53 protein-coding genes (2 of these 53 running past the window's edge) are annotated in these 56,057 nt (G+C 65.5%); 21 read left to right on the top strand and 32 right to left on the bottom strand.

All coding sequences use genetic code 11. The annotated features are described in order from the left end of the window. Positions 1-916 carry the 3' portion of a nucleobase:cation symporter-2 family protein gene (locus tag AC07WS_RS19910; protein WP_494730758.1) on the top strand. It extends 443 nt beyond the left edge of the window, so only the last 916 of its 1,359 coding nucleotides appear in the window; its start codon lies off the left edge, out of view; it ends in the stop codon at positions 914-916. Between the two features lie 77 nt (positions 917-993). Further along, a complete protein-coding gene (locus AC07WS_RS19915; protein WP_494730759.1) occupies positions 994-2,355 on the top strand; it encodes an 8-oxoguanine deaminase in 1,362 nt (453 codons plus the stop codon). A gap of 7 nt (positions 2,356-2,362) precedes the next feature. On the opposite strand, the gene AC07WS_RS19920 is transcribed toward AC07WS_RS19915, so the two are convergent. Beyond that, on the bottom strand, positions 2,363-3,049 hold the full coding sequence (locus tag AC07WS_RS19920) for a GntR family transcriptional regulator (RefSeq protein ID WP_494730760.1): 687 nt from the start codon (positions 3,047-3,049) through the stop codon (positions 2,363-2,365). Positions 3,050-3,277: 228 nt separating this feature from the next. On the opposite strand from AC07WS_RS19920, the gene AC07WS_RS19925 reads away from it, so the two are divergent. Beyond that, on the top strand, positions 3,278-5,119 hold the full coding sequence (locus AC07WS_RS19925; protein ID WP_494730761.1) for a carbohydrate-binding module family 20 domain-containing protein: 1,842 nt from the start codon (positions 3,278-3,280) through the stop codon (positions 5,117-5,119). On the opposite strand, the gene AC07WS_RS19930 is transcribed toward AC07WS_RS19925, so the two are convergent. The 7 genes from AC07WS_RS19930 to AC07WS_RS19960 form a co-directional block, all read right to left on the bottom strand. After that, positions 5,116-5,445, bottom strand: coding sequence for a DUF2288 domain-containing protein (locus tag AC07WS_RS19930; RefSeq protein WP_494730762.1), 330 nt, complete (start codon positions 5,443-5,445; stop codon positions 5,116-5,118). The two genes, AC07WS_RS19925 and AC07WS_RS19930, sit on opposite strands and share 4 nt — an antisense overlap. 3 nt (positions 5,446-5,448) lie before the next feature. Further along, a complete protein-coding gene (locus AC07WS_RS19935; protein ID WP_494730763.1) occupies positions 5,449-6,138 on the bottom strand; it encodes an RES family NAD+ phosphorylase in 690 nt (229 codons plus the stop codon). Beyond that, entirely contained in the window at positions 6,139-6,576 is a 438-nt protein-coding gene (locus AC07WS_RS19940) for an antitoxin Xre/MbcA/ParS toxin-binding domain-containing protein (RefSeq protein ID WP_444846786.1), read from the bottom strand. Positions 6,577-6,769: 193 nt separating this feature from the next. After that, complete coding sequence (locus AC07WS_RS19945) at positions 6,770-7,312, bottom strand: LptA/OstA family protein (RefSeq protein WP_494730764.1); 543 nt, start codon at positions 7,310-7,312, stop codon at positions 6,770-6,772. A 157-nt stretch (positions 7,313-7,469) separates the two neighbouring features. Then, on the bottom strand, positions 7,470-8,441 hold the full coding sequence (locus AC07WS_RS19950) for a DUF2268 domain-containing putative Zn-dependent protease (protein ID WP_494730765.1): 972 nt from the start codon (positions 8,439-8,441) through the stop codon (positions 7,470-7,472). 90 nt (positions 8,442-8,531) lie between these two features. After that, positions 8,532-10,226 (bottom strand): single-stranded-DNA-specific exonuclease RecJ, encoded by a 1,695-nt coding sequence (gene recJ, locus AC07WS_RS19955; RefSeq protein WP_494730766.1) that lies wholly within the window; start codon positions 10,224-10,226, stop codon positions 8,532-8,534. A gap of 1 nt (position 10,227) precedes the next feature. Further along, the gene (locus tag AC07WS_RS19960; RefSeq protein ID WP_494730767.1) at positions 10,228-11,271 is read right to left on the bottom strand and encodes a hypothetical protein; all 1,044 of its coding nucleotides are present in this window, start codon (positions 11,269-11,271) and stop codon (positions 10,228-10,230) included. A gap of 173 nt (positions 11,272-11,444) precedes the next feature. Here AC07WS_RS19960 and AC07WS_RS19965 point away from each other — a divergent pair, with 173 nt between their 5' ends. From AC07WS_RS19965 to AC07WS_RS20005, 9 genes are all read left to right on the top strand, one after another. Beyond that, positions 11,445-12,710, top strand: a complete 1,266-nt coding sequence (locus tag AC07WS_RS19965) for a lipoprotein-releasing ABC transporter permease subunit (protein ID WP_494730768.1) — start codon at positions 11,445-11,447, stop codon at positions 12,708-12,710. Continuing rightward, positions 12,703-13,398 (top strand): lipoprotein-releasing ABC transporter ATP-binding protein LolD, encoded by a 696-nt coding sequence (gene lolD / locus AC07WS_RS19970; protein WP_494730769.1) that lies wholly within the window; start codon positions 12,703-12,705, stop codon positions 13,396-13,398. The genes AC07WS_RS19965 and lolD overlap by 8 nt, the downstream gene beginning before the upstream one ends. A 4-nt stretch (positions 13,399-13,402) precedes the next feature. Further along, a complete protein-coding gene (locus AC07WS_RS19975; RefSeq protein ID WP_494730770.1) occupies positions 13,403-14,194 on the top strand; it encodes a TatD family hydrolase in 792 nt (263 codons plus the stop codon). 139 nt (positions 14,195-14,333) lie between these two features. Then, on the top strand, positions 14,334-15,101 hold the full coding sequence (locus AC07WS_RS19980) for a CsgG/HfaB family protein (RefSeq protein WP_494730771.1): 768 nt from the start codon (positions 14,334-14,336) through the stop codon (positions 15,099-15,101). A gap of 109 nt (positions 15,102-15,210) precedes the next feature. Next, positions 15,211-15,387 carry a hypothetical protein gene (locus AC07WS_RS19985; RefSeq protein ID WP_494730772.1) on the top strand — a complete coding sequence of 59 codons (177 nt, stop codon included), beginning with the start codon at positions 15,211-15,213 and terminating at the stop codon, positions 15,385-15,387. 72 nt (positions 15,388-15,459) lie between these two features. Then, a complete protein-coding gene (locus AC07WS_RS19990; RefSeq protein ID WP_494730773.1) occupies positions 15,460-16,470 on the top strand; it encodes an MvdC/MvdD family ATP grasp protein in 1,011 nt (336 codons plus the stop codon). A 10-nt stretch (positions 16,471-16,480) separates the two neighbouring features. Further along, positions 16,481-18,226: an ABC transporter ATP-binding protein gene (locus AC07WS_RS19995; protein ID WP_494730774.1), complete on the top strand. Its 1,746-nt coding sequence runs from the start codon at positions 16,481-16,483 to the stop codon at positions 18,224-18,226. A gap of 88 nt (positions 18,227-18,314) precedes the next feature. Next, positions 18,315-20,798 carry a DNA internalization-related competence protein ComEC/Rec2 gene (locus AC07WS_RS20000; protein WP_494730775.1) on the top strand — a complete coding sequence of 828 codons (2,484 nt, stop codon included), beginning with the start codon at positions 18,315-18,317 and terminating at the stop codon, positions 20,796-20,798. 76 nt (positions 20,799-20,874) lie between these two features. Further along, positions 20,875-21,699 carry an alpha/beta hydrolase gene (locus AC07WS_RS20005; RefSeq protein WP_494730776.1) on the top strand — a complete coding sequence of 275 codons (825 nt, stop codon included), beginning with the start codon at positions 20,875-20,877 and terminating at the stop codon, positions 21,697-21,699. A gap of 14 nt (positions 21,700-21,713) precedes the next feature. On the opposite strand, the gene AC07WS_RS20010 is transcribed toward AC07WS_RS20005, so the two are convergent. After that, a complete protein-coding gene (locus AC07WS_RS20010) occupies positions 21,714-22,262 on the bottom strand; it encodes a PEPxxWA-CTERM sorting domain-containing protein (RefSeq protein WP_494730777.1) in 549 nt (182 codons plus the stop codon). 240 nt (positions 22,263-22,502) lie between these two features. Between AC07WS_RS20010 and dcd the strand changes: the two genes are divergently transcribed. Next, positions 22,503-23,069 (top strand): dCTP deaminase, encoded by a 567-nt coding sequence (dcd, locus tag AC07WS_RS20015; RefSeq protein ID WP_117010344.1) that lies wholly within the window; start codon positions 22,503-22,505, stop codon positions 23,067-23,069. Positions 23,070-23,072: 3 nt separating this feature from the next. On the opposite strand, the gene AC07WS_RS20020 is transcribed toward dcd, so the two are convergent. Both AC07WS_RS20020 and AC07WS_RS20025 read right to left on the bottom strand, forming a co-directional pair. Continuing rightward, positions 23,073-24,617: a sensor histidine kinase gene (locus AC07WS_RS20020; RefSeq protein ID WP_494730778.1), complete on the bottom strand. Its 1,545-nt coding sequence runs from the start codon at positions 24,615-24,617 to the stop codon at positions 23,073-23,075. A 3-nt stretch (positions 24,618-24,620) separates the two neighbouring features. Further along, positions 24,621-25,313, bottom strand: a complete 693-nt coding sequence (locus AC07WS_RS20025; RefSeq protein WP_494730779.1) for a response regulator — start codon at positions 25,311-25,313, stop codon at positions 24,621-24,623. Positions 25,314-25,519: 206 nt separating this feature from the next. Between AC07WS_RS20025 and AC07WS_RS20030 the strand changes: the two genes are divergently transcribed. From AC07WS_RS20030 to AC07WS_RS20040, 3 genes are read left to right on the top strand one after another with little or no spacing between them, the layout of a single operon-like run. Beyond that, positions 25,520-26,086, top strand: a complete 567-nt coding sequence (locus AC07WS_RS20030) for a Spy/CpxP family protein refolding chaperone (protein ID WP_494730780.1) — start codon at positions 25,520-25,522, stop codon at positions 26,084-26,086. Between the two features lie 30 nt (positions 26,087-26,116). Then, positions 26,117-26,809: a hypothetical protein gene (locus AC07WS_RS20035; RefSeq protein WP_494730781.1), complete on the top strand. Its 693-nt coding sequence runs from the start codon at positions 26,117-26,119 to the stop codon at positions 26,807-26,809. Positions 26,810-26,822: 13 nt separating this feature from the next. After that, positions 26,823-27,689 (top strand): dioxygenase family protein, encoded by an 867-nt coding sequence (locus AC07WS_RS20040; protein ID WP_494730782.1) that lies wholly within the window; start codon positions 26,823-26,825, stop codon positions 27,687-27,689. Here AC07WS_RS20040 and AC07WS_RS20045 read toward each other — a convergent pair whose 3' ends face one another. The 10 genes from AC07WS_RS20045 to AC07WS_RS20090 all read right to left on the bottom strand — a co-directional run bounded on the left by AC07WS_RS20045 (position 27,690) and on the right by AC07WS_RS20090 (position 38,199). Next, complete coding sequence (locus AC07WS_RS20045; protein WP_494730783.1) at positions 27,690-28,496, bottom strand: lipid II flippase Amj family protein; 807 nt, start codon at positions 28,494-28,496, stop codon at positions 27,690-27,692. Positions 28,497-28,530: 34 nt separating this feature from the next. Next, complete coding sequence (locus AC07WS_RS20050; RefSeq protein ID WP_494730784.1) at positions 28,531-29,967, bottom strand: DUF1501 domain-containing protein; 1,437 nt, start codon at positions 29,965-29,967, stop codon at positions 28,531-28,533. A 9-nt stretch (positions 29,968-29,976) separates the two neighbouring features. Continuing rightward, complete coding sequence (locus tag AC07WS_RS20055; protein ID WP_494730785.1) at positions 29,977-31,761, bottom strand: DUF1800 domain-containing protein; 1,785 nt, start codon at positions 31,759-31,761, stop codon at positions 29,977-29,979. Between the two features lie 266 nt (positions 31,762-32,027). Further along, a complete protein-coding gene (locus AC07WS_RS20060; RefSeq protein WP_494730786.1) occupies positions 32,028-34,280 on the bottom strand; it encodes an Orn/Lys/Arg family decarboxylase in 2,253 nt (750 codons plus the stop codon). A gap of 200 nt (positions 34,281-34,480) precedes the next feature. Continuing rightward, the gene (locus AC07WS_RS20065; protein ID WP_332855780.1) at positions 34,481-35,101 is read right to left on the bottom strand and encodes a DUF4337 domain-containing protein; all 621 of its coding nucleotides are present in this window, start codon (positions 35,099-35,101) and stop codon (positions 34,481-34,483) included. A gap of 30 nt (positions 35,102-35,131) precedes the next feature. After that, positions 35,132-35,623 (bottom strand): dihydrofolate reductase, encoded by a 492-nt coding sequence (locus AC07WS_RS20070; protein WP_494730787.1) that lies wholly within the window; start codon positions 35,621-35,623, stop codon positions 35,132-35,134. Then, positions 35,620-36,105: a membrane protein insertion efficiency factor YidD gene (yidD, locus tag AC07WS_RS20075; RefSeq protein ID WP_494730788.1), complete on the bottom strand. Its 486-nt coding sequence runs from the start codon at positions 36,103-36,105 to the stop codon at positions 35,620-35,622. Before yidD ends, AC07WS_RS20070 begins: the two co-directional genes overlap by 4 nt. 2 nt (positions 36,106-36,107) lie before the next feature. Beyond that, positions 36,108-36,824 (bottom strand): hypothetical protein, encoded by a 717-nt coding sequence (locus AC07WS_RS20080; protein WP_494730789.1) that lies wholly within the window; start codon positions 36,822-36,824, stop codon positions 36,108-36,110. Between the two features lie 60 nt (positions 36,825-36,884). After that, positions 36,885-37,673, bottom strand: coding sequence for an anti-sigma factor family protein (locus AC07WS_RS20085; protein ID WP_494730790.1), 789 nt, complete (start codon positions 37,671-37,673; stop codon positions 36,885-36,887). Continuing rightward, positions 37,663-38,199, bottom strand: coding sequence for a sigma-70 family RNA polymerase sigma factor (locus AC07WS_RS20090; protein ID WP_494730791.1), 537 nt, complete (start codon positions 38,197-38,199; stop codon positions 37,663-37,665). The genes AC07WS_RS20085 and AC07WS_RS20090 overlap by 11 nt, the downstream gene beginning before the upstream one ends. Before the next feature lie 174 nt (positions 38,200-38,373). Here AC07WS_RS20090 and AC07WS_RS20095 point away from each other — a divergent pair, with 174 nt between their 5' ends. Together AC07WS_RS20095 and AC07WS_RS20100 are read left to right on the top strand one after the other, a co-directional pair. Then, entirely contained in the window at positions 38,374-39,255 is an 882-nt protein-coding gene (locus AC07WS_RS20095; protein ID WP_494730792.1) for a metallophosphoesterase family protein, read from the top strand. A 6-nt stretch (positions 39,256-39,261) separates the two neighbouring features. After that, entirely contained in the window at positions 39,262-39,615 is a 354-nt protein-coding gene (locus AC07WS_RS20100) for a cupredoxin domain-containing protein (RefSeq protein WP_494730793.1), read from the top strand. On the opposite strand, the gene AC07WS_RS20105 is transcribed toward AC07WS_RS20100, so the two are convergent. The 11 genes from AC07WS_RS20105 to wrbA all read right to left on the bottom strand — a co-directional run bounded on the left by AC07WS_RS20105 (position 39,605) and on the right by wrbA (position 53,135). Continuing rightward, positions 39,605-40,258 carry an alpha/beta fold hydrolase gene (locus AC07WS_RS20105; protein ID WP_494730794.1) on the bottom strand — a complete coding sequence of 218 codons (654 nt, stop codon included), beginning with the start codon at positions 40,256-40,258 and terminating at the stop codon, positions 39,605-39,607. The two genes, AC07WS_RS20100 and AC07WS_RS20105, sit on opposite strands and share 11 nt — an antisense overlap. Positions 40,259-40,299: 41 nt before the next feature. Beyond that, positions 40,300-41,274 carry a thymidylate synthase gene (locus tag AC07WS_RS20110; protein ID WP_494730795.1) on the bottom strand — a complete coding sequence of 325 codons (975 nt, stop codon included), beginning with the start codon at positions 41,272-41,274 and terminating at the stop codon, positions 40,300-40,302. A gap of 84 nt (positions 41,275-41,358) precedes the next feature. Further along, positions 41,359-42,897 carry a DEAD/DEAH box helicase gene (locus AC07WS_RS20115; RefSeq protein WP_494730796.1) on the bottom strand — a complete coding sequence of 513 codons (1,539 nt, stop codon included), beginning with the start codon at positions 42,895-42,897 and terminating at the stop codon, positions 41,359-41,361. Between the two features lie 64 nt (positions 42,898-42,961). Continuing rightward, positions 42,962-44,047, bottom strand: a complete 1,086-nt coding sequence (locus tag AC07WS_RS20120; RefSeq protein ID WP_494730797.1) for a threonine aldolase family protein — start codon at positions 44,045-44,047, stop codon at positions 42,962-42,964. Positions 44,048-44,071: 24 nt separating this feature from the next. Then, positions 44,072-44,845, bottom strand: coding sequence for a sterol desaturase family protein (locus AC07WS_RS20125; protein WP_494730798.1), 774 nt, complete (start codon positions 44,843-44,845; stop codon positions 44,072-44,074). A 279-nt stretch (positions 44,846-45,124) separates the two neighbouring features. Next, entirely contained in the window at positions 45,125-46,969 is a 1,845-nt protein-coding gene (locus tag AC07WS_RS20130) for an ABC transporter transmembrane domain-containing protein (protein WP_494730799.1), read from the bottom strand. 66 nt (positions 46,970-47,035) lie between these two features. Next, on the bottom strand, positions 47,036-48,133 hold the full coding sequence (locus AC07WS_RS20135; RefSeq protein WP_494730800.1) for a lipocalin-like domain-containing protein: 1,098 nt from the start codon (positions 48,131-48,133) through the stop codon (positions 47,036-47,038). Continuing rightward, on the bottom strand, positions 48,133-50,688 hold the full coding sequence (locus AC07WS_RS20140) for an FtsX-like permease family protein (RefSeq protein WP_494730958.1): 2,556 nt from the start codon (positions 50,686-50,688) through the stop codon (positions 48,133-48,135). The genes AC07WS_RS20135 and AC07WS_RS20140 overlap by 1 nt, the downstream gene beginning before the upstream one ends. 11 nt (positions 50,689-50,699) lie before the next feature. Beyond that, positions 50,700-52,106: an FAD-binding oxidoreductase gene (locus AC07WS_RS20145; RefSeq protein WP_494730801.1), complete on the bottom strand. Its 1,407-nt coding sequence runs from the start codon at positions 52,104-52,106 to the stop codon at positions 50,700-50,702. Next, a complete protein-coding gene (locus tag AC07WS_RS20150; protein ID WP_494730959.1) occupies positions 52,103-52,510 on the bottom strand; it encodes a DUF2069 domain-containing protein in 408 nt (135 codons plus the stop codon). The genes AC07WS_RS20145 and AC07WS_RS20150 overlap by 4 nt, the downstream gene beginning before the upstream one ends. A gap of 13 nt (positions 52,511-52,523) precedes the next feature. After that, positions 52,524-53,135, bottom strand: a complete 612-nt coding sequence (gene wrbA, locus AC07WS_RS20155) for an NAD(P)H:quinone oxidoreductase (protein WP_494730802.1) — start codon at positions 53,133-53,135, stop codon at positions 52,524-52,526. A gap of 65 nt (positions 53,136-53,200) precedes the next feature. Between wrbA and AC07WS_RS20160 the strand changes: the two genes are divergently transcribed. The 3 genes in view from AC07WS_RS20160 to AC07WS_RS20170 are tightly spaced (at most 20 nt apart) and all read left to right on the top strand, a layout consistent with a single transcriptional unit that may run on beyond the window. Beyond that, positions 53,201-54,577 carry a YihY family inner membrane protein gene (locus AC07WS_RS20160; protein ID WP_494730803.1) on the top strand — a complete coding sequence of 459 codons (1,377 nt, stop codon included), beginning with the start codon at positions 53,201-53,203 and terminating at the stop codon, positions 54,575-54,577. 20 nt (positions 54,578-54,597) lie between these two features. Continuing rightward, on the top strand, positions 54,598-55,476 hold the full coding sequence (locus tag AC07WS_RS20165; RefSeq protein ID WP_494730804.1) for a hypothetical protein: 879 nt from the start codon (positions 54,598-54,600) through the stop codon (positions 55,474-55,476). Continuing rightward, on the top strand, positions 55,473-56,057 hold the 5' portion of the coding sequence (locus AC07WS_RS20170; protein WP_494730805.1) for a beta propeller repeat protein. 306 nt of this gene lie beyond the right edge of the window; 585 of the gene's 891 nt are visible here — the first part of the coding sequence; the start codon lies at positions 55,473-55,475; its stop codon lies off the right edge, out of view. Before AC07WS_RS20165 ends, AC07WS_RS20170 begins: the two co-directional genes overlap by 4 nt.

Consider the following 56,057-nt stretch of genomic DNA (forward strand, 5'->3'; position numbering starts at 1 on the left):
GGTGGCGGTGGACTGGGCGGCGGGCGGCCATGCGCCGGGTGCTGTCTACGGTTCGCCGCTCAATCTCGGCATCGCTGCCTTCGTGCTGGTTACCGTTATCATGCTGGTCCAATTCGGCAAGGGGATTGTATCCGCAGCGGCGGTGGTGATCGGCATGTTCATCGGCTACCTGCTGTGTGTATCGCTGGGCATGATCGACTTCTCGCAGGTGCGGAACGCACAGGTGTTCGCGCTACCGCAGCCGCTCCATTACGGCATGACCTTCCCGGTGGCCGGCGTGGTCGCGATGGCGATCGCCTACCTGGTCACGATGGTGGAAACCACCGGCACCTTCATGGCGCTGGGCGCCGCCACCGACACCAAGATGCGCGGCAAGACGCTGGCGCGCGGCATCCTGTGCGACGGCGTGGGTTCGGCCTTCGCCGCGCTGATGTCCAGCCCTCCGGTGTCGACTTTTGCGCAGAACGTCGGCGTGGTGTCGCTGACCGGCGTGGCCAGCCGCCACGTGGTCGCGCTGACCGGCGTGATGCTGTTCCTGGCGGGGCTGTTCCCGATCCTCGGCGCGGTGGTCGTGACGATACCGCAGCCGGTGCTGGGCGGCGCAGGCCTGATGATGTTCGCGATGATCATCTCGGCCGGGGTGCAGTTGCTGAGCCATGTGGAGCACACCAAGCGCAATGGCATCATCATGGCGGTGGCCATCGGCTGCGGCCTAGCGGTGACGGTGCGGCCTGAGTTGTTGTCCAAGCTGCCAGCCTTCGTCAAGGAAGTCTTCGGCTCCGGCATCACCGTCGGCGCGCTGGTGGCCGTGGCCCTGAACCTGGTACTGCCCGAGCGTCCGCTGGAATTGAACGACGACGATGAGGAAGAGGATGTCCCGCAGGCTTTCCTGACCTCCGAGCGTGAAGCGGCTTAAAATACGCCTGATATCAACCCTACTGTTTCCGCAGTGCCCGCGCATTGTTTCCGCAGTGTTTAACCATCATAGAAAATATGACTAAAACCCTACTGATCAAAAATGCGCGCGTGCTGGTGACGATGGATGACGAGCGGCGTGAAATCGCCGGCGGCGCCGTCTACATCCGCGACAACGTGATCGAACAAGTCGGCTCCAGCGCCGATCTGCCGCAGCAGGCCGATGAGATCATCGACGCGGCCAACCATGTGGTGATGCCTGGCCTGATCAACACCCACCACCACATGTATCAAAGCCTGACGCGCGTGATCCCCGCCGCGCAGAACGGCGAGCTGTTTAACTGGCTGACCAATCTGTATCCGATCTGGGCCAACCTGACGCCGGAGATGGTCGACGTGTCGACGCTGGCGGCGATGTCGGAGCTGATCCTGTCCGGCTGCACCACCAGCAGCGACCACCTGTACATCTATCCCAACGGTTGCAAGCTCGATGACAGCATCGAGGCGGCCGGCAAGATCGGCATGCGCTTCCATGCCGCGCGCGGTTCGATGAGCGTGGGCCAATCCAAGGGCGGCTTGCCGCCAGACTGTGTGGTGGAAGAGGAGGGCGCGATCCTCAAGGATACGCAACGCCTGATCGAAACCTATCACGACGCCGGCCGCTACGCGATGCAGCGCATCGTGGTGGCGCCATGTTCGCCGTTTTCGGTATCGCGGGATTTGATGAGGGAAGCGGCGGCGCTGGCCCGCAACTTCGGCGTCTCGCTGCACACACACCTGGCCGAGAACGCGAACGACATCGCCTACAGCCGCGAAAAATTCAACATGACGCCGGCCGAATACGCAGAGGATTGCGGCTGGGTGGGGCGCGACGTCTGGCACGCGCACTGCGTGCAACTGGACGACGACGGCATCTACATGTTCGGCCGCACCGGCACCGGGATTGCGCACTGCCCATGTTCGAATATGCGGCTGGCATCCGGCATCGCGCGGATCCGCAAGATGCTCGACAGCGGCGTTCCGGTGGGCCTGGGCGTGGACGGCTGCGCCTCCAATGATTCAGGCCACATGATGGGCGAGGTGCGGCAGGCGATGCTGCTGCAGCGCGTGGGCTTCGGGCCGGATGCGATGACGGCGCGCCAGGCGCTGGAGATGGCCACGCTGGGCGGCGCCAAGGTGCTGAACCGCGACGACATCGGCGCGCTCAAGCCGGGCATGGCGGCGGACATCGTGATGTTCAAGCTCGATACGATAGGCTTCGCCGGCGCGCTGCACGATCCGGTGGCGGCGCTGGTGTTCTGCACGCCGCAGAATGTCTCGCACAGCATCATCAACGGCAAGGTGGTGGTGCGCGACGGCGTGTTGTGCACCATCGACCTGCCGGTGGTGATCGAACGCCACAACGTGCTGGCGCATCAACTGGCGCAGGCCGCGCGCTGACGGCTGGCTACATCAGCAGCGCGGAGACCAGGTCACGCTTGGCCGGGCTGGCGTTGACGTCGAAGTTGAGCGCCGCTTCCACGTGGCTCAGGTGGTGCAGCATCAGCTGCGCCGCCTTGTCCGCGTCGCCCGAGCGGGCCGCCGCCAGGAAGGCCGCGTGTTCGTCGGAAGAGCAGGCGGCGTCGCGCTCCGATTGATACAGCATGGTGATCAGCGAGCTGCGGCCCACCAGCTCGCGCACGATCTCCTTCAACACCTGATTGCCCACCACGTCCGCCAGCAGCACGTGGAAATCTCCCAGCAGCTGCTGGCGCATCTTCGACGGCACTTGCGACAGCGTGCTGCGCTCCTCCTTCAAATGCTTCTCCAGCATCCGGTAATCGGCCGGCTTGGCCTTGGCGGTGAATTCGCGCGCCAGCGCGGCCTCGATGATGCGGCGCGTGGCGAAGATCTCGCGCGACTCCTGCTCGCTGGGCTGGCTGACCATGGCGCCCTTGTCGGGGACCATGTTAATCAGCTTGTCCTTCGACAGTATCAGCAGCGCCGCGCGGATCTTGGTGCGGCTGACTGAATACAGGCGGCACAACGCTTCCTCCCGCAGCTTGGTCCCCGGCGGCAGCTTGCGCGCCGCGATGGCTTCGGCGAGATGGGTGGCGATGTCGTTGGCGCTTTCGGCGGGCTGGGTGATGGACATGAAGTGGCTATGAATTTCGTAGTGTCGTTTTTTCGTCCCATGATACCTCAGTATTGCAGAGGTAATCGCATTACATCTGTGTCGTAAAAAGAGATTATGGAAGCGATTCCTGTGGGCGATTGTCAAAAATCGTATCGTGTTTCGCTTGTTGTTTACTGTAGTTCTGCTACATTTTGTTTGGGGTGCAGTATTTCCCAAAATACAAATAAAACGACACGGAGACGAAAAATGAAGAAAACCTTACTGGCCGCCGGCCTGCTGGGCGCTTGCGCCCTCGCGCCCGCGCATGCCGCATTCAACCCCGCCGACACCTCGGTGCAGATGTTCCGCTGGAAGTGGAACGACATCGCCAAGGAGTGCACCAACTGGCTTGGACCGCAGGGCTTTGGCGCGGTGCAGGTATCGCCGCCGCAGGCCTCGGCCAGCCTTGGTGCGTGGTGGGACGTGTACCAGCCCGTGAACTTCGCCACGTTGAAGAGCAATATGGGCACCGAGGCCGAGTTCCAGAGCATGATCAACACCTGCCACACCGCCAAGGTGCGCGTGTATGCGGACGTGGTGGTCAACCACCTGGCCGCCGGTTCCGGCACCGCCACCGACGGCACAACCTGGAACTCCGCGACCCTGGCCTATCCGTACTTCAGCTCCAGCGATTTCCATCCAGCCTGCGACATCGCCGGCGGCGACTACGGCTCGCCGGGTAATCGCTACAACGTGATGTTCTGCCGCCTGAGCGGCCTGCCGGACTTGAAGACCGACGGCGCCTACGTGCAGGGCCAGGTCCAGACCTACCTGACGAAGTTGATCAACATGGGCGTGGACGGCGTGCGCTTCGACGCCGCCAAGCATATGCAGCCGAGCGATCTGCAGGCGATCATGGGCGGCGTCACGCACACCACCAAGGCTGGCGAGGCGCTGTGGATCACGCAGGAGGTGATCCCGGACAGTAACGTGGTGCGCTCGGACTACTACAGCGTCGGCACGCTGAACGAATTCCAGTACACCTTCGCGCTCAAAGCCATGTTCCGCAACGAGAACGGCGCCAGCCTGTCGCAGGTACGCGCCATCATGGGCACGCCCGGCAACTGGGGTGGCACCTGGGGCTTCGTGCCGAGCGAGAAGGCGACTGTCTTCGTCAATAACTGGGATACTGAGCGCAACGGCAGCTCGCTGGTGGCCAGCAATTACGTCTCCGGCACCACCAACGACACGCAAGGCACCAAGCGCTACGACCTGGCGAACATCTTCATGCTGGCCTGGCCTTACGGTTCGGCGCAGCTGCACTCGGGCTTCCGCTTCTCCAATTACGACCAGGCCCCGCCGAGCGCCAGCCCGTTCGACGCCAACGGCAATCCGCTGATCAACCAACAGTGGGACTTCATCCACCGCTGGAGCGATATCTCGAACATGGTCGCCTTCCGCGCGGCGACGTCGGGGCAGGGCGTGGACTACTTCACCAACGGCACCGCCAACCAGATCGCGTTTGGACGCGGCGCCAAGGGCTTCGTCGCGATCAACAACGAGTACGCAGCCTGGAACGCATCGCTGCAAACGCTGCTGCCTGCGGGGACTTACTGCAACGTCGTGCATGGCCAGTTGAACGCCGCCGGCACGGCCTGCACTGGCGACAGCGTCACCGTCGGCAGCAACGGCATGATCAGCGTGAGCATCCCGGCCAACGGCGGCGCGACCGTGCCTGCGGTGGCGCTGCACGTCAATCAGAAGGTGGGCGGCGGTGCAACGTGCACCACGGTGCCGGTGACCTTCCGCGTGGCGAATGCGAATACGGTGGTGGGGCAGAACGTGTATGTGGTGGGCAACCGCGCGGAGTTGGGCAACTGGGTGCAGGGCGCAAGCGATCAGCTGAACATCGAAGGCAGTGGCGCGAATGTGCCGTGGTCGCGCACCTTCCAGTTGCCGCCGTCAACGGCGATCCAGTACAAGTTCATGAAGTACGGCGTGAGCACCGTTTGGGAGAGCAACCAGTCCACCGCCAGCGGCAATCGCGAGGCGACCACGCCGGCATGCGGCGGATCGGTCACGCTCGACGCGGGCAGCTTCCAGTTTTAATGCACGCTGGCTGGAACAGCCTTTTCCTGCTGGACGAGGATGAAGGGGCTGACGACCACCGCCCATAGTTCGGCGTTGGACTCCAGCCAGCCCGCAGCCTGCTCGTCGCTGACTTTGGCGAGCAGGCCGGCGTTCATCCACTGGGCGATGTTGGTCTTGTCGTCGTGCGAGATGCGCACGGCCACGTCGACCAGGTCCAGCGAATTGGCGATCCACACCACATTGCCGGCGGCGAAATGCTTGAGCAGTTCGGCCCATGGCAGGCGCGCGGTCTCGCGGTTCACTTTGAGTCGCAGGTCGGTGTCGTTTTCAGGTTTGGTTTGCATGATTCAGATAAGTTCGATGATCGGTACAGGGCTACCCCGCCATGTTAACCGATAGACCGCGCCTTTGCGAACATTGCCCACCAGCGCAGGGCGGAAGCAGGCCAGGTTGATGCCGCCGTCCAGCCGCACGCTCGGGTAGATGATGCCCAGCGAGCCGCCTTCCAGCAGGCGCTCCGCCAGCAGCTGCGATTCGATGTAGCTGTCCGGCGCCAGGCAGCCGAGATAGCGCAGCTGGCCGCGCAGGTCGTGGAACGGGGCGGTGAAATCGGCCAGCATGGTCTGGTACTGCACGCTGTCGTCGAAGCGGTTGATCTCCGCGTATTCGACGGCCTTGTGGAAGCTCACTTCGGCCAGCGCGGTTTCGACATTGAAGGCGCAGTACCATGCGCCGCGAGTGCCGCCGTTGAAACGGCTGCCTTCAGGACGGGCGTAGGTAAAGGCGGCGTTGACGATGCGGAAGTTCGGCACGCCGAACACCAGTTCATCCATCGTGATGCCGGTGGCGTTGCCGTTCTGCGCCTGCAGACGCGCGTTGGTGGCGTTATCCAGTTCAAACAGGTCGTGCAGATCCTTCTCGTTGTCGGCGAGTGGCGCGAGGACCGAGTCTTCCATGTCGGCGAAACGCGAGGGCAGCAAACGGCAAGTGTCGAACTGGCGCAGCGTGGTTAAGGGTGGAATCAGGCTGACCGGCACTTACAGTCCTCCGCGGCGCGCGTCCAGCAACTGGCGCACGATCTGCATGGCGGGCAGTCCGCCGGCGGCGACATAGGCCAGCGGCGTGCGGCCGCCGAAAATCAGGTTGGTGTTGGCAAGGCCCATCCACTCGTCGGCGAGCTTGTCGCCGTAGAGGATGTGCAGCGCCTTGTAGATGCCCAGCAGGTAGGAGATGCGGGTGATGCAGTCCACCTCCAGCGTGCGTTCCGGGTGTTTTTTCCACTCGTAGTAGGCGCTGCTGGAAATGCCGCCCAACAGTTCGCGGGCGTCGTCGTCGCGCAGTTTCCAGGCGGCGGCCAGTTTGAAAAAGCCCTTGAGGGCGGCCTTGGACAGGCGCTCGCGTTCGGCCTTGGCGTTCAGGTCGACCAGCACGGTTGGCTCGAAGCGGCTGCGGGGGTAAGCGTAGGTAAGATTCATAAATCCTCCGTTGTTGGAGTAGTTATACTCCTTTTTCGGATGGATAGCAATCGGGAATCAACAGGGTCGCTATGTGTTGCTAATTATGAAACTTTGGGGTCAAGTCTGACATTCGGACACGGCCTCTGCCGTAGGAGGCGCTACGGCAGAGGCCGTGTCCGAATGTCAGACTTGACCCCACTGGTGGTCCGGCCTAATTTTTTAGCGGATCGGCTTTGGGCATCAGCACTAGCATGGAGCGCGTTTTTTTAGCGGGATCAGCGGCGGTGCTCATGCTCTTCACGAAAATCTGCTCGGTTCGGGCGTCATAGGTGATGACGGCGCCTGTCGCTTCGCTGGTAACGCTGCCGTTTTCGATGATTTTGACTTTTGCGTTGCCATCGACCGTGAGAAGGTCGTCTTTCTCTCGGTACGCAATTGTCTTGCCCTCGCCGTTGACCCATTTGTCATTCGACGCATCCTGTTTCTGCTTGAATTTGGCGACATTGTCTTTCAACGAACTGACGGTGTAGAGGTAGTCCCCCTCGGGCGACTGCGCCGCCGTCAGGTAATCCGACGAAATCAGCAGGCTGCCTTTCGATGTCTCGACATGGTCGCTGAATTTGCTGATGCCTTTTACGGTGTCGTAATGCATCTCGCCGTCATAGGAGATGACGGTTTTCTGGAATCTGTCGGCTCTTTCCGCCGAAGCGAGTATTGGGAGTGAAAGCGCCAGTACCGCAAGCAGAAGTCTCATAAATGTCCCTTTAAAAAGCGCACGTTAGCAGACTACCGCGAGTCGATGCGGGTTTGATCCCGGCTGTCGAACTTGGACCGTTTTGTAATACCCAAGGTCTTACGCCGCGCGACTTCGATGCGCCGATTTTTGCACGACGGACGGCTGGCCAGGAATACTATCGCGTTGCCAGATAGCCCGACCTGGCGATGAAATCCTGCACTGCTGTCGTGCTGCCGTATTCCAGTTCAATCATCGTACGGATCGCAGCCCGCTTGTCCGATGCGCGGTCGTAGAAGCTCTTCGCGATTTCATAGCCGACGAAATAGCCCATGTCGGATACGCCGAAGACGTTTTTGCTGCTGTTGTAGAGCCAGTCGTTCCAATCGGCCTTGCCCATGTCTGCTTCGAAGCGCTTGCGCACCTCATCGCGGTGCGCGGGGCCGTACACGTAGAGCTGCAACGGCGGGCGCTTTCCGGTCACCAGTTCGGCGACGACTTCGGCCACGCCTTCATACACAACCCGCGCGGCAAGCGTGTCGGCGGATTCACGCTGCTGGGTATGCACGTATTCGTGGACGTTGTTTTGCCCGTTGTTGGCAAATGGACGCGTCTTGAAGTAAGTGCCGAGTCGTGTGCGCAGCGGTTCGCGCAACTCGGATACATCGACGGTTTCGTCCGTAAGTGCGATCTCGGCGCCGATCAACACCATCCCGTCCATCGTCGTGCCGCCGGTGCGAAGGATGCCTATCGCGTAGGTGACGCTGGCGGGCTTCAATTCCGGATACAGGCGCTGAAAGGTGGTCAGATCCTTTTCCAAGGGGCCGGCGGCTTCTTTTGCGCGCGCCGTCAGCGGACGGATCGAGTTCCAGAACCGGGGATACAGGTCGATGGCGTCCACGTACTCGGCGAGCGTGTAGCGCCGCGCGGCCATCAGCGCGCGCAGGCCGGGCGTGGCCGGGTCGAGATACAGATGCTGGAACTGCGCCAGCTTGGCTTGCCGGTCCTCGGTCGAGTGCACGGCATCATACGCTTGCCAGAAGCGGTCGATGTCGCCGGTTTGGATTTCAGGGCTAGGCGCGGCCTGCGCGGCCCCCAGGTTTGTCGAGACCAGCATGGCCATTAGCAGCGACCGAAAATTCTTTTTCATGCGCGAGCTCCCAATTGGATAGTTAGCCGAAACCCGACCGACAGATGTCAAGAATAACATCTTATCCATTTGGAACGTTCGCGCGTTCGCCTACACCGGCTCTGCGTGCTCCACCATCAGCTGCACTTTGGTGACGCCGTTGTATTCGTTGGCGTCGAGCCGGAAGGCGACCTTGGCGCGCTCGCCCAGCGAGTCGACGTGGCCGAACCAGATGGCGTCGTAGCGGGCGCCGTTCTTCTCCAGCAGCAGCTTGAGGTGGCGCTCCTTCAGAATGCGCTGGCTCACCACGCGGAACTCGTCGCAGAACACCGGCGGCGCGAAGCCCTGGCCCCACACCTGGCCGTCCATCAGGTCGATGAAGGCGGTGGTGTAGTAGGCGTCCTCCAGCGGGCCGTCGGTTTCGATCACGCGTTCCAGCTGCTGCTTGCTCAGCCACGCGCGGCCCACTTCCTCGAAGGCCGCGGCGAAGGCGTCGAAGGCGTCGGCGCGCAGCGTCAGGCCGGCCGCCATCGCGTGGCCGCCGAATTTGTCGATCAGCGACGGCGCCTTCTTGTACACCAGGTCCAGCGCGTCGCGCAGGTGGAAGCCGGGAATCGATCGGCCGGAACCCTTGATCCAGCCGTCCGCGCCGGGCGCGAAGGTGATGGTCGGCCGGAAGAACTTCTCCTTCAGGCGCGAGGCGACGATGCCGATCACGCCCTGGTGCCACGATTCGTCGAACACGCAGATGGTGCTGCTGTTGGCCGGCTCGAACGCGTCCAGGTGCAGCAAGGCGGCGTCCTGCATCTCGGCTTCGATCTCGCGCCGTTTCAGGTTGATTTCATTGAGCTGCTGCGCCAGCTGCCATGCGCGGCCCTCGTCGTCGGTGATCAGGCATTCGATCCCCAGCGACATGTCCTCCAGCCGTCCGGCCGCGTTCAGGCGCGGGCCCAGCGCGAAACCCAGGTCGAAGGGATTGGCGTTGCGCGGCTCGCGGCCGGCCACGCGGAACAGCGCCGCCACGCCGGCGTGCATGCGGCCCGCGCGCATGCGCTTGAGGCCTTGCGCCACCAGGATGCGGTTGTTCGGATCGAGCCGCACCACGTCGGCCACGGTGCCCAGCGCGACCAGGTCGAGCAGGTTGTCGAGCTTGGGCTGGGTCTGGGCGTCGAACACGCCGCGCTTGCGCAGCTCCGCGCGCAGCGCCAGCAGCACGTAGAACACCACGCCGACGCCGGCGATATGCTTGCTCGGGAAGCCGCATTCCGGCTGGTTCGGATTGACGATCACGCGCGCGGCGGGCAGGGTGTCGGCCGGCAGGTGGTGGTCGGTGACGACGACTTCGATGCCGCGCCGGTTGGCCTCCGCCACGCCATCGATGCTGGCGATGCCGTTGTCGACGGTGATGATGATGTCCGGCTGCTTCTCGCGCGCCGTCAGTTCGACGATCTCCGGCGTCAGGCCGTAGCCGTATTCGAAGCGGTTAGGCACGATGAAGTCGATGTTGGCGCCCATGGCGCGCAGGCCGCGCAGCGCGACCGCGCAGGCGGTGGCGCCGTCGCAGTCGTAGTCGGCCACGATCACCATGCGCTTGCCGGCGGCGATGGAGTCGGCCAGGAACACGGCGGCGGCGCCGATGTGCAGCAAGCCCGATGGCGGGATCATGGACGCCAGCTCGCTCGACAGCTCCTTGACGTCGGTCAGGCCGCGCGACGCGTACAGGCGCGCCAGCACGGGATGGATGCCGCCCTGGCGCAGCATTTCGGATTCGCGGAACGGGCAGGGGCGGATGGCGATACGGGTCATGTCAGGCTTGCTTCAGTAAGAGGTTCAGGTTTTGCTTGCGCCAGAATTTGCGCAACGAGAGTTTGCCGGTGTCCACGCTGGTCCAGCCGTTGCGGTGGCTGAGCAGCAGTGTCACGCCGCTCACGCGGCCATCGCGCAAGGCCGCCAGCATTGGCGCCAGCCATTCCTGTTCGATGCGCTGCATGCGCTCGATCCAGTCGGACCAGTCGCCGCTCTGCGCCGACGGTATCAGCTCGGCCAGCATCACAGCCCCCGGCTGCGCGATCAACTGCGCGGCGGATGGCTGGCGCAGCGCGGGCGCGGCCAGCGCCTGCATCCAGTCCGGGCTGCCGTCGATCGCCAGCGCGCGCGGCGCGGCTTGCAGCGGGCCGGCGCCGCCCCACAGCCAGAACGAATTCACCGGCTGCAGGCCGCGCGCCTGGCGCGCTTCGTTGACCGGCAGCTCGTGCCACTGCATCTGGATTTCGTTTTGCAGCTTGCGGTAGGCCCGCGCGTGTTCGCCCTCGGGCATCCAGTCGCTCAGGTTCTGCGTGGTCGCGGCGTCGGGCGACGCGGTGTCCAGCTTGGACCAGTCGTCGGCCCGCGCAAACCACAGGCCGGGCGCCGCGTACAGCAGGGTCTTGCCTTGTTCTTCGAAGCAGGGGCGGGCCAACTCGTAGAGCGTGCGCGATTCCGCTTCGCTCAGGTGCATGCCGCGCGGGTCGGACAGCAGCAGGTGTGTGCGCGACAGCTGGATGTGCGTCGGCTGCACGATGAACCAATGCCCTTGCGCGGCCTCCGCCTGCAAGCCGCAGCCGTGCATGACGGCCGTGGCCAGCGGCGCGCCGGTGTCCGGCTGGTCCGGCGCGGAGGCCAGGCCCAGCGCGTGCGCCAGCCAGGCTTCGTGCGGCAGCAGCCTGGCCTTGGCGTCATAAGCCTGGTATCGATATTGTTTATTGAGAGACAACAGCGCCGCCAGGGCAGGGGTGTTCAGGGCGCGCATCAGGTCCGGCGCCATCTCCGGCGGGGGCAAGGCGTAGGGCAGGGCAAGGGTGATTTCGTTCATGCCGAGATTGTAGGGCATAGCGGGCGGCGGCGGGATATTTACCTGGCTTGCCGGCGTCGCCGCCGGCGGCCGGCGCGGCCTTTTTATGGGGCCGTAGCGGGGCGATTCGCCCATGACATGCTATTTATATGGCAAACTGCGGGCTCACCAAGTTTTGATTCCCTACGGAGCCCATGAGCATTATCCAGAATCTGCCCTTTGAGTGGCTGGTTGGCCTGCGTTACACGCGGGCCGGCAAGCGCAGCGGGCGCAATAGTTTTATCTCCTTTATCTCGCTCATCTCCATGGCCGGCATCGGCCTGGGCGTGGCCGCGCTGATCGTCGTGCTGTCGGTGATGAACGGCTTCCAGAAGGAAGTGACGGATCGCATGCTGTCGGTGCTGGCTCACATCGAGATATTCGACGCCCGCGGTTCGATGCCGGACTGGCACGCCGCCGCCGCCGAGGCGCGCAAGAACCCTGAAGTGATCGGTGCGGCGCCGTTCGCCGAGACGCAGGGCATGCTGGTACGCGACGACGTGCTGCGCCCGGCCATCATCCGCGGCGTGCTGCCGGAGCAGGAGCCCAACGTTTCCGACGTCGCCAAGCAGACCAGGCGTGGCAGCTTCAACGCGCTGCAGCCGGGCAGCTACAACATCGTGCTGGGCATCGAGCTGGCGCGCGCGCTGCGCGTCAACCTGGGCGAGAAGGTGACGCTGGCGCTGGCCCAGGGCCAGCCGACGCCGGCCGGCGTGCTGCCGCGTTTGCGCTCGTTCACCGTGGTCGGCATCTTCGAGGCGGGCCACAACGAGTTCGACTCGGCGCTGGCCTTCGTCCACCTGACCGACGCCGAAAAACTGCTGCGCATGGACGCGCCGGCCGGTTTGCGCCTGCGCCTGTCGGACATGCACCGCGCGCCGCAAGTGGCGCAGGATCTGAAGAACAGCATGTCCGGTGACCTGATCATGCGCGACTGGTCCAAGCTCAACGCCAACTGGTTCGCCGCCGTGCAGACCGAGAAGCGCATGATGTTCATCATCCTGACCTTGATCATCGCGGTGGCCGCATTCAACCTGGTGTCAACGCTGGTGATGACCGTGACCGACAAGCAGGCCGACATCGCCATCTTGCGCACGCTGGGCGCCTCGCCGCGTTCGATCATGAAGATCTTCATGATCCAGGGCGCGCTGGTGGGCATCCTCGGCACCGCCATCGGCGTGGGCCTGGGCGTGCTGGTGGCGCTCAACATCGACGTCATCGTGCCGTTTATCGAACATTTATTGGGAGTGCAGTTCTTGTCGAAGGATATTTACTACATCAGCACCGTGCCGTCCGACCTGCGTTGGCCGGACGTGTTCAAGATCGGCGGCGTGGCCGTGGTGCTGGCCTTTGTGGCGACGCTTTACCCCAGCTGGTGGGCCGCCCGCGTGAAACCTGCGGAGGCGCTGCGCTATGAGTAATCTCGAACCTGTGGTCCTGTCCTGCCGCAACCTGGGCAAAACGTTTACGCAAGGCGCCTACTCGGTGCAGGTGCTGAACGGTATCGACATCGACGTGCGGCGCGGCGAGCGCGTGGCCATCGTCGGCGCCTCCGGCTCTGGCAAATCGACGCTGCTGCACCTGCTGGGCGGCCTCGATACGCCGACCAAGGGCACTGTCACCCTGCTGGGCAAGGACTTCGCGAGCCTGAGCGAGACCGCGCGCGGCGACCTGCGCAACGCGTCGCTGGGCTTCGTCTACCAGTTCCACCACCTGCTGCCGGAATTCAGCGCGCTCGATAACGTGGCGATGCCGCTGATGATACGCCGCGTCAAGCGCGCCGAGGCCACCGGCGTGGCGCAGCAGATACTCTCGCGCGTCAATCTGGCCAAGCGCGTCACGCACGTGCCGGGCGAATTGTCCGGCGGCGAGCGGCAGCGCGTGGCGCTGGCGCGGGCGCTGGTCACACAGCCCGCCTGCGTGCTGGCCGACGAACCGACCGGCAATCTCGATCACGCCACCGCGCAGACCATCTTCGACTTGATGCTGGAACTGTCGCGCACCCTGGGCACGGCCTTCATCATCGTCACCCATGATATCGAGCTGGCGCGCCGCTGCGACCGCGTGCTGCGCCTGACCGACGAAGGCCTGCAGCCGTACCAGGACTGACGCCATGTGGATAGACACCCACTGCCACCTCGACGCGCACGAATTCGGCGGCGAGTCCGCCGCGCAGGCGGCGCTGGCGCGGGAGCAGGGCGTGTCGATGATCGTGATCCCGGCGGTGGAGACGGCCAACTTCCCGGTGGTGGCGCAGTTGGCCGCCAGCGTGGACAACGGCTGCTACGCGCTGGGCATCCATCCGATCTACGTGCCGCACGCCGAAGAAGACGACCTGCGCGTGCTGCGCGAGCAGGTCGCCGCCGCGATGGCCGACCAGCGTTTCGTGGCGCTGGGCGAGATCGGCCTGGACTTCTTCATCCCCATGCTGACCGAGCCGGCGATGCGCGAGAAGCAGATATTCTTCTTCCGCGAACAGCTCAAGATCGCCCGCGATTTTGAGCTGCCGGTGCTGATGCACGTGCGCCGTTCGCAGGACGTGGTGCTCAAGCATGTGCGCCAGATCCGGCCCGCGGGCGGCATCGCGCATGCGTTCAACGGCAGCTTCCAGCAGGCGCAGGGCTACATCGAGCTTGGTTTCAAGCTGGGCTTCGGCGGCGCCATGACTTTTACGCGCGCGCTGCAAATCCGCCGGTTGGCTGCCGAGCTGCCGCTGGACTCCATCGTGCTGGAAACGGACGCGCCGGATATCGCCCCAAGCTGGGTACATCCCGGCCGCAACACTCCCGATCAAATTCCCCGCATCGGCGCCGTGCTGGCCGAACTGCGCGGCCTGACACCGCAAGAAGTGGCAGCCGCCACCAGCGCCAACGCGCGCGCCGTGCTGCCGCGCATGCCTGCCTGAGCGCAGGCCGTGCGCGGTTAGATTTCGATAGATTTGACGCCCCGTCAATAGTGCATAATTTCAAACCTTATTATTTGCGTAATCCGTCGAAAGTCCTGTAATGAAAAACATTGTTCGTAGTACTTGCCTCGCAGCGCTTGTGTCCATCCCCGTCGCCGGTTTCGCCGAGACCAGCCAGGTGTCGGAGCGCGAGATCGACGTGCCCAAGTGCGCCAGCCCGGCCGCCAAGGTCGTCTTCACCGAGTTCAAGTGCAAATCGGCCGATTGCTCGTCCGGCTCCGGCCAGCAGGACCCGCGCCAGTACCGCTGGTGGGAGCGCCAGGGCAATGTGGCCCAGCCGAGCTACACCGGCGTCGGCACCGGCATGACCGAAATGCTGGCCACCGCGCTGACCCAGACCGGTTGCTTCGATGTGCAGGAACGCGCCGAAATGGAAGAAATCAACAAGGAACTGGCGCTGATCGGCAAGAAGGTCGAGGCCGAAGCGGCCGACTACATGATCACCGGCTCGATCACCTCGCTGGGCTTCGAGCAAAGCTCCACCGGCCTGGGCGGCCTGGGCTTCCTCAAAGGCCCGCTGGGCCTGCTGGCCGGTTCGGTCGACTTCAAGAAATCCAAGGTGCACATGAACATGGACATCCGCGTGGTGGACGTCAAGCGCGCCAAGATCGTCGCCTCCAAGACCTTCCAGGCCAACAACGAGAAGAACGGCTTCGGCATGTCGGCCCTGGGCTGGGGCGGCGGCGTCGGACTGGGTGGCAGCCACGCCAGCATCAGCGGCTCGCCGCTGGAGGAAGTGGCGCGCGACCTGCTGGTCAAGTCGACCTCCTTCCTGGCCGAAACCATCGCCGCCAAGAACATCACCGAACGCGTGGCGGTCAAGGCCACCGATGTGTCGGCGAAGTAGCACAGTTATAACTATGCCTTATTGACATGAATAAACGGCAATGATACCTTTATTGCACCACTACCAGTGGTCTTCGTTTGAACTTTAACTATCTGAAAAGGTTCTGAAAATGAAAAAGCAAAATGAGGCAAAGCTGTTTGCATTCAAACTGGCAGAGAAAAAAGCCGGCGCCGTGAAAGCCGCGCCGCAGTGGAAAGCGCGCGATGGCGTGGCGCTGGCAGGTTGCTCGGGCCCTGACGCCCGCGGTCCACGCGCCGGCCGTCCGGACTCCGGCATCTGGTGCTAAGCGTCTGACCGTCCCGCGCCTCGGACGCTTGCCGTCCGGCGGCGCGGCACCGGCCGGCAGCCAGCCCATTCCATGAGCAAGAAAATCCTGATCGTCACCCACAGCGGCGACCTGCATGCGGATTTGCTGACCCCCATCCTGACCGCCCAGGGCGGCGCCTTCTTCAGGCTGGACCTCGACACCTTCCCCCGCGATTACGAACTGATTCAATCCTTCCAGCAGCACGGCTGCCACGGCGAGATCCGCCACCTGCCGTCGGGCGAGTGCATCGACATCGGCGAGATCGGCGCGGTATGGGCCCGCAAGCCGGGCGACTTCGCCTACCGCAGCGACGATCTGGGTGCGCAGGAGTTGGCCTACGCGCGGCTCGAAAGCGAGCAAGCCTTGTTCGGCCTGTTGTATGGTCTGGACTGCTACTGGATAGGCCACCCGCTGACCATGCGCGGCGCCATGTGGAAGGGCGAACAATTGCAGCGCGCGCAGCGCCTGGGCTTTCGCATCCCCGAGACGCTGGTCACCAATTCGGCCGCGCAGGTGCGGCAGTTCCGCAGCCGGCTGCCGGGCCAGATGATCTTCAAGGCCATGTCGACGCCGTCGCTGGGGGCGGAAGACGTGGACGCCGGCGATTGCGTCGCCGAAGGCCTGACCACCACCGTGGTCGACGACGACATGATGGAAGCCATCGACGCGGTGGCCGAACTGCCTTGCCAGTTCCAGGGCTACGTCGCCAAGCAGTACGAGCTGCGCGTGACCGTCATCGGCCGCCGCGTGTTCGCCGCCAAGATCCACAGCCAGGACGACAGCCGCACGGCGGTCGACTGCCGCGACATGTCGGCGCCGATCCGCTACGAACCGACCCTGCTGCCGGCGCATATCGAACAGCGCTGCCTGGAGCTGGTGGCCAGCTACGGCTTGAACTTCAGCGCGCTGGACCTGATCGTCACGCCGGAAAACGACTACGTCTTCCTCGAAAATAATCCCGCCGGGCAGTTCCTCTTCATCGAACAGCTGATCCCCGAATTCAATCTGCTGGAAACGCTGGCCGGCCAGCTGTTGCGGGAGGCCGCATGCCGCACACACTGAACCGCGTTGCATGAGCAATCCGCACCTGCAACGGCTTGCGCTGCTGCGCACCTTCGCGCCGCGCCTGGCCCTGGGCTTGTTGTTCATGGCGTTGACGGTGTTGGTGGAATTGAGCTATCCGAGGGCGCTGTCGTACTTCATCGACCATATCGGCTTGAAGAGCGACGGCGCCTGGTTCTCCCCCTTTGCCGCGACGGTGACGGCGGTGCTGGCGCTGCAGGCGGTGGCGACCACGATGCGCTACTACCTGTTCGAATCGACCGGGCATATGATCGTCGCGCGCATCCGCCGCCTTCTGTATGGCGCGCTGATACGGCAGCCGGTGGGCTTCTACGACAAACACAACGTCGGAGAGCTGACCAGCCGCCTGTCGGCCGACGTCGAAATCCTGCACGACACGCTGACCATGGGCCTGGCCATATCACTGCGCTCGCTGTGCGTGCTGGCCGGCTGCGTCGTCATGCTGCTGCTGATCTCTCCCGTCTTAAGCCTGATCCTGCTGGTCTACGTGCCACTGACGCTGTACATGGGCGACTGGCTGGGCAAGCATGTGCGCCAGCGCTCGCGCGACATCCAGCAACGGCAGGCCGAATGCGGCGGCGTGGCGCACGAATACTTCACCAACATCCGGCTGGTGCATGCCTTCAACCAGCAGCGCGCCGCCGGCGCCAAATACGCCGACGCCACCGCGCACGCGCTGACGGCGGCCATCGCCAACACGCGCTTGCTGGCGTCGTTCCGCGGCGTGTCGTCGTTCGTCATGTACCTGGCGCTGCTGGCGACCCTGTGGCTGGGCGCGCGCTTGATAGGGCAGGGCAGCCTGTCGGTCGGGGAGCTGACCAGCTTTGTGATCTATGCCGGCATGGTCACCAGTTCGTCCGGCGCGGTCAGCGATTTCTGGAGCGACTGGATGCGCACCATCGGCGCCACGGAACGGGTGTTCGAGATCATCGAGAGCGAAGCGCAGCCGGCTGCGGCGTCCGCCGGCGACGTCACGCTGCGCGGCGAGCTGGCGTTCCGCGACGTCAGTTTTGTCTATCCGGAGCGGCCGGAAAAACTGGCCCTCGACGGCGTGAGCTTTGCGATTGCGGCGGGCGAGAACGTGGCGCTGGTGGGCGCATCGGGCGCGGGCAAGTCCACCATCGCCAGTCTGGTGCTGGGTTTCTACCGGCCGCACAGCGGCTGCATCGCCTTCGACGGCGTGCCGGCGGAACGTCTGGACCTTGCCGGCGTGCGCGCGCACATCGCCATCGTCGAGCAGGAGCCGTCGCTGTTCTCGGGCAGCATCTTCGAGAACATCGCCTTTGCGGTGCCAGACCGGCAGGTGACACGCGGCGAAGTGGCCGATGCTGCCCGGCTGGCCAACGCGCATGATTTTATCGCCGGCTTCCCGCATGGTTACGACACGGTGGTGGGCGAGCGCGGCGTGCAGCTGTCAGGCGGGCAGAAACAGCGTATCGCCATCGCCCGCGCCTTGCTGCGCGACCCGAAGATATTGATCCTCGACGAAGCCACCAGCGCGCTCGATTCGGCCAGCGAACTGCAAGTGCAGCAGGCGCTGGACAAGCTGATGGAGGGCCGCACCACCGTCGTCATCGCGCATCGCTATTCGACCATCGTCAAGGCCGACCGCGTGCTGGTGCTGGAGCGGGGCGCCATCGTGCAGCAGGGCGCGCACGCGGAGCTGATCCAGCGGCGCGGCGGCCTGTACTTCCAACTGATGGAGAACCAGCTGTCGAGTTACCGCACCGGCTGATCTGCATCAACATCCGCGGCGGTTGCCCATGCGTGGGCGGCGCTTCTGCGTAGTATCGGACTGTTGCGATACTTGAGGAGCGGCCGCGATGAGGGCGGTGATGACAGGTTTCGCCGCAGGGGCGGCCTTGCTGCAGACGCAGGCAACGCTGCCGCCGGCTTGGGCTGGCGTGGCGGCTGCGCTGGCGCTCGCAGCCTGGCTGGCGTTGTGGCGCGGCTGGTTGCGGCAGCGCGTTTGCCTTCCCGGCGCGCCCGCCGCCACGGCGTTGCGTTGCGCCGCCGCGCTGCTGGCGGGATGTGTGGTCGGATTCTTCTGGGCCGCATGGATGGCCCAGCGCGTGCTGGCGCCGCAGCTTGCCGCCGCCGATGAAGGCCGCGACTTCACGCTGATCGGCACTATCGACAATCTGCCGTACCGCTTCGATCAAGGCGTACGGTTCAACTTCGCGGTGGAGCACGTGCTGAACGGGGCGCAGCACGCGGTGCCGCCGCATATCTCGCTGGCCTGGTATGCCGGCTTTCGCGATCAGGTGAACGAGGTCGGCGACGTGCAGCCGGGCGAGCGTTGGCAACTGACGGTGCGTCTGCAACGGCCGCACGGCAATGCCAATCCATATGGCTTCGATTACGAAGCGTGGCTGCTGGAACAAGGCCTGCGCGCGACCGGCTATGTGCGGCCGGCGAAGGACAACCGGCGCCTGGACAGTTTTGTCTTCAGCATCGGCAACGTGATCGAGCACTCGCGCGCGTTGCTGCGGGCACGCATACTGGCTGCGCTGCCGGACAAGCCTTACGCCGGCGTGATCGTGGCGCTGGTGGTCGGCGACCAGCGCGGCATCGACCAATCCGACTGGAACGTCTTCAACCGCACCGGCATCGGCCATCTTATTTCCATCTCCGGATTGCACATCACGATGGTGGCGGGGCTGTTCGCGCTGGCGGCTTTCAATCTGTGGCGGCACTCCTTCTTCACCCGCGCGCAGCTGCCCTTGCTGCTGCCTGCGCAGAAAGTGGCGGCGCTGGTTGGTGCGGCGGTGGCGCTGCTGTACGTGCTGCTGGCCGGATTCGGCGTCCCTGCGCAGCGCACCTTATACATGCTGATGGTGGTCGCCGCCGCGCTGTGGTCGAACCGCATCGCCAGCGTGACCCAGGTGCTGTGCAGCGCCCTCGGCGTGGTGGTGCTGATCGATCCGTGGGCGGTGTTGTGGCCGGGCTTCTGGCTGTCCTTCGGCGCGGTCGCCACGATTTTGTATGCCACCGTTGGGCGCATTGCGCGCAGGCCTGCACGTCCGCCGCGCGCCGCGCATGATGCCGGCCATGCGTCGGGCGATGCGGAAGGACCTTCGCGCCGCGAGCGGCTCCTGCAGGCGCTGTACGTCGGCGCCCACACGCAGTATGCCGTCACCTTCGGCCTGGTGCCGCTGACGATGCTGCTGTTCTCGCAGGTGTCGGTGGTCAGCCCGCTGGCCAACGCGGTGGCGATTCCGTTGATCAGCCTTGTGGTCACGCCGCTCGCGCTGGTCGGCAGCATGCTGCCCACGTTGCTGGCGGTGCCGGTGCTGGGCCTTGCGCATCTGCTGGTGGAATGGCTGGCGGTCTGCCTGCAATGGTTCAGCGGCCTGCATTACGCCGTCTGGAGCGCGCCGACGCCGCCCTTGTGGTTGTTCTGCTGGGCCATGTGCGGCACCATCTGGCTGCTGGCGCCGCGCGGCTGGCCGGTGCGCTGGCTAGGCCTGGCGACCTGGATACCGCTGTTGGCCGCCGAACCAACGCATCCGCCGCCGGGCCGGATGACAGTCACCGCCTTCGATGTGGGGCAGGGCATGGCGCTGCTGATCGAGACCAGCGGGCATCGCCTGCTGTACGACACCGGCCCGGCCTACGCGCCCACCTCCAACGCCGGCAACCGCGTCATCCTCCCATATCTGAAGGCGCGCGGCATCGCCGCATTGGACGGCATGATCGTCACCCACAGCGACATCGACCACTCCGGCGGCGCGCTGACGGTGCTGGACGGCGTGCGGGTGGACTGGGTGCTGTCCTCGCTGCCGGTCCAGCATCCGATTGCCAGGGCCGCGCGCCAGCACCTGCGCTGCGCTGCGGGACAGCGCTGGAATTGGGACGGCGTGCATTTCGAGATGCTGCATCCGCTGCCAGCCAGTTACGCCGATGCGGCGCTCAAGCCCAACGCGCGCGGCTGCACGTTGAAGATCACCGCCGGCGGCAAGGCCATGCTGCTGGCCGCCGACATCGAAGCCGCGCAGGAGGCCGCGCTGCTGCAACGCGACCGCGCCGGCTTGCGCGCCGACGTGCTGCTGGCGCCGCACCACGGCAGCGGCACCTCGTCCACGCCGGCCTTCCTGCTGGCGGTCCATCCGCAGGCCGCCGTGTTCCAGGTGGGCTATCGCAACCGCTACCACCATCCCAAGCCGGAAGTCTACGACCGCTACGGCCAGCTGCACATCGAACGCCTGCGCACCGACCAGACCGGCGCACTGACGCTCGATTTCGGCGATCGCATCGACATCGCCGCCTACCGGCAGGCCCACGGGCGCTACTGGTACGGCCGCTAAATTAGAGCCTTTCCCCCAAGCCGGCCGGGGTAAGTGCCATTACAATGGTCCGAAAACTATCATACGGAGACCGCTTGTGAGCAAGCCCAAGCTGCATTTTGCCCATGCCAATAGCTACCCGGCGGGCGTGTACCGCCAGTACTTCGAACTGCTGGCCGACGATTTCGACATTCAGGCGCTGGACATGCACGGCCACAGCCCGCGCTACCCGGTCAGCGACGGCTGGCCGGACCTGGTCGACGAATACATCAACGAACTGACCACGCGCTACGACGAGCCGGTGATCCTGGTCGGCCACTCGCTGGGCGGCATGCTCAGCCTGATGGTGGCGCATGCCCGCCCGGACCTGGTGCGCTGCGTGGTGATGCTGGACGCGCCGGTGGTGGCCGGCTGGCGCGCGCAATTCTGGCGCCTGATCAAAATGAGCGGCAACGCCAACCGCGTGCCGCCGGCGAAGTTTTCCATCCGCCGCCGCAACGTGTGGCCGGACGCCGAGGCGGCCTACCAGCATTTCGCCAGCAAGGACTTGTTCGCCGCATGGGCGCCGGGCGTGCTGGCCGATTACATGGCGAGCGGCCTGAAACCGCATCCCGAAGGCGTGCAGCTGCGCTTTACCCGCGAGGTGGAAACCAGCATCTACGCCAGCCTGCCGCACCATCTGCCCAAGCTGGTGCGCGGCCGCTTCCCGGCGCCGATCGGCTTTATCGGCGGCACCGACTCGTGGGAGACCAGCCAGTCCGGCCTCGGCCATACGCAGGCCTTGGTGGGCAAGCATTTCCGCATCGTGCCGGGTGGCCACCTGTTCCCGATGGAGTCGCCGGCGCTGGCCGCCGACGCCACCCGTGAGATGATCGCCAGCCTGTTAAATGAAAAAGCCCGCGCTGGGCGGGCTTATGCGTAGAGGCGCTGCTTGACTCATGCCTTGCGGCGCCTTGCGATCACGCCGACCAGGCCCAGGCCTGCCACCAGCATGGCCCATGTTCCAGGTTCCGGCACCACCAGCGTGTTGCGCACATAGATGGTTTCCGGCACGCCGCCGATCTGGCCGTTAAGGCCGTCGGTGACCCTGCCGGCGGCATAGTCATTCTGATCGACGTGGAAGAAGTTGCCCCAGTACTCGGACGCGAAGATGTAAGAGTTGTGGTCGGTGTAGCCTGCGATGGGACTGACGATGCCGCCGGGATTGCCGGGGGTGATGAAGTCGGTCCACAGCGGATGGTTGAGCCACTCGGCGGCCGTTGCCACCCGCCAGCCTTCCGCGGCGCGATAGGTGGCTGGCTGGATGTTGCCAGGTCCCCATTCGTCTGGGCCGATAGGCCCTGCATAGACCCAGTCCAACCCCGAATTGTTCAAATTAATCAGAACGTTGGAATTTGGGATAGGCGTGCCTGAATTGATGATTTGCGCTTGTGCTCCTGCTGCGATCCCCATCGCAATTACTGCTGTTATTAGGAACTTTTTCATTTGGATACCCATATGAGTTTATTTACAGGAAGTTTTTTGTGGATACAAGTATTCGACTGCAAGTCAAGCATACGGTTTTTTTGTCATTATGCAAATTAGTTTTCTAGATCACTAACAGTCAAGAAACATATGCAACAGCTATCGGCAGCTTAAAGGGGTTCGTAAAACCTGCATGTTCGCGTAAAATCTCGGGCATTCGGTGCAGTGCGCCGCCCCCCTGAACTTTAGGAATGCCTTGCGATGACGATTAAAAGCGACAAATGGATACGCCGTATGGCGGAGCAACATGGGATGATCGAGCCGTTCTTCCCGGACCAGGTACGCCAGGAAGAGGGCCGCAAGGTGATTTCTTACGGAACGTCGTCGTATGGATACGACATCCGTTGCGCCGACGAGTTCAAAGTATTTACCAATATCAACAGCACCATCGTCGATCCGAAGAACTTCGACTCGAATTCCTTCGTCGACGTCAAGAGCGACGTCTGCATCATCCCGCCCAATTCCTTCGCGCTGGCCCGCACCATGGAATACTTCCGCATCCCGCGCAGCGTGCTGACGGTGTGCCTGGGCAAGTCGACCTATGCCCGTTGCGGCATCATCGTCAACGTGACGCCGTTCGAGCCGGAATGGGAAGGGTATGTGACGCTGGAGTTCTCCAACACCACGCCGCTGCCGGCCAAGATCTACGCCGGCGAGGGTTGCGCGCAGGTGCTGTTCTTCGAGAGCGACGAAGTGTGCGACGTGTCCTACAAAGACCGCAACGGCAAGTACCAGGGCCAGCACGGCGTGACCCTGCCGAAGGCGTAAAACCTAACGCTTGATCGGCAGCAGTATCTCGACACACAAGCCGCCATCCGCCCGGTTGGCGGCTTTGATATTTCCGCCGTGCGCTTCGATCACATGCTGGGCGATGGCCAGGCCCAGGCCGTGGCCTTCGGTGCTGGCGCTGCTGGAGCGGAAGAAGGGCTGGAAGATGGTTTCCAGGTCGGCCGCCGCCACGCCCGGCCCGCGGTCGAGCACGCGGATGCACAGCTGGCGGGCGTCGGGCAGGGTGCGGGTTTGCAGCTGCACCACGCCGCCCTCGGGGCTGTGCTTGATGGCGTTGCGCACCACGTTTTCGATGGCGCGGCCCAGCAGGTCGGCCTGGCCGGTCACCATCACGTCCGCCTCGCCTTCCTGCACCACGCTGCGCCGCTGGCTGGACGCTTCGTAGTTGGCGTCGTCGGCGATCTGTTCCAGCAGTTCCGCCATGCTGATTTCCTCCTGGCTGGCCTTGATGGCGCCCGCTTCCAGGCGCGCCAGCGTCAGCAGTTCTCCCACCAGCTTATCCATGCGCACGCTTTCCCGTTCGATGCGCTCCAGCGACGCCGCCAGCTTTTCCGGCTGCTGGTGCGCCAGGCCGATCGCCGCCTGCAGGCGCGCCAGCGGCGAGCGCAGCTCGTGCGAGACGTCGTGCAGCAGCCTGGTCTGGCCGTCGATCAGGCTGCGCAGGCGGGCCGTCATGCGGTCGAAGTCGCGGCCGAGGTCGTTCAGTTCGGAGTTGCGCTTGCCCTTGCCGGCGGCGCCGAAGCGCGGCGCCAGGTCGCCGCCGGCGGCCGCGTCGAAGGCTTGCCGCAGCGCGCGGATCGGGCGCGAGAAGTACCACGCCAGCAGCATCGCGAACAGCAGGCTGGCCAGCGTGGCGGCGGCGATCGGCACCCACAGCGTCAGCGGCTGGAAGCGCGGGCCGCGCATGTCGCCGGGGCCGCCGGGGCCATAACCGCGGCCGTTGTTCGGCGGGGCACCCGGCGGGGCGCCGGCGCGGCTGGGGTCGAAGCGGGGATCGGGGCCGGGGGCTTGGCCCGGTTCCGGGTTCGGGCCTGGACCCTGGCCGCGCGGCATCGGCGGCGCGCCGCCCTGCAGCGCCATCTGCGCGCCGCCCAGGCCGGCCATCAGCGGACGGTCGAGATCCAAGCCGCGCGACGGTAGAAACAGTATAAATCGTTTGCCTTCCGGATCGCCCACCTGGCGCACCACGCGGCGCTTGCCTTCCTGCTTGAGCAGGGCGTGCGACTCGCGCAGCATGGCCGGGCTGACGTCGCGCCCCAGCAGCTCATGGCCTTGCTCGTCGACCGCGAACACCCGGTGCCGTTCCATATTCTCCAGCAGGCGGCGCAGCGCCTTGACGCCGCCATATTCCAGCGTGGCGGCGGCCGAGTTGATGGCCATCTCGGCCGGCGGGCTGGTGTCCAGGTCTTTGGGCTGGTTGGCTTCCTGGTTGTGGTTCTTGAGCCAGACGGCGCCGCCGATGCCGACGATGGCGGTCAGCTGCGCCAACAGGATGCAGACGAAAAACTTCCAGAACAGTCGGCCCACGGGCTACTCCTTGATCAGCTGATAGCCCAGGCGGTACACGGTTTGCAGGCAGGAGCGGCCGTCGGCGATGGTGCCGAGCTTGTGCCGCAGGCTGCTCAGGTGGACGTCGATGTTGCGGTCGAAGCGCGCCAGCGGCCGGCCCAGGCCCTGTTCCGACAAGGCGTTCTTGCTGACCGGACGGCCGGCGTTGCGGGCCAATACTTCGAGCAGGTTGAATTCGGTGCTGGTCAGTTCCAGCTTGGCGCCGGCCCAGGCGGCGCGCCGCTGTTCCGGCCACATGGTCAGCTGGCCGACGGTGAGCGCGGCGGCGGCGCCGTTGTCGAGCGGCGCGCTCTGCGAGCGGCGCAGGATGGCGCGGATGCGGGCGGTCAGCTCACGCGGGGTGCAGGGCTTGGCCACGTAGTCGTCCGCGCCCAGCTCCAGGCCGACGATGCGGTCGGTGTCGTCGCCGCGCCCGGTCAGCATCAGGATCGGCAGCTGGCTGTTGGTGCGGATGCGGCGCAGCGTTTCCAGCCCGTTCATGCGCGGCATCATCACGTCCAGGATGGCGATCGCATACTGGCCGGTGAAGGCTTCGGCGGTGCCGGCTTCGCCGTCGTGCACCATCTTGACGTCGAAACCTTCCTGTTCCAGGTATTCCTTGAACATGCCCACCAGTTCGATATCGTCGTCTATCAGCAGTACTTTGCTCTTCATGCCGCGTGCTTCTTTCTATGTCAATGGACCGATCATAACAGCCCCGCGCGCGCGCCCGGCGGCCTTTTACCCGGTTTTACAACGCATTGCCCGTACCCAATCAGGTGTCAAAACGGCCATCTTTACATCGATTTACCGTGGGCTTACGGCGCTTTACATGGGGCGGCCGGAGAATGGCTGCTCCCTAGCAACCAAGGAAACTCCGCATGAAAACCCCGAAAAACAGCGTATACAAAATCTTGCTGGTTGCCAGCCTGGCGCTGCCGATGTTCGCCAGCGGCGGCGCGGCCCGCGCCGACGATCTGGATGGCGATGCCGGCCATCCGCCGATGATGAGGCATGAAGGCCAAGCAGGTCCGGACCACGATGGTCCGGAGCATGGGCCCGGCGGTCGCGGCCCCGGCGCCGGCTTCCACGGTGGCATGCCTCCCTTCGGCGGCCCCGGCATGGGCGGCCGTCCGCCGTTCGCGCGCGGCATCGAATTGAGCGAGGCGCAGGAAGACAAGGTCTTCGCCATCCTGCATGCGGAACAGCCGTATCTGCGCGAGCAGGGCAAGGCCGCCGCCAAGGCCCACGAAGCGCTGCGCGCGCTGGGCGGCGCCGATCAGTACGACGATGCCAAGGCCGCCGCGCTGGCCAAAGAGGCGGCGACGGCGATGGCCAACATCGCCTTGCAGCACGTGCGCACCGAACAGAAGCTGCTGGCGGTGTTGACCCCGGAGCAGCGCAAGAAACAGGCCGAAGGCGAAGCCCGCCGCGCGCCGCGTCCCTGAATTGCCTTGACCCACCGAACGGAGAAACGTATGTCGATTAGCGCTCTGAGTTCCAGCAATACCAGCCAGCTCAGCTTTCTGAGCCGTTTGAGTAGCACCAACGCCAGCAGCACCGAGGCCACGCGCGGCGCACCGCCGTCACGCCCGCCCGAGGGCGGCGGCTTCGCCTCGGCCATCGCCGACGCGCTGCAAGCCATCGGCATCACCGGCAGCAGCGACGCCAGCGGCAGCAGCACTTCCACATCGGCCACCGCCGCCGATACCACCGACAGCACCGACAGCACCGACAGCACCGGCGGCGTGGCCGAGGCGCTGGGCAGCTTCCTGCAAAGCCTGATGGGCGCGCTGCATGCGCAGAACGCCGCCAGCAGCAACGAGGCGCCGCCCTACGGCGAGGCGCAGCAGGGCGGTGGTCCAGGTGGTGGCGGCCCCGGCAAGCTGGAGGCGGACCTGCAAAGCCTGCTCTCCAAGCTGACTTCCGGCAGCAGCGACAGCACGTCGGGCAGCAGCACCGGCAGCACCAGCGCCGACGGCAGCGACGCAGTCAGCCAGCTGGAAAGCAGCTTCGCCAATCTGCTCGACAAGCTGGGCGGCGGCAGTTCCAGCAGCGACGGCACCGGCAGCGCCGACGCCAACACCAAGCTGGCTGCCTTCCTGCAAGCCTTGTCGACCAAGGTCGGCGGCAGCGGCACCAGCGGCAATCTGGTCAACACGACGGTTTAAACAAGGAGACCGGATGCTATCCCACGACGACACCCACGAACACAGCCTGGCGGCCGACCTGGACGCCATGCTGAATCTGGGCACCGATCGCCGCCAGACCCTGCGCTGGCTGCTGGCCGGCGCCTCGGCCTTGCCGGTGCTCGGTTGCGGAGGAGGCGGCTCTTCCTCCAGCGACAGCAGCAGCACGAGCGCGACCACCACCACGGCGACCACCACCACGCCCGTCAGTGGCACATGCGCGGCGATCCCCGAGGAAACCGGCGGCCCGTATCCGGGCGACGGCACCAACAGCAACAACAGCGGCGTGGTCAATGTGCTGACGCAGTCGGGCGTGGTGCGCAGCGACATCCGCAGCAGCTTCAACGGCCCGACCAGCGTGGCGGCCGGCGTGCCGTTGACCATCAAACTGCAGATCGTCAACGCCAACGGCAGTTGCGCGGCCCTGTCCGGCTACGCGGTCTACCTGTGGCACTGCGACCGCGACGGCAATTACTCGCTGTATTCGAGCGGCGTCACGGACCAGAACTACCTGCGCGGCGTGCAGGCCAGCGACAGCGGCGGCAGCGTCACTTTCCAGACCATCTTCCCCGGTTGCTATTCGGGCCGCATGCCGCATGTGCACTTCGAGGTCTACCCGACGCTGGCCAAGAGCACCAGCGCGGCCAACCGCATCAAGACCTCGCAGTTCACCTTCCCGATGGTGACGCTCAACGAGGTCTACGCCACCAGCGGCTACAGCGCCAGCGTGCGCAACCTGGCGCAGATCAGCTATGCCACCGACAACGTCTTCAGCGACGGCTACTCCCTGCAGATGGGCGCCGTCACCGGCAACGCCACCGACGGCTATGTCGTGACGCTGACGGTGGGCGTGGCGGCCTGATCACAGCACCTTGGCCACCCAGACGATCAGGGCGGCCGAGGGCACCAGCAGCAGCTGCGCCAGCAGCGTGCCGGCCAGGCGGCTGCCGACCAGCCACACCACGGCGCGGCGGAACTGCGTATCGCTGACGCGCCCTTCGATGACGTCGTCGGTCATGCCCGACATGTGGGGATCGATGAACACCGCCATCATCACCGTGGCGCCGCCGTTGATGATCGACGACAGCGTGCTGGACGTCACCCGCACCTCGGGATCGAGCACGCCCGCGTACAGCGAGGCGAACACGCCGACGGTCCACAGCGCCACCGCGCCCACGTTCAGCAGGGTCACCGACATCGACACGCTGCCGCTGTCGCGCAGGCCGCGCACATTGCCGCCGGACGGCACGGCGGCCACGTCGCGGACGTAGGACAGCCCGCCCTTGAAGAAGCCGTGCAGCAGCAGCTTGGGCACCGAGCGGTGCACCTGGAAGTGTTCGACCGCGCGGCAGAACACGCGCTGGAAGGTGGGGATCAGCAGCGCGCCGGCCACCGTCGCCAGCGCCGCCGACAGCAGCAGCCAGCGCAGGTCGGACAGCACGTGCGCGGCGGCCAGCGGCAGGGACAGGCTCAGCTCGATCCGCTTGGCGAGGAAGGGGCCGAGAAACGAATTCGAGGTGCGCGACACCAGCACCAGAATGCTGAACAGGGCCAGCGACACGGCGATGCGCCGGGTGCGCACCCCGGCTATCCTCACCGAGTAGGCGAGGGTGCCGATCAGGTGTATCACAAACGTCAGAAAACAGATGAAGACCAGTTGCTTGTCCATGGACCATGCGGATGTGCTTGTTGCAGATCCGGCATCATCCCATAAAGCCAAGGTTACGGATACTGAAGTTGCCGATATTCGGGAACACATCGGGAAGCTGCGTGGCCGACAGGCCGAACCAGGTGGCCAGCGTGGCGCCGTACTGGTCGACCGAGGTGGTCGGCAGCAGCGAGCCGGAGCCGACGTCGAGATCGTGGCCCAGGCCGGTGACCGGCATGCTGCCATACAGGTTCTTGCCCTTGACCGCGCCGCCCATGATGAAGTGGTGGGAGCCCCAGCCATGGTCGGTGCCGTCGCCGTTGCTGGTGAAGGTGCGGCCGAAATCCGAGGCGGTGAACAGCGTGACCTGCTTGCGCATGTCGTTGCCGCCCAGGTTGGCCAGCGCGGTGTCGAAATACGCCATCGCGTGCGCGACCTTGGCCAGCAGGTCGGCCTGGTTGTGCGCCTGCAGGTCGTGGCTGTCGAAGCCGCTCAGGCTGACGTAGAACACCTGGCGCTTGACCCCCAGCGCGTTGCGGCCGCTGATGGCGCGCGCCACCGTTTGCAGCTGCACCGCCAGCGGATTGACGGCGGCCGCGCCGGTATTGGGGTTGATGTAGTGCTGCGGGTCCGGCACGCCGCCCGCGCCCGGCGCCAGCATCGCGCTGCTGAGCGCGGCCTGGGCGTTGATCGCGCGGGTCGTGACCGCCGCGTGCTCCTTGCGGAACGGGTCGCTCTGCTCGCCGGCGATGATCTGGCGCAGCGGATTGGCCGCCGCCGAGGCGCCGAACAGCGCGCCGTCGAGCGCCGTGATCGGCACCGCGTACTGGCCGCTGAGCTGGTACGGGCGGGTCTGGCGTCCGCTCAGGAACAGCGAGTTGCCGGCGTTGGAGATGCAGGTGAAGGTGGCGTTGCTGTTGGCGCTGGCCATCAGGTCGCCCAGCCGTCCGCCCCAGCCGGCCACGCCGTTCTGTTCGATTTGCGACGATTGCCACATGGCCTGCTGGTCGTTATGCGAGAACAGCCGTGGCGGCAGCGCGATGCCGCCCGCCTTGTATTGCGCCAGCGTGAGCGGCTGCAGCAGCGTGCCGACGTTGGCCAGCACGGCGACCCGTCCGGCGTCGAACAAGTCCTTCAGCGGCCGCATGGCCGGGTGCAGCGCGTAGCTGCGGCCCGCCTGCGGATTGTTGGGCACGATGGGCAGCACGCCGCCGGCCGCGCCCACGGCGGGCAGGGCGATCGAGCCGGCCTCCTGGGTGGTGCGGATGCGCCGGTACTCGCTCCACGACGTGCTGTCGGTGGCCAGCACGGTGTTGAAGTGGTCGTTGCCGCCGTTGAGGAACAGGCACACCAGGGCCTTGTAATCGCTGGCGCCTTCGGCCGCGGCGGTGCCCATGGCGGCCAGGTTCAGTGTGAAGGGTACGGCGCTGCCGCCGGCCAGGGCCAGCATCTTGCCGACGAAGCGGCGGCGGGAGGGTGATTCGAAATGCATGGGGAGTCCTTATCGTTGCGCCAGGTATTCGGGCGATGCCATCGCCAGGAAGATGGCCATGTAGACACGGTTGCGGCGGGCGTCGTTGACCCACGCCGCGTTGGTCGCGGTCGGCACCGGGATGTGGATGGCGTTCACCGCGGTGATGATCTGGTTGCGCAGGGTGCCCGACATGCCGCCGTTGAGCAGCAGCAGGTTGACGCGGTCCACCAGCAGCGGCGGTTGCGCGGCCAGCGCCACTTCGGCGCTGTAGTCGGGCTGCACGTCGCGGGCCGCGCCGGCGCCCTGGGGAATGATGTACTGCATGACGTTCAGGTAGCCGGTGACGGAAGGTTCGCCGGTGATCTGCATTTCCGGCGCCACCAAGCCGGCGGCCGACAGGCTGCTGTTAGGCGGCGTGTAGGAAGGACGGAAGAAGTTGAACACCGACGGCGCGTGCAGCGGCGACTGCCCCAGCGCGTACAGCGGGTCGTCGGTGATGTGGATCTGGAAGCGGCCGGACGTCGACTTGGCGTTGAAGGCGCGCATCCAGTTGGCCAGGCGCAGCACCGGTTCGCGCAGCTTCTTGGCGTTGCCGTTGTCGGCCGCTTCCGGGTCGAGCAGCACGGCGCGCACCACGGCCTGCATGTCGCCGCGCACGCCGCTGCCGTTGTTGGCAAACGCCGCCGCGACGCGGCCCACGTAGGCCGGGCTGGGGTTGCTGCTGACCAGGCGCTGGATCAGCTGGCGGCCGATGAAGGGGCCGACATTGGGGTGCTGGAACAGCGTGTCGAGCGCGGTCTTCAAGTCCGCCTGGCCGCTGCCGCCGCCACCGATGGTGGTGCCGAGGAAGCTCTTGGCCGAGGTCGAATGGTAGGCCGCGTAATTCTGCATCGGCGTCCAGTCGCGGCTCGGATCGGCGAGATTGCCGTTGAAGCGGTTGGGCGACTGGTCCGGCCCGGCCCAGCTCCAGCCGGTGAAGACCTTGGCCAGGCCGGCCACGTCGTCGTGGGTGTAGGTTTCGACCGGACGGCCGCCTTGCAGTTTCAGGCTGCCGTCCTGGTTCAGCTGGTACAGGCCGATGCTCATCAGCTGCATGATTTCGCGCGCGAAGTTCTCGTCCGGCACGCGGTTGCCGCTTTCCTTCTGGTTGCGCAAGTGGCTCAGGTAGACGCCCATCATCGGATGCAGCGTCACCGCTTGCAGCAAGTCGCGGTAATTGCCGAAAGCGTACTGGCCCAGCGTGTCGTAGAAGCTGGCGACGCCGGCCGGGTGCATCACGATGCTCAGGTCGGCCATGGAGATGACGAAGATCTGCGACAGCGCGAAGGTCACCCGTTGGCGCAACTGGTCGTCGCCCACGGCGGCCTGGCGCCAGAACGATTCATACACCTGGTTTTGCGACAGCGTGCCGGTGGGCAGTTGCGCAGCCATGCTCTGGACGAAGCTGCGGTGCAAGGTCTGGGTTTTGCGGAACTGGCCGTTGATCCAGTCAGCCTTGGTGGTGGCGGTCAGTGCGGCGATGCTGCCGGCGGTCGGGCCGAACGTCGCCTGGGCCAGGAAATGCGAGGCGGCCGCCTGCGTCAGCGCCGGGGCGGTCGGGCTGGTGGGTGTGCTGGGCGCGGTGGCGTCCGGCGTGGCCGGCGTCAATGGATCGGATGGGCCTGTGGTGGGGCGGGAGCCGCCGGCGCTGGTGAGCGTGCTGGCGGCGGATCGGTCTGCGGTGGTGCTGTTGCCGGAGGAGCCTCCGCCGCAGGCCGCCATCGCGAGGGACAGGGCCAGGCCGGATGCCAGTTTCAAAGTCGTGAACTTCATGCGCTTGCCTTTTGGAATTCCAAAAACGGCGATTGTAGAAGAGCCCGACTTTCAAAAGAAAATTGATTTCAATTCCGCGCAGCAACATCGAAAAATTGGGCGGTGTTGAAAGGTGTAGCCGCAAAATTGGCAGAACTTATTGAAACGTCAGTATCTATGTTCTGCGGAAATGTCTATTTTGCGCAACGCAGCAATTAAAAAAAACCGCCGGCCCGAACGCTCGAAAGCGCGTTCGGTGCCGGCGGGCTGTTGCCTTGCGCTGAGGGTTATTGCTTGACGCAATCGACGAAGTAGCCGCGCTTGCCGTCCACTTCGCGCTTGACCAGGCCGTGCACATCGGTCTCGAAGCCGGGGAAGCGCTCGTTGAAGTCGCGTGCGAAGCGCAGGTAGTCGACGATGGTCTTGTTGAAGCGCTCGCCCGGGATCAGCAGCGGAATGCCCGGCGGGTAAGGCGTCAGCAGGATGGACGTGATGCGGCCTTCCAGCTCGTCGATGGCGACGCGCTCGATCTCGCGGTGCGCCATCTTGGCGAAAGCATCCGACGGCTTCATGGCCGGGATCATGTCCGACAGGTACATCTCGGTGGTCAGGCGCGCCACGTCGTAGGCCTTGTAGAAATCGTGGATCTGCTGGCAAAGGTCGCGCAGGCCCATTTTCTCGTAGGTCGGGTTGGCGGCCGCGAATTCCGGCAGGATGCGCCACATCGGCTGGTTCTTGTCGTAGTCGTCCTTGAACTGCTGCAGCGCGGTCAGCAGCGTGTTCCAGCGGCCCTTGGTGATGCCGATGGTGAACATGATGAAGAACGAGTACAGGCCGCACTTCTCGATGATCACGCCGTGCTCGGCCAGGTACTTGGTGACGATGGACGCCGGGATGCCGGTCTCGGCGAACTGGCCGTCCAGCGACAGGCCAGGGTTGACGATGGTGGCCTTGATCGGGTCCAGCATGTTGAAGCCCGGCGCCAGCTTGCCGAAGCCGTGCCAGTCGTCCTCGGCGCGGATGACCCAGTCTTCGCGCGAACCGATGCCTTCTTCGGCGAACTCCTGCGGGCCCCACACCTGGAACCACCAGTCCTTGCCCCATTCCTGGTCGATCTTCTTCATCGCCCGGCGGAAGTCCAGCGCTTCGAGGATGGATTCCTCCACCAGCGCGGTGCCGCCCGGCGCCTCCATCATGGCCGCGGCCACGTCGCACGAGGCGATGATCGAATACTGCGGCGAGGTCGAGGTGTGCATCAGGTAGGCCTCGTTGAAGGCGTCGCGGTCCAGCTTGACCGACTCCGATTCGCGCACCAGCACCTGCGAGGCCTGCGACAGGCCGGCCAGCAGCTTGTGGGTGGACTGGGTCGAGAAGATCATCGACTCCTTGGCGCGCGGACGGTCCTTGCCGATCGCGTGCATGTTCTTGTAGAAGTCGTGGAAGGTGGCGTGCGGCAGCCAGGCTTCGTCGAAGTGCAGCGTGTCGATCTGGCCGTCGAGCATCTCGCGCAGCGTTTCCACGTTGTAGACCACGCCGTCGTAGGTCGACTGGGTGATGGTCAGGATGCGCGGCTTCTTGTTCACGGCTTCGCGCGCGAACGGGTTGGCTTCGATCTTGCGCTGGATGCTCTCCATCGTGAACTCTTCCAGCGGGATCGGGCCGATGATGCCGAGGTGGTTGCGGGTCGGCATCAGGAACACCGGGATCGCGCCGCACATGATGATCGAGTGCAGGATGGACTTGTGGCAGTTGCGGTCGACCACGACGATGTCGCCCGGCGCCACGGTCGAGTGCCAGACCATCTTGTTCGAGGTCGAGGTGCCGTTGGTGACGAAGTAGCAGTGGTCGGCGTTGAAGATGCGGGCGGCGTTGCGCTCGGACGCGGCCACCGGGCCGGTGTGGTCCAGCAGCTGGCCCAGCTCTTCGACGGCATTGCAGACGTCGGCGCGCAGCATGTTCTCGCCGAAGAACTGGTGGAACATCTGGCCGATCGGCGACTTCAGGAAGGCCACGCCGCCCGAGTGGCCGGGGCAGTGCCACGAGTAGGAACCGTCGTTGGCGTAGTGGACCAGCGCGCGGAAGAATGGCGGCGACAGGCCGTCCAGGTAGGACTTGGCTTCGCGGATGATGTGGCGCGCCACGAACTCGGGCGTGTCCTCGAACATGTGGATGAAGCCGTGCAGCTCGCGCAGGATGTCGTTGGGGATGTGGCGCGAGGTGCGGGTTTCGCCGTACAGGTAGATCGGGATGTCGGCGTTCTTGTAGCGGATTTCCTCGACGAAGGCGCGCAGCGACTTGAGCGCGGTGTCGGTCTCCTCGACCGAGCCGGCGCCGAACTCCTCATCGTCGATCGACAGCACGAAGGCCGACGCGCGCGATTGCTGCTGGGCGAACTGGGACAGGTCGCCGTAGCTGGTCACGCCCACCACTTCCATGCCTTCTTTTTCCATCGCATCGGCCAGGGCGCGAATGCCCAGGCCGGACGTGTTCTCGGAACGGAAATCCTCGTCGATGATGACGATGGGGAAACGAAATTTCATGCATGTCTCCAAAAAAGCAAGCCGCCCCTGACTGGTGTGGAGGGGCGGACTAGGGCGCGACCGCCTGGCGGGCAGCCGCAGAAAAAAAATAAGAACGGGATTCTCGCAGAAATGGGGCCGCTGCGGGAAAAAAATATTGCAAAAATCCAGACAAGATTGCCGCAATACTATGACGACGGTATTACACCGCGGGCAAGCCCTCAGTGTCCGACCGCGCCGCCGCCCAGCTTGGCCAGCATCTGGCCGACCGGATCGACGTGGAACCAGGCGAACGCGCCCAGCGCGATGCCGACCCCGGCCACGCCGTAGGCCAGGCCCATCATCCACTTCTTGCGGGTCAGCAGGGTGATGGCGGCCAGCGAGATGGCGATCTGCTCGGCGGTGGTGGCCAGCGCCCACTGGTGGTGCTCGTGCATGGCCTCGTCCGACTTGTGGTTCCACTCTTTAGAGGATTCCTCCCACTTTTCGGCGTCCTTCTTGATGTCTTCCTTTTCCGACTTGTAGCGGGCCATGTCGGCCTCGTACTTCTTCGGATCGATGCCCGGCAGCGACATGGCCAGCTCGGCCAGGTTCTGCTTGCTGGACTTGGCCTGGTAGTAGTTCCAGCTGTTGGCGGCCTGGGTCTTGTCGATGGCCGCGTTGTTCTTGAACAGGGCCGCGTCGTTCTGCGTGGCGCCGCCCAGGTAGCCGAAAGTGGCGCCCACCGTGGCCAGGATCGCCGTCATGACGGCAATATTGTTCGAAAAGCCATCGCTGCCGTGGGCTGCGTGTTCGACCGCGTGATCGTGCGGTCCATGTACGTGAAAACCGTCGCCTGACATGTTCTGTAGATTCCTTGAAGGGGTTGAGGATTAAACTGCGGCCTTGCGGCGCAGTGTAACAAAAGCGTACTGCAAATCGGCCGTGGGCGAAGCGTGTCGTTCGCGCGCGGTTTCTTCCCAGACGCCGGCTTCCAGCGCGGGGAAGAAGGCGTCGCACTGAAAGGTGCGGGCGATCTCGGTGATGATCAACTGGTCGGCCAGTTGCATCGACTGCTTGTAGATCTTGGCGCCGCCGATGACGAAGCCGGGCGCGCCGTCCAGCAGGGCCAGCGCCGCCTCGACCGAGCCCACCGCTTCCACGCCCTCATGCCGCCATTCCGGATTGCGGGTGATGACAATGTTGCGGCGGTTGGGCAGCGGACGCCCGATCGAGTCGAAGGTCTTGCGGCCCATGATGATGGTGTGGCCGGTGGTCAGGCGCTTGAAATGCGCGAGGTCTTCCGGCAGCTTCCACGGCAGGGTGTTGTTGATGCCGATGCCGCGCTGGGCGTCCATGGCGACGATGATGGTCAGTGTGCTCATTTTTCGATGCTATCCGGTGCAGAAGGTGCAGAGCCGACATTATCGTTCAATTTGCGCTTTTTCGGCGTGGCCGATTTCTTGCGGCGCGCGCGGCGCGGCGAGTTGCCGGGGTAGTTGTCGTCGTATTCCGTCGGCCGCGTGCTGTAGCGCCAGGCGCAGCAGCGCGCATCGTCCGCCCAGCCGGCGCAGAAATCGCAGCTGAATTCAAAGACTTCGCCCCAGCTGCAAAAGCCGGCCTGCAGGCGGTGGCGCGCGCTCAGCACCGGCCGCTGGATGTGGTGGTGGTGCAGGTCGCCGCAATCCTCCATGCGCCGCTTTAGCAGCAGCAGACCGGCCATCACGCCATGGCGGGCGATGGCGCGCTTGCCGTACTGGGAGCAGCTGTCCCGCCCGGTGTGCACGCGGAAGGCGCAGCTATAGCCCTTCAGTGGCGAAAGCCAGCGTTGATAGGCCGCGATGGCGGCAAGGGCGAGGCGTTTCATCGTCAGGGAAGGTATGCGGAGGCGATCCTGGCGTATTCGCCGCTGGCGTCTTCGAACAGCTTGCCGTTCCAGCGGAAGACGATGGTGTGCTCCGGCTGCTGCTCGACCCTGACCCGGTAGACGATGGCCGGCTGGCCGTCGCGTGTGGTTTCCTCGACGCTGGCATGCAGCTTTTGCGGCGTCAGGCCATTGCCGTCCTCGACTTCGCGCTCGGTGACGAGGTTGACCAGTTCCTGCAGGTGCTCGCCTTCGATGCGATACAGGGTGAACGTGCCCAGGCTGCCGGCGCCCCGGCTGAGTAACTGGCTGCCCTTGCAGACGATTTGCTGGCGCGCGTCGCCAGGGATCATCTCCCTGAGTTCAAAGCTGTCGCCCGGCGCGAAGGTCGTGCTGGCGAGGTCGGAAATCTGGCCCTCCATCGAACGCAGCAGGTGCACCGACCCGCCGTCAGCCATGCTGATGTCCAGATTGCGGAAAGCATCGTTGCCGTTGACGAGCACCTCCAGCGTGAAATCCTTGCCCTTCAGGGATTGGGCGATGTCAACTTCCTCGCCGTCGGAAGCACCTTCCGGCTGTGGCGCGTGCGATCCGACGGCCTCATGGGAGGCGGCCGCCACACGCGGCGTGGGCGCCGCCGGCACGGCGTGGTCGCGGCAGCCTGCCAACAGGCCCTGAGCCAACGCCAGCGCGGCGATGGGGCCGATCATATTTTTGTTCATGTTTCAATGTGGTCGAATAAACAAGCCACAATACCATGCCGCGCCGGAAAACCGCGTCCTCTACTGCGCGTCGGCCTGTGCCACTTTCTGGCGCACCAGCGCGGCGAACTGCGCCAGGTCCTGCGGGTTGATGTCCGACACGGCCGAATACCGCATGCCGTCCTGCGACCAGCGCAGCAGATGGAAGCCTTGCCGCATGCCCGCTTGCGGCGCGCCGGCATGGCCGCCGGCGTCCGGCCAGATGTACAGGTTGACGATGTGCAGCCGGTGGCGGTAGGCCAGCGCCGCCACGGGCCGCTGCTGGAGATAGTCCAGCCGCCCGCCGATCAAGGCGTAGCCCTGCGTGGCCAGGTCGTACACGGGCGGCGAATAATCGAGCTTGCCGGCGAACCAGGGCTTGACGGTGTGCTGGTCGGTCGAGGCCACATCGGCCAGGTGGTCGGGCATCAGCGAGCGGAAATGGCTGGCCACCAGTTCCTGCTCGATGCGGTCGTCGGCGCCGGGCTGGCCCAGGTACAACGTGAGCGTGACGGCAAAAGCGGCCGTCATGGCGCCCGCCAGGCCAAGGTTGATCCACGCCCACGGCCACGCGCGCGGTGCTGCACGGCGTGCCGGAGTGCGCGCAACTTCAGCACGCAGCGCGGCGTGGATGCGGTGCTTCAGATACTCGGGCGCGGCATGACGCTGCGCCTCGGCCGCGACCCTGCCGCGCAGCGCCTCCATCTGCGCCAGCGCCTGCGCGCACTCGCCGCAAGCGGACAAATGCGCCTCCACCTGCGCGCTGCCGGCCGCATCGAGTTCGGCATCCAGGTACGCCGACAGCTTTTCCTGGCTGTGCTTAGATTCCATCCTGCTCTCCGTGCTTCAGATAGGCCAGCAGCAGCTTGCGCGCGCGGGCCAGCCGCGACATCACCGTGCCGATCGGCGTTTCGGTCACTTGCGCGATCTGCTTGTACGACAGATCGTCCATCTCCTTCAACACCAGCACCTCGCGAAACGCCTGCGGCAGCCGGGCCAGCGCCGCGTTGACGGTGCGGCCCGTGTCGCGGCTGGCGGCGATGGCGGCCGGATCGACGGATTCGTCGTCGCCATGCAGCGCCTCGTCGAAGCTGATGTCGCCGCGCTGCGCCTGGCCGTCGCGCAGCGCGCTGTAGTAGGTGTGGCGCACGATGGTCAGCAGCCACGCGCGCACGTCGCCGCCGCGAAAGCCGTCGGCAAAGCGGAAGGCGCGCAGATAGGCGCTCTGCACCAGATCGTCGGCGTCATGCTCGTTGCGGGTCAGCCAGCGGGCCAGGTTGTAGGCCGCGTCCAGATGCGGCATGGCCATCGCCTCGAACTGCGCGGTTTTGTCGTCGTCGCCCAAATACTTATCCATTGCTGTGGTCCAGTGGATGAAGACTCCGTCCGGTGCGGATTTATTCCCGGTTCAGAAATAAAAAAAATATCGGGAATATCCGGGCCTGGCTCCGGGTTTTAGCCGGTACGACCGGCGCCCGCCGATTATGCCATGGCGCGGCGCTGGCTTTTCAACTACACCACGGAGTTCATCATGATCGATCGCAGAGGATTTCTAAGGCTGGGCGCAGTGGGCGGCGGCGCCGTCTTCATGTCCGGCTTGTACGGCAGGGCGATGGCGGCCGCCGGCTACGAGGACTTCTACTTCGTCCAGCTGTCCGATTCGCACTGGGGCTACAAGGGGCCGGCCAATCCGGAGGCGCACAACACGCTGCGGCAGGCGGTGGACAGCGTCAACGCGCTGGCGGTGCAGCCGGACTTCATCGTCTTCACCGGCGACCTGACCCACACCACCGACGACGCGGCCGAGCGCCGTCGCCGCATGGCGGAGTTCAAGCAGATCGTGGCCGGCTTGAAGGTCAAGGACGTGCATTTCCTGGCGGGTGAGCACGACGCCTCGCTCGACAACGGCGCGGCCTTCCAGGAGTTCTTCGGCCCCACGCATTACACCTTCGACCACAAGGGCGTGCACTTCATCGCCATTGACAACGTGTCCGATCCCGGCGCGCGCATCGGCGAGGCGCAGCTGGCGTGGCTGAAGGCGGATCTGGACAAGCAGGCGAAGGACGCGCGCATCGTCGTGCTGACGCACCGGCCATTGTTCGACCTGGCGCCGAAATGGGACTGGGCCACGCGCGATGGTGAGCAGGCGATGGCGCTGCTGATGCCGTATTCGAACGTCACCGTGTTCTATGGCCACATCCACCAGGAAAACCATCACATGAGCGGCCATATCGCACACCACGCGGCCAAGTCGCTGATCTTCCCACTGCCGGCGCCCGGTTCGCAGGACAAGCGCACGCCGTTGCCTTGGGACCCGGCGGCGCCCGGCAAGGGCCTGGGCTTCCGCGAGGTGGAGGCGGAGGCCAAGCCTGTGGCCTATCAAATCACCGAATTCCCCGCAATGAAAGGATGAACCATTATGCTGACCAAACGTAGATTGCTGATGTGCGCCCCGTTGGCGCTGGTGGCCCTTGGCGCCGTGCAGGCCAAGGCCAGGGAGCGCGTGATCAAGATCGAGGCGCGCAAATTCCGCTACTCGCCGAACGTGATCGAATTGAAGAAGGGCGAGGCGGTGGTGCTGGAACTGACGGCGCTGGATTTTCCGCACGGTTTCAGCCTGCCGGACTTCAAGATCCGCGCCGATCTGGTGATGGGCAAGCCGGTGCAGGTGAGGCTCAAGCCGCAGGAGGCCGGCCAGTTCGGCTTCTTGTGCGATAACTTCTGCGGCAGCGGGCACGAGGAAATGGCCGGCACCATCATCGTCAAGGCTTGAGCGGTTGGAAGGCCAGCATGTCGGCGGCCAGCGCCTGCGGGGCCTCCAGCGGGATCATGTGGCCGGTGCCATCGTGGATGGTCAGGCGCGCGTCGGGCAGGTGGCGCTGCATCTCGCGTAGGTCGGCCGGATCGACCAGCTGGTCGCCGGCGGCGCCGACGATCAGCACCGGGCATTTGATTTCCGCCAGCCGTTCCATCAGGTCCGGGCGCTCCATTGAGGCGGTGAACTGCGCCAGCAGCACTTCCTTGCCCAGGTCCAGCGCCATCTGCTGGATTACGTCGATGATGGATTGGTCGCCTAGGTGTGTTTCATGCAGCAGCTCGCGCAAACGCATGCGCGTCATGCCGGTGTAGGCGCTGCTCTTCAACATCGGGATGATGCGGCGACGGGTTTGCTTCTCGGTCTCGCTCAGGCCGCGCGCTGAGTTCGCGATCAGCACCAGCGATCGCACGCGCTCCGGATGCAGCAGCGCGTATTCGATGGCGAGGTAGGCGCCCAGCGAGAACGCCACCAGATGCGCCGACGGCGCGCTGTGCGCCGCAATCACATCGTGCATCTCCTGGCGCGTCCCCGCGTGGTGCAGCGGGATGTGATTGAACTCGAAGCCGCCACCCAGCAACGGCGTCAAGCGGGACCACATCCTTTCGTCACATAGTGTGCCGGGGATGAAGTCCAGCCGTGTCATACCGCCATGGGCGCCGTGATCGGCGCGTGGTGCTGGTAGCCTTCCAGCGAGAAGTCCGACGGCTCGACATTTTCCAGCCACTCCGGCTCGTACTTGCCGGTCTTGGCGAAGTCCGGCACGCGGTCGGAGATGCGGAACTGCGGCGCAGGGAAGGGCGTGCGGGTCAGCTGCTCCTTGACCATGTCCATGTGGTTCTCGTAGATGTGGGCGTCGCCGATGAAGTAGGTGAACCAGCGCGGCGTGTAGCCGGTCAGGCGGCCGACCAGGTGCATCAGCGCCGCGCCTTCGGCCAGGTTGAACGGCGTGCCCAGACCCAGGTCGTTGGAGCGGACGTAGAGGCACATCGACAGCTCGCGCGTGCTTGGATTCGGAATGAACTGGTACAGCAAATGGCAGGCCGGCAGGGCTACCGCATCCAGCACGGCCGGATTCCAGCCATGGAACAGGATGCGGCGGCTGCCCGGATTGTTGACGATGGTGTCCAGGCACTCGCGCAGCTGGTCGATAGACTTGTGCAGCAGGACTTTGGTCACGCCCTCGTCCTCGATCTGCGAGATCAGGCGGAAGCCGTTCTTCTGCGCGTCGGCGATCTGCGCCGGCTGGTCGACGGCGATCAGCTTGAAGCCCGGCCATTGGCGCCACTGCACGCCGTAGACCGGCCCCAGGTCGTCCTCGCCGAGCCGATAGGGATTTTCCAGCCATTGCTTGTTCTCGTTGGCGTTCTGGTCCCAGACCTTGCAGCCCAGCGCGCGGAAGTCGGCCGCGCTGCGGGAGGCGCGCAGGAAGGCGCACAATTCGCCGACCACGGATTTGAATGCCAGTTTTTTGGTCGTCACTGCTGGGAAGCCGCCGTTCAGCAGATCGAAGCGCATCATCGCTCCCGGCACGCTCAGGGTGCGGATGCCGGTACGGTTGTCTTGCCAGCTGCCCGTATCGAGCACGGTCTGGATCAGTTCCTGGTATTGCTGCATTCAATTCTCCAACGTGGTGCGCGGGCCGCGACGGCCCGGAAAGACGGCTATTTTATCAGGCGGCGCGCATGGCCGCCCAGGCGCTCAGCGCGGGCCAGGCTTGCGGCCGCCCGGCTTTGCGGTGGCCTTGCCTGCGGCCCGCGCCAGCGACTTGGCGCCACGCCCGCCGGTGACCACGACTGCGCCCTTGGGCGCTGCTGGCTTGCCGCCGCCCCCGTAAGTTCGGCCGCCACCTGGTTTCGCGCCGCCGGAGCGCGTGCCGCCGGCCGGCTTGCCCGATGGCGCAGGCGGAGTCCAGGTGCCCAAAGAGGCGTCGCCGCCTGCGGGACGGGCCGTGACAGCGGCCTTGCCGCCGGCTGTCGCGTTGGCGCCGGCCGCCTTGCCGCCCGCAGGGCCGGTGAACGGCCGCTTCTTCCTGGCCGGCGCTTCGGCAGCCGCTTTCTTGGCGGCGGCGGCAGCCGCGCCTTTAGGACCGGTCTCCGGCACGCGGTGGTCGGCTTCGAAACCCGGTTCCTCGATGCGGTGGATGACCTGGCGGGTCAACGTTTCGATGGCCTTGAGCATATCGACTTCGTCGGCGCAGACCAGCGAGACGGCTTCGCCCTCCATGCCGGCGCGGCCGGTGCGGCCGATGCGGTGGATGTAGTCCTCGGCCACGGTCGGCAGGTCGAAGTTGACCACCTGCGGCAGCGCCTCGATATCCAGCCCGCGCGCGGCGACGTCGGTGGCCACCAGCAGCTGGACTTCGGCGTTCTTGAAGCGTGCCAGCGCGCGCAGGCGGGCCGGCTGGGTTTTGTCGCCGTGGATGGAATCGGCCGAAATGCCTTGTTCCTGCAGCGTCTTGACCAGCGTCTCGACGCCCTTGCGGGTCTTGACGAACACCAGCACCTGGCCCCAGCGCAGCTTCTTCAGCAGGTGCAGCAGCAGCTCGGGCTTGCGCCGCTTGTCGGTCGGGATCAGCCACTGCTTGACGGTCTTGGTGGCCGTGTTGCTGGCGCTGACCTGGATCGACACCGGGTCTTTCAGCATGCCGCCGGCCAGTTTGCGGATCTCGTCGGAGAACGTGGCCGAGAACAGCAAGGTCTGGCGCTGCTTGGGCAGGGCCGCCAGCAGGATGTCCAGGTCGCGCTCGAAGCCCAGGTCCAGCATGCGATCCGCCTCGTCCAGCACCAGCGTTTGCAGCATGGCGAAGCTGATCGCGCCCTGGTCGTGCAGGTCGATCAGGCGGCCCGGCGTGGCCACCAGCACGTCCAGGCCCTTGCGCAGCTTGGTGATCTGCGGCTCGATCGGCACGCCGCCATAGGCCACGGCCGATTTCAGCGGCAGGTTGCCGCCGTAGCTGCGGAAGCTCTCGTAGACTTGTTCGGCCAGTTCGCGGGTCGGCACCAGCACCAGGCAGCGCACCGCTTTCGGCGCGGTCACGCCGTCCATGGTCAGGCGTTGCAGGATGGGGAGGGCGAAGCCCGCCGTCTTGCCGGTGCCGGTTTGCGCCGCTGCCATCAGGTCGCGGCCCGCCAGCACGGCGGGTATGGCTTGCTTCTGGACGGGCGTGGGCTGCTTGTAGCCCAGCGTCTCCAGCGTGCGCTGTATGGGGTCGATCAGGCCGAGGGCTTGGAAGGTCATGGTGTTATGCCGTAAAACGAAAAGAGGGCGCAGTGTAGCCGGTTGCACCGGCTTGTGCAGAAATTTAGTTGGTCAGCGCGTCCGACCACAGGGCCAGGATCTCGCGCACGCGCTGGTCCGGCAGGTTGAGCAGGTTGTCGCCGATGTACAGTTCCACCGAGCTGCGGCCGGGCAGCGCGGCGTGGCTGGCCGCGTTGAATAGCCACACGCCATGCTGCTCGGCGATGTGGTTGCGGATCTCGTTGGCGCGCTCGCGGCTGACCGGCAGGTGCAGATGCAGCATGCTGGCCTGCGGACGGGCGGGGTTGGGCGTCAGCAGCGGGTAGTCGCGCAGCACTTCGTACAGCCACTCCGTGCGCCGGAAGTAGTCCGGCATCGCCGCCAGCCGGGCGTCGAACTGCATGGCGGCGGCCACCACGTACGGCGTGCGCTGGTAGACGTTGCCGCCCTGGCGGCGGAACCACTCCTGGGCTTTGGCGACAAAGGCCGCGCTACCGAGCAGCATGGCGCCGCCCATGCCGCCTATGCCTTTGTACATCGACAGATAGACGGTGTCGAAGCCGGCCGCGATGTCGGCGGCCGGGCGGTCGTATGCGGCGGCCGTTTCCAGCAGGCGCGCGCCGTCCAGGTGCAGGTGGATGGATTGCTCGCGGCAGTAGGCTTTGATGGCTTCCAGCTCCTCCCAGCTCGGGCACTGGCCGCCGATCTCGCGCATCGGCAGCTCCAGCGTGGCCGCGCCCAACTTGTCCGGAATGCCTTTGAGTTCGTCCAGCGTCCACGGGCGGTGCGGGTCGCCGATCTGCAGGGCCTGAAAATGGTCGAACAGCTGGTGGTTGCCGCGTTCGTGGCGCAGGATGTGCGAGGTCGGATGCAGCGCCACCAGCCGGCTGCCGCGCTCCGAGCAGGCGATGCGCAGCGCGGTGGCCTGCGCCATGGTGCCGGTGATGCAGAACAGCGCCGCCTCAAAGCCCAGCAGCGTGGCGACCTTCTGTTCGAAGTCCTGTATTAGCGCGCCAGTGCCGTAGGTGTCGTGCGCCACGCCGTTGGCCTCGCACCATGCGGACATCGCCGCGAACAGCTGGGCGGGCGAGGGCTGGCGGTGTCCGGGCAGGTGGGTGGTACAACTGAGGCGCAGTTCGGCGTCGGTCAAGGCGTTCTCCTGAAAGGGAGAATGTTACCGGCTTTTTGCCGCCGGGGCCAAAAAACCGGCTTTGCGATAATGTTCGTCGTAGTCCGGCGACAGGGTGCCCATCATCCGGTCCCAGAACAGGAAGTACCAGCTGTAGTTGTAGCGTCCCCGCGCATGGTGGGTGTTGTGTGCGGTGGAGGTGTTGATCCAGCGGCCCAGCCAGTGCTTCGACAGCGCGCGTGGGAACAGTTCGTAGCCCAGGTGGGTGTACACCGCGAAGGCCGTGTTAATCCAGGTGAAAATGACCAGCGACCAGAACGTGACCGGCAACACCAGCAGGATCACGATGCTGGCGCCGCTGTCGATCACCGCTTCCAGTGGGCTGATCGAGTAGGTGGACAGGGGACCGGTGTTGGTGGAGCGGTGGTGGGTGCGGTGCGCCCAGCGGAACAGGCGGCGATGGTGCATCAATCGATGCGTCCAGTAGAACCAGGTGTCCTGGATCACCATCATCAGCAACACCATCAAGGCGATGAAGCCCCATCCGCGCCCGTAGGCATGCACGCTCTGGTAGAAGTTGGTGTGGCGGCCGAGGCCCAGTGCGAAAGCGATCGGCATGACGCTGCCGAGGACGACGATGCTGACCGCGGAAGTGAGCACTTCGCGCCGGATTTGCGGCAGGCCGATCGGCTTCGCCTGCAGGCGCTGTCTGCGACCGGGCCGCAAACGCCACCACAGCGAGAGCGCGATGAAGGCGCCCGTCACCACTGCGTAGTCCCGGGCGACATGCCGGATGTTATTGAGGAGCTGATAGAGCATGGTGTTCCCTTGACATTGGATCGCGCATGCTAAGGCCTGCTGCGGGGGCAGTGCTTATAAATTGATTAATTCTCGATCTGTGTAGTGCGCATGTTATCACGCTGATATGATTGTGTAGTTGGCAATTGCCAATCATTTAATTTTTAAATTTTGCGACCCTAACTCCACTGTCAGCCAGCAGACCAAGTCGCGCATCCTGCCGTTGTCGTCGCTGCCTGGCGTCTCGCCTTGATGCGGTGATGGTCCGCACCCTGCGGTGCGGAACGGCGCTGCGCGCGGTCAGTCCGCGTGATGTTCGATGTGGACGTTGTGGAACTGCAGCGCCGCCAGGTTGGCGTAAATGCCGCCCAGCGCCACCAGCGAAGCGTGGGTCCCGGTTTCGACGATGCGGCCGTCCTCCATCACGATGATGCGGTCGGCGCGCTGCACCGTCGCCAGGCGGTGCGCGATGATGACGGTGGTGCGGCCCACCATCGCCGCCTCCAGCGCCGTTTGCACCAGGCGCTCGGATTCCGCGTCCAGCGCGCTGGTGGCTTCGTCGAGCAGCAGCAGCGGCGGGTTTTTCAGCAGCGCGCGCGCGATCGCGATGCGCTGGCGCTGGCCGCCGGACAGGCGCACGCCGCGCTCGCCCAGGAAGGATTGATAACCCTGCGGCAGGCGTTCGATGAATTCATGGGCGGCGGCCAGCTTGGCGGCCTGGATCACTTCCTCGTCGGTGGCGCCGGCGCGGCCGTAGCGGATGTTCTCCATCGCGTCGGCCGAGAAGATCACCGTATCCTGCGGCACGATGCCGATGGCGCCGCGCAGCGTGTGCAGATCGAGCCTGGTGATATCCACGCCATCGAGCTTGATGCTGCCGCTCTGCGGATCGTAGAAGCGCAGGAACAGCTGGAACAGCGTGGTCTTGCCGGCGCCGGAAGGGCCGACCACGGCCACCGTCTCACCGGGCTTGATGTCCAGCGACAGATGCCCCAGCGCCGCCGTGTCGGGACGCGAAGGATAGGAGAACGAGACGTCGTGCAGGCTCAGTGCCGCGCCGTTGGCGGCGCGCGGCGGCAGCGCCAATGGTTGCGACGGCGACTGGATGGCCGACTTGACCGACATCAGTTCCAGCAGGCGCTCGGTGGCGCCGGCGGCGCGCTGCGCCTCTCCCATCACTTCGGACAGGGCGCCGATGGCGCCGGCCACGATGGACGCGTACAGGATGAATTGTCCGAGGTCGCCGCCGGTCATCGAGCCTTCCAGCACGGCGTGCGCGCCCAGCCACAGCACGAACACGATGGTGCCGAACACCAGCACGATGGCGATCATGGTCAGCAGCGCGCGGGCGCGGATGCGGCGCATGGCGGTGCCGAACGCGCCTTCGACCGAGGCGCCGAAGCGCTGCGATTCGATCTTCTCGTGGGTGAAGGCCTGCACGGTCGGCATGGCGTTGAGGATTTCGCCGGCCATGGCGGAGGCGTCGGCGATGCGGTCCTGCGAATCGCGCGAGAGCTTGCGCACGCGGCGGCCGAACATCACGATCGGCAGCACCGTCAGGATCAGCAGGCCGATGATGATGGCCGACAGCTTGGCGCTGGTCACGAACAGCATCACCAGGCCGCCGATGAACAGCAGCACGTTACGCAGCGCCATCGAGATGCTGGTGCCCACCACCGCCTGGATCAGCGTGGTGTCGGTGGTGATGCGCGACAGGACTTCGCCGGTTTGCGTGGTCTCGAAAAACTCGGGGCTCTGGGTGACGACGTGGTTGTAGACGGCGCTGCGGATGTCGGCGGTGACGCGCTCGCCCAGCCAGGAGACCGTGTAGAAGCGCGCCGCCGTGGCCAGCGCCAGCACGGTGGCCACGCCGAACAGCGCCAGGAACACCAGGTCGACGTGCTTGATGCTCTTGGCGCCGGAGCCGCCGAAACCCAGGTCGATCATCTGCTTGAAGGCGGCGGGGATGGCCAGCGTGGAGCACGCGGCCACCACCAGCGCGATGCCGGCCATGAGGAACTGGCGCTTGTACGGCAGCAGGAAGGGCGTCAGGCCGCGCAGGGTGGCTAGACTGCCTTTCTTGGCTTCCCTGGCTGTGTTGGAGGCGGCTGCGGACGGGGTGCTGGCGGTGGTGCTGTTGGTCATCGTGTGGCTGCGGTTTGTAAGTATTCTTTGTTGACGATTCGGGTGTCGCTAAATTGTTCGGTGCTGCTAAAACTTGATCGGCTTGACGTAGCCGGTCATCTCCAGGTAGGCGCGGCCAGCCTGCTTGCCGTCGCGCTCCAGCGTTACCGCGCCCTCCCAGTACACGGCGCCGGTCGAGCGCCGCGAATCGAGCTCCTGGTCGTCCTGCAAAGGGACTACCTGCCACACGGTGCTGCCGGTGGTGAGCTGGGGCGCGACGGGATACTCGGCATTGGTGCGGGGCGAACGCCACCGCCGTTGCGGGGTAAAGCTGACCTGGTCCTGCGCGAACTGCGTGATCTTACCGGATGCATCGCGCCATGTCGCGTGCGCCCATAGTTTAGCACCTGTCTTGCTGCGCATCTGGAAAGCCATCAGCGCGCCGCCGTCGGCCAGATTGGCGCCTATCCAGTCCCAGCCCGCGGCATCGGCGGCGACATACTGGGTGGACCACTCGTGATCGAGCCAGCTGGCGCCCGTGACGGCGACCGCCTTGCCGGCGCGGGTGACGGTGCCGGTGGTGGTCAGCTGCGGTTCGCTGTAGTAGTAGCTGCTGTCGGTAAGCAGCTCGCCCTTGCGCGAGTAGCCCCGGTCGCCCTGCGGCAGCACGGGCTGCGACGGCGCCAGTTTCAGGTCCAGCTTGAAGCTGGCCGCGTCCAGGTGGACCTGGTAGCTGCCGTCGGCGGCGCGCGTCATGCGCCAGTCTTCGAGCTTGACGTCGGTGTCGCCGACCTTGGCGTAGGACAGGCCGAAGCCCTCGCGCGCGCTGCGCTCGTCGTGCAGCAGCTTGCCGTTGGCCGGATCGGAGATGGCGGCATGGCCGACGATCAGCTGCTTGGGCGCGAACTTGCTGGGATTGGCGCGGTCGTGTGGCGTGCCGCTGCGGAAGAACGTGACCTGGAAGCCCAGCGGCTTGCCGTCCGGCGTGGCGAGCCAGCCGGTGACGTACCACCATTCGGTCCTGTAGTCGGGATGGGCGCCGAAGTCCGCCGGGAAGTTCAGCGCGGCGCCGGGCGCCAGCGGTGCGACTGCCTTGTACACCGGTTGCGCCGCGCTGGCCGGCGCGAGGAAGCACAGCCCGGCCAGCAGCGCCAGCGCGGTCGCGCCGCGTTGGATCAGATTCATTACCAGTCCTCCCTGACTGCGCGTATCGGCCCGCCCGACAACGACTGGCGCCCGGCCAGCAGTGCCGTCAGCGCAGCGGCGGCCAGCAGCAGGCCCGCCACGGTTGCCAGCAGAGGCCACGGCAAATGCAGCTGCATGGTCCAATGGAAGGACTGCGGATTGACGACAAAAACCAGTATCAGGCTGATGACCCAGCCCAGTGCGAAGCCGGTGACGATGCCCAGGCCCGTCAAGGCGCCGCCCTCGATGGCCAGGATGGACAGGATCTGCCGGCGCGTCACGCCGACGTGGCGCAGCATGCCGAATTCCTTGGCGCGCGCCAGCGTCTGCGCCGAGAACGTGGCGGCGACGCCGAACAGGCCAATCACGATGGCGATCGCCTCCAGCAGATAGGTGATGGCGAAGCTGCGGTCGAATATTTTCATGCTCATCGCGCGGATCTCGGACGGCGCGGTGGTCGTCAGCGCGGCGGCGAAGGGCAGGCGTTTTAATGCCTGGTCGGTGTCGGCGGCCTTGGCGCCGGGCTTGAGCCTCAGCGCGGCGTTGCTGGCGTCCATGTCGCCGGTGATGGCGCGGTAGTCGCTCAGGCGCATCTGGATCGTGCCGGTGGGACGGGCGTAGTCTCGCCAGACGCCGGCCACCTGGAAGGCGTGCAGCTTGCCGTTGAGCGGCAACTCGATGCGCTGGCCGACGCGCATGCCGTACAAATCGACCATCGCTTCCGATATCCATACTGGCGGCGGAGCGCCGGGGCCGGGCACCTGCGTCTCGCCGACGATGGCCAGCGATCTGCCCGGATCGGCGGGGTCCACGTTGCGTGCCATCAGCGCCACCGGTGGACGGGCCGCTGCCAGCGAGATGCCGCGCGTGCGCAGGAAATCGGCGCTGGCCACGCCGGGCAGGGCGGCGATGGCGGCCTGCTCCTGCGGCCGCAGCCCTGCCGTGGTGCCGGCGCTGGTGGTGCTGATGTAGATGTCGGCCGGCAGGATGTGCTGCAGCCAGTCGTCCAGCGATACGCGGAAGCTGGCCACCATGATCGCCATCGCCACCATCAGGCTGAAACTCGACAGCACGCCGCCCAGCGCGATGCCGGCCTGGCTGGAGGCGTTGGCAAGGCGCGACAGCGTCAGCGTGATCACGGGCGAGGCGCCGGGCTTGCCGGCGGTGGCTGCGCTCCAGCGCCGGTGCGCCAGGCGGAACACGATGGCGGCCAGGCGCGGCATCAGCGCGATGGCGCCGACCAGCAGCAGGGCGATCGACAGGTAGCCGAACAGCGGCAGCTCGAACACCGGCGGCGCCTGCGACAGCAAGGCGGCCAGCGCGATGCAGGCCAGCGCCGGCCACGCCTTGGACAGGCGCGACATCGCCGCCTCCTCGGTGCCCGACTTGAGCGCGACGGCCGGTTTGGCGCGCGCCGCGTCCAGCGCCGGCGCGGCGCAGCCCAGCAAGGCCACGGTGACGCCGAGCGCAAAATAGACCGCCGCGGCGACGGGCGTGAACTGCACCTGCGGCCGCACGCCGGAGAAGAAGCCGGCGCCCAGGTCGGCGCCCATGAAATGCAGTGCGGCGGCGGCCATGCCGTAGCCGGCGGCGATGCCGATGGCCGATCCGGCCACGCCCAGGCTCAGGCCTTCGATCAGGATCTGGCGCAGCAGATGCGTGCGGTCCATGCCCAGCACCCGCAGCAGCGCGAACTGGCTGCGGCGGCGTATCACCGACAGCGCCTGGGTGGAAAATACCAGGAAGGCGCCGGTGAACAGCGCGACCAGGGCCAGCACGGTCAGGTTGACGCGGTAGGCGCGGCTCATGCCTTCGTTGCGGCTGTTCTGGTCTTCGTCGTTGGGCTGGCTGACGCGGAAGCGGCCGGGATAGTCGTGTTCCAGCTGCCGTTCCAGCTCGGCCTTGAAGGCGTCACGGTTGACGCCATCGCGCAGTTTGAGGTCGATGCGGGACAGCTGGCCGAGCTTTTCGAAGCGCCACTGCGCCGCGCCCAGGTCCATCACGCCGATGCGCTGACCGGCGCGGGCGCGTTGCAGCGAGCCGGCCACGCGCAGTTTCAGTTCGCCGACGCCGACCTGCAGCGTCAACGGCGCACCGTCGGCGGGCTTGAGCCATTGCTGCGCGGCGGGCGACAGGAACAGCGCATCGTCGGCTAGCATGTCCGTTGCACTGTCGCCGGCTGGCGCGCCAACCAGGTCGGAGGAGATGAAGGCGGCGCGGAAGGCGTCGATGCCGAGTATCTTCAGCGCGGTGGGTTCGCCGGGCACCGATGCCTCGAACTCCAGCACCGGCGACGCGACAGCCACGCCGGCGCGCTGCGCCAGCACCGGGTAGATGCCTTCGTCGAAGAACTGCTCGGTGCCGCGCACCTGCACGTCGGCCACGCCGGACAAGCCCTTGATGGCGGACGAGAATTCGTTGAACGCGGCGGCGTTGATCAGATGGATGGCGAAACCGAGCGAGATGCCGACCGCGATCGCGGCGATGGCCACCAGCGCCCGCAGCGGATGCGCGCGCCATTCGCCCAACAGCAGCCAGCGCGACAAGCGGCCCATCGCACCACCGCTCACAGGATCTTCCCGGGATTCATGATCCCCAGCGGGTCCAGCGCGGCTTTGATGGCGCGCATCATGTTCAGTTCCACCGCCGATTTGTAGTGTGCCAGCTCGTCGCGTTTGAGCGCGCCGATGCCGTGTTCCGCCGAGATCGACCCGCCGAAGCCGACCACGCTGTCATGCACCACGCGATTGACCTTGTCCTGGTTGAGCAGGAAGTCCTCGTTGGAGATGCCGTCCGGCGGCGCCACGTTGTAGTGCAGATTGCCGTCGCCCAGGTGGCCGAAGCACACCAGCTGGCAGCCGGGGAAGGCCGCGTCCAGCAAGGGGCCGGTGGCGGCGATGAAGTCCGCGATGCTGGACACCGGCAGCGAGATGTCGTGCTTGATGTTCTTGCCGGCCCTGGCCTGGGCCAGCGGGATGTGTTCGCGCAGCTGCCAAAGCCCGGCCGATTGCGCCACCGAAGTGGCCACCACCGCATCGCCGATGACGTCGCGCTCCAGCGCCGCGCCGATGGCTTGCTCCAGCAGGCCGACCGCGTGCTGCTCCGATTCGCTGCTCGATAGCTCCAGCAGCACATACTGCGGATGCGGCGCCGCGAACGGCTTGGGCAGCGACGGGAACTGCTGCGCCACCAGCTCCAGGCAGTAGCGGGACATCAGTTCGAAGCCGGTCAGGCTGGAGCCGCAATGGTCCTGCATTAAAGTCAGCAGCTGCAGCGCGTGGGCGGGCGAGGGCAGCGCCGCCAGCGCGGTGATGCTGGCCTTGGGCTGCGGATAAAGCTTGAGCACCGCGCCGGTGATCACGCCCAGCGTGCCTTCCGCGCCGATGAACAGGTCGCGCAGGTCGTAGCCGGTATTGTCCTTGCGCAGGCCGCGCAAGCCGCTCCATACCTCGCCCTGCGGCGTGACCACTTCCAGCCCAAGGCACAATTCGCGCGTATTGCCGTAGCGGAGAACCGCCGTGCCGCCGGCGTTGGTGGACAGGTTGCCGCCTATGGTGCAGCTGCCCTCCGCCGCCAGCGACAGCGGGAACAGGCAGTCCGCAGCGGCGGCGGCTTCCTGCGCCTGCTGGAGGATGCAGCCCGCGTCCACGGTCATGGTGCGGTTGACGGGATCGACCTGGCGAATCTGGTTCAGTCGCGCCAGCGACAGCACGACCGCGCCGCCGCCGGCATCCGGCACGCTGCCGAGCACCAGCCCCGTATTGCCGCCCTGCGGAACCAGCGCCACGCGCCACTGCGCGCAGGCGCGCACCAGCGCCGCCACCTGGTCCACCGATGCGGGCCGCAGCACGGCCAGGGCCTTGCCGGTGAAGCGTCCGCGCCAGTCGGTGAGGAAGGGCGCCATGTCGGCGCTTGAGTCGAGTACAAAGTCGTCGCCCACGACCGAGCGGCAATGCGTGAGGAAATCGATCATTTGACGGTGTTGACCTTCACCTTGTCCAGCAGTTCCTTGGCCAGCTTCTTCGCCGCTTTTTTATACGGACGCAGATACATCACGGCGCAAACAAAATAGACGCAGACGATCAACGCCTCGCCCCAGGCCATCCAGGCGGACATGGTGCCCTTGTCGCTCCAGCCGCGCACCACGCCCTCGGTGAAGTAAAGCAGTATCATCATCGAGGTCCACTGCAAGGTGTAGATGTCGCGCTTCCACACGCCGTACAGCGGCAGCAGCAGCGGCACCGCCTTCAGTACCAGCCAGGAACCGCCCGGCTTGAGCGGCGCCAGCACCATCTCCCACAGCACGCACCAGACGATCAGCGTTATCAGGCTGCCGATGGCGCCCCAGTGAAAATACTTCTGCATTGTGTTTTCCATCATGCGCCCCCGGTCAAGCGACGGCGCGCAGTTTGACGGCCGTTTCGGCCAGGCGCCGGCCCAGCGCGATGGCCAGGCGTTTTTCATCTTCGGTGATGGTCTTCTTGCCGTCAAGTCCCGACCAGTGGCTGGCGCCATACGGCGTGCCGCCGCTGGAGGTGGTCATCAGTTCGGGATGGGTGTACGGCAGGCCGAGCACCATCAGGCCGTGGTGGAACAGCGGTATCATCATCGACAGCAGTGTCGATTCCTGGCCGCCGTGCAGGCTGCCGGTGGACGTGAACACGCAGGCCGGCTTGCCCGCCAGCGCGCCGGACAGCCACTGGGCCGCCGTCCCGTCCCAAAAATACTTCATCGCCGACGCCATGTTGCCGAAGCGGGTGGGCGAGCCCACCGCCAGGCCCGCGCATTCGGCCAGGTCGTCCAGCTCGACGTAAGGGGCGCCTGCGGCCGGCACGTCCGGCTCGGTGGCCTCGGCCACGGTCGACACGGCTGGAACCGTGCGCAGGCGCGCGTCGCAGCCCGGCACGCTCTCCACGCCCTGGGCGATCAACTCAGCCAGTTTGCGCGTTGCGCCGTGACGTGAGTAAAACAATACAAGAATAATCAGATTGGCTTGGTTCATCGGCGGTATTATAGGGCGCTTTAGCGGGTGGCATCGTCGCCACTCTTGTATTTCGATTATCGCTCATGTACGAAAAATTTATTCATCCGGTTTTACAGTATGTCTCCCGCAACTGCCGTAGCGGGATAGAGACAGTGCGCTCGCTGTCCTGGCCTGAAGTGCGGGACCTGTTTTTGTTCGCCCACCGCCGCCTGCGCGAGGAAAGCCTGCCGCAGGTGGCCGGCAGCCTCACTTTCACCACCGTGTTCGCGCTGGTGCCGGTGTTGACGATCGCGCTGGCGATCTTCACCACCTTCCCGATGTTTAACACCTTCCGCTCGTCGCTGGAGGCTTACTTCGTGCAGAGCGTGATGCCGAAGTCGATTTCCAGCACCATCCTCAACTACCTGACCATGTTCGCCTCCAAGGCCACGCGGCTGTCGGCGGTGGGCGCGGTGGCGCTGATTTTCACCTCGATCGCGATGATGAACTTGATCGAGCGCGTTTTCAACCGCATCTGGCGCGTGCGCGCCGAGCGGCGCTGGACCAAGCGCATCCTGGTCTACTGGGCCATCATCACGCTCGGCCCCTTGCTGATCGGCGTGTCGCTGACCCTGTCGGGGCGGGTGTTCATGGCCACCAGCGACTTGATAGGCGATGTGCCGGTGATCGGCGCCTTGATCTATACGGTGCTGTCGCTGGCCCTGACCACGGCCACTTTCACGCTGCTGTACGTGGCGGTGCCGAACCGCGACGTCGATTGGTACGACGCGGCCTGGGGCGGCCTGGTGGCCGGCCTGGCGTTCGAGGTGGCCAAGCGTGGCTTCGCGGTTTTCATCACGCAGTTCCCGACGTATTCGAAGATCTACGGCGCGCTGGCGGCGCTGCCGTTGTTCCTGCTGTGGGTCTATGTATCGTGGCTGATTACGCTGTTCGGCGCGCTGCTGGTGGCCGCGCTGCCGGTGGTGAAGTACGAGCGTTGGTGGCATGAGGCGCAGCCGGGCGGCGAATTCGTCGACGCGATGGCGATCCTGCGGGTGCTGCATGTGGCGTGCAAATGCGGCGACACGGCATTGGTCAGCTCTGGCGCGATCCGCACGCGCACCCGGCTGGGCTTCGACGAGATGGACACCCTGCTGGAAAAGATGATGGCCGAAGGCTGGGTGGGGCGCGTGAAGGTCGAGGCGCCGCAGCGGGTCCAGTGGGGCAAGCGGGTCAGCGAGGGCAGCGATCACTGGGTCATCCTGGCCAATGTGGAGAAGCTGACGCTGGCCGAGGTCTATCGCCTGTTCGTCTTCGCCGGCATGCCGATCAACGCCGGCGTGGTGAGCGACAGCGACGATGAGCGCGACCTGAAGGCCGCCCGCGAGGCCGCCGCCCTGGCGCGCGAGGTGGAATCGGCCGTCGAAGCGGGCCTGGGCAAGACCCTGGCCGAGCACTTCGGGCCGATCGACTGCCGTTGAGCGCCGGGAGAACCGCGCGCATGAAAGCCGCTTTCCTTTTTGCCGCGCTGCTCGTGGGCGCGAACGCCGCGGCGTATGAGGGTGAAAACGCGGTGCCGCTGACGCTGGGGCTGGAAGCCGGCAAGGCCGTCGTTGAGCAGATCGCCGTCAAACTCGATGGCCGGGAAGTCGCCATCCGTACCACGCTGAGGAACGGCGAGGCGCGCGCCTCGCAAATCGGCTGGTACGCCAGCACGCCGCATTTCGGTGTGCTCGGCGAGGGCGAGGAGCATCTGGATAAATCGTTTTCCGATGTCGGCGCCAGTTTCAACGGCCGTGCGATGAAGCCGGCCGTTTATCGGCGCGGCTACTTCATGGGGCGCGACATCACCCGGGAATTGTCCCGCGCCGGCCTGGCGCCGTTGCCCGACCTTCAGGCCGACGCCAGGAAGCTGGCCAGGCTGCCCACGGTGCAAGGACTGCGCTTCGATCAATGGCAGGGCTATGCGGCTTACTCATGGACCGCCGCCGTGGCGCCGCACGCGTCGGCGGCGATCGAGGTGCGATACCGGGCCTTGCCGCACTTCGCGCTGACGGAGATCGATTCGGAAGCGTTCGGCCAGGCGGTGCTGCAACACTGCGGCAATCCCGACGCGGTACGCCGGCGCGTGCTGCAGCAGGCCGCCGATTCTGCCCGGGTGATGGTTGAACGCTACGAGATTCCGCTGTCCTTCATGCTGATGAGCGAGGTGCAGCTGACGGTCGCTCAGCCGCAGGCCAACTGGCAGCGCCTGCATCCCGCCGTCACGCTGGCGTGCGGATTGGCCAACCCAGGCTTGACGGCCAGCGTTTCCGGAACGGTGAACAACGCCAATCTGGCCCTGTCGGTGCTGGTGGTGTCGACACAGAACGCGCGATGATGAGATTTCTGGGCATATTGGCGGCTGCTTTAAGTTTGGCGCATTCCGCGCAGGCCGACGTCACCGCCTTCGACTACCTGCTCGGTGCGACTAGGGTTAGCGAGGACCAGCATCAGATTGTGATCCATGCGCAGCCTGCCGTCACCGTGGCGATTCTGCCGGGCGGTAAGCCCTGGCCGGCGTTGTCGCTTGACGAGGCTGGGCGCATCTACGCCGGCGGCACCGTGATCGACAGTGCGACCGGCCGCGTGGTGGCGCACGCGGATGCGGTGCTGGCACTGCCGCATGGCGTTGAAGTGGCGGCGCTGGATGAGCGTTATCGCTTCCGGCGCGGCGGCAAGGAGTGCCGCCTGTCGCCGCGCCAGCTTGGTCTCGATGAAAAGCGCGGCGCGCTCGCTGCGCTGAAGGATGCGGATCTGGTCCTTTCCAGCGCGGGCGATACGCTGCTGGCGCTGGCGACGCGCTTCGGCAAGGATGGCACGGTGGCCGGCTATCTGGTGGAGCGTATCGAGGTCGCCCGCTGCCGGGTGGCGCTGGAGCGGCGGCTGGGCAATCCGGATTTACTGGTCGAGCTGGCGCAT

The sequence above is a fragment of the Duganella sp. GW821-FHT01E12 genome (assembly GCF_059422325.1).

What these genes read in the sequence shown, in the direction of transcription:
- AC07WS_RS19915 (WP_494730759.1), top strand. Translation starts at nt 994, where the DNA reads ATGACTAAAACCCTACTGATCAAAAATGCGCGCGTGCTGGTGACGATG.
- AC07WS_RS19920 (WP_494730760.1), bottom strand. Translation starts at nt 3,049, where the DNA reads ATGTCCATCACCCAGCCCGCCGAAAGCGCCAACGACATCGCCACCCAT.
- AC07WS_RS19925 (WP_494730761.1), top strand. Translation starts at nt 3,278, where the DNA reads ATGAAGAAAACCTTACTGGCCGCCGGCCTGCTGGGCGCTTGCGCCCTC.
- AC07WS_RS19930 (WP_494730762.1), bottom strand. Translation starts at nt 5,445, where the DNA reads ATGCAAACCAAACCTGAAAACGACACCGACCTGCGACTCAAAGTGAAC.
- AC07WS_RS19940 (WP_444846786.1), bottom strand. Translation starts at nt 6,576, where the DNA reads ATGAATCTTACCTACGCTTACCCCCGCAGCCGCTTCGAGCCAACCGTG.
- AC07WS_RS19945 (WP_494730764.1), bottom strand. Translation starts at nt 7,312, where the DNA reads ATGAGACTTCTGCTTGCGGTACTGGCGCTTTCACTCCCAATACTCGCT.
- AC07WS_RS19950 (WP_494730765.1), bottom strand. Translation starts at nt 8,441, where the DNA reads ATGAAAAAGAATTTTCGGTCGCTGCTAATGGCCATGCTGGTCTCGACA.
- recJ (WP_494730766.1), bottom strand. Translation starts at nt 10,226, where the DNA reads ATGACCCGTATCGCCATCCGCCCCTGCCCGTTCCGCGAATCCGAAATG.
- AC07WS_RS19960 (WP_494730767.1), bottom strand. Translation starts at nt 11,271, where the DNA reads ATGAACGAAATCACCCTTGCCCTGCCCTACGCCTTGCCCCCGCCGGAG.
- AC07WS_RS19965 (WP_494730768.1), top strand. Translation starts at nt 11,445, where the DNA reads ATGAGCATTATCCAGAATCTGCCCTTTGAGTGGCTGGTTGGCCTGCGT.
- lolD (WP_494730769.1), top strand. Translation starts at nt 12,703, where the DNA reads ATGAGTAATCTCGAACCTGTGGTCCTGTCCTGCCGCAACCTGGGCAAA.
- AC07WS_RS19975 (WP_494730770.1), top strand. Translation starts at nt 13,403, where the DNA reads ATGTGGATAGACACCCACTGCCACCTCGACGCGCACGAATTCGGCGGC.
- AC07WS_RS19985 (WP_494730772.1), top strand. Translation starts at nt 15,211, where the DNA reads ATGAAAAAGCAAAATGAGGCAAAGCTGTTTGCATTCAAACTGGCAGAG.
- AC07WS_RS19990 (WP_494730773.1), top strand. Translation starts at nt 15,460, where the DNA reads ATGAGCAAGAAAATCCTGATCGTCACCCACAGCGGCGACCTGCATGCG.
- AC07WS_RS19995 (WP_494730774.1), top strand. Translation starts at nt 16,481, where the DNA reads ATGAGCAATCCGCACCTGCAACGGCTTGCGCTGCTGCGCACCTTCGCG.
- AC07WS_RS20000 (WP_494730775.1), top strand. Translation starts at nt 18,315, where the DNA reads ATGAGGGCGGTGATGACAGGTTTCGCCGCAGGGGCGGCCTTGCTGCAG.
- AC07WS_RS20010 (WP_494730777.1), bottom strand. Translation starts at nt 22,262, where the DNA reads ATGAAAAAGTTCCTAATAACAGCAGTAATTGCGATGGGGATCGCAGCA.
- dcd (WP_117010344.1), top strand. Translation starts at nt 22,503, where the DNA reads ATGACGATTAAAAGCGACAAATGGATACGCCGTATGGCGGAGCAACAT.
- AC07WS_RS20025 (WP_494730779.1), bottom strand. Translation starts at nt 25,313, where the DNA reads ATGAAGAGCAAAGTACTGCTGATAGACGACGATATCGAACTGGTGGGC.
- AC07WS_RS20030 (WP_494730780.1), top strand. Translation starts at nt 25,520, where the DNA reads ATGAAAACCCCGAAAAACAGCGTATACAAAATCTTGCTGGTTGCCAGC.
- AC07WS_RS20035 (WP_494730781.1), top strand. Translation starts at nt 26,117, where the DNA reads ATGTCGATTAGCGCTCTGAGTTCCAGCAATACCAGCCAGCTCAGCTTT.
- AC07WS_RS20040 (WP_494730782.1), top strand. Translation starts at nt 26,823, where the DNA reads ATGCTATCCCACGACGACACCCACGAACACAGCCTGGCGGCCGACCTG.
- AC07WS_RS20045 (WP_494730783.1), bottom strand. Translation starts at nt 28,496, where the DNA reads ATGGACAAGCAACTGGTCTTCATCTGTTTTCTGACGTTTGTGATACAC.
- AC07WS_RS20050 (WP_494730784.1), bottom strand. Translation starts at nt 29,967, where the DNA reads ATGCATTTCGAATCACCCTCCCGCCGCCGCTTCGTCGGCAAGATGCTG.
- AC07WS_RS20055 (WP_494730785.1), bottom strand. Translation starts at nt 31,761, where the DNA reads ATGAAGTTCACGACTTTGAAACTGGCATCCGGCCTGGCCCTGTCCCTC.
- AC07WS_RS20060 (WP_494730786.1), bottom strand. Translation starts at nt 34,280, where the DNA reads ATGAAATTTCGTTTCCCCATCGTCATCATCGACGAGGATTTCCGTTCC.
- AC07WS_RS20065 (WP_332855780.1), bottom strand. Translation starts at nt 35,101, where the DNA reads ATGTCAGGCGACGGTTTTCACGTACATGGACCGCACGATCACGCGGTC.
- AC07WS_RS20070 (WP_494730787.1), bottom strand. Translation starts at nt 35,623, where the DNA reads ATGAGCACACTGACCATCATCGTCGCCATGGACGCCCAGCGCGGCATC.
- yidD (WP_494730788.1), bottom strand. Translation starts at nt 36,105, where the DNA reads ATGAAACGCCTCGCCCTTGCCGCCATCGCGGCCTATCAACGCTGGCTT.
- AC07WS_RS20080 (WP_494730789.1), bottom strand. Translation starts at nt 36,824, where the DNA reads ATGAACAAAAATATGATCGGCCCCATCGCCGCGCTGGCGTTGGCTCAG.
- AC07WS_RS20085 (WP_494730790.1), bottom strand. Translation starts at nt 37,673, where the DNA reads ATGGAATCTAAGCACAGCCAGGAAAAGCTGTCGGCGTACCTGGATGCC.
- AC07WS_RS20090 (WP_494730791.1), bottom strand. Translation starts at nt 38,199, where the DNA reads ATGGATAAGTATTTGGGCGACGACGACAAAACCGCGCAGTTCGAGGCG.
- AC07WS_RS20095 (WP_494730792.1), top strand. Translation starts at nt 38,374, where the DNA reads ATGATCGATCGCAGAGGATTTCTAAGGCTGGGCGCAGTGGGCGGCGGC.
- AC07WS_RS20100 (WP_494730793.1), top strand. Translation starts at nt 39,262, where the DNA reads ATGCTGACCAAACGTAGATTGCTGATGTGCGCCCCGTTGGCGCTGGTG.
- AC07WS_RS20105 (WP_494730794.1), bottom strand. Translation starts at nt 40,258, where the DNA reads ATGTGGTCCCGCTTGACGCCGTTGCTGGGTGGCGGCTTCGAGTTCAAT.
- AC07WS_RS20110 (WP_494730795.1), bottom strand. Translation starts at nt 41,274, where the DNA reads ATGCAGCAATACCAGGAACTGATCCAGACCGTGCTCGATACGGGCAGC.
- AC07WS_RS20115 (WP_494730796.1), bottom strand. Translation starts at nt 42,897, where the DNA reads ATGACCTTCCAAGCCCTCGGCCTGATCGACCCCATACAGCGCACGCTG.
- AC07WS_RS20125 (WP_494730798.1), bottom strand. Translation starts at nt 44,845, where the DNA reads ATGCTCTATCAGCTCCTCAATAACATCCGGCATGTCGCCCGGGACTAC.
- AC07WS_RS20130 (WP_494730799.1), bottom strand. Translation starts at nt 46,969, where the DNA reads ATGACCAACAGCACCACCGCCAGCACCCCGTCCGCAGCCGCCTCCAAC.
- AC07WS_RS20135 (WP_494730800.1), bottom strand. Translation starts at nt 48,133, where the DNA reads ATGAATCTGATCCAACGCGGCGCGACCGCGCTGGCGCTGCTGGCCGGG.
- AC07WS_RS20140 (WP_494730958.1), bottom strand. Translation starts at nt 50,688, where the DNA reads ATGGGCCGCTTGTCGCGCTGGCTGCTGTTGGGCGAATGGCGCGCGCAT.
- AC07WS_RS20145 (WP_494730801.1), bottom strand. Translation starts at nt 52,106, where the DNA reads ATGATCGATTTCCTCACGCATTGCCGCTCGGTCGTGGGCGACGACTTT.
- AC07WS_RS20150 (WP_494730959.1), bottom strand. Translation starts at nt 52,510, where the DNA reads ATGGAAAACACAATGCAGAAGTATTTTCACTGGGGCGCCATCGGCAGC.
- wrbA (WP_494730802.1), bottom strand. Translation starts at nt 53,135, where the DNA reads ATGAACCAAGCCAATCTGATTATTCTTGTATTGTTTTACTCACGTCAC.
- AC07WS_RS20160 (WP_494730803.1), top strand. Translation starts at nt 53,201, where the DNA reads ATGTACGAAAAATTTATTCATCCGGTTTTACAGTATGTCTCCCGCAAC.
- AC07WS_RS20165 (WP_494730804.1), top strand. Translation starts at nt 54,598, where the DNA reads ATGAAAGCCGCTTTCCTTTTTGCCGCGCTGCTCGTGGGCGCGAACGCC.